Raw genomic sequence first — 41,304 nt, 5'->3', positions numbered from 1 at the left:
GGGGACCCTGTGGGAGAGTAGGACGCCGCCGAACTCCTTTTACGGGAAAGCCCCGTGCCCTTGTGGCACGGGGCTTTTCTGCGTTTACGGGCATTGACCGGGCGGCGCCCGATGACGTCGTTTCGTCGGGCCGGCCTTGCGCGAGCAGGTCCGCATTGTGGTGGGAGGGACAGGGCAGGCCCCGTGAGGGCCCGTCAGAGTCTTCTGCGGCCAGTGGTTTTGAGCATCCCTGAGTTCGGGGTATGCTTTACCTCGTTGCCACAGCGCAGCAGGCCCCAATAGCTCAGTCGGTAGAGCGTCTCCATGGTAAGGAGAAGGTCTGCGGTTCGATTCCGCATTGGGGCTCAGAAGACAAGGAAAGGCCCCCGCCAGTCGGCGGGGGCCTTTCCTGTTGGTGCAGCCCTACTGGAGGTTGGGAGGCTCGGGCACGCGCATGGCGAGGATGGCCATGTCGTCCGAGGCCGGCTCGGCGGCGAAACGCTCCACCGCCCGCAGGATGCGAGCCGCCACCGCACCCGCCGTGAGGCCCGTGCAGGTCGACAGGACGTCCGCCAGACCGTCGTCGCCCAGCATGCGGGTGCCCTCCCGGCGTTCCGTGACGCCGTCGGTGACGCACAGCAGGACATCGCCCGGGGCCAGGGTCACCGTCTGCTCGTACAGTTCGAGTTCCTCGATGACCCCCAGCAGCGGCTGGGGCTCGGCCGCCGCCTCGACCGAACCGTCCTGACGCAGGCGCAGCGGCAGCGGGTGTCCCGCGCAGACCACCTTCAGCAGGGCGCTGCCATCCTCCTGGGGCCACAGCTCGCCGTACAGGAGGGTCAGGAAGCGGCTGCGGGCGCCCTCGTCCAGGATGGCGGCGTTGAGTCGCTCCAGCACTGCGGGGCCGCCGAAGCCCTCGCGGGCGAGGAGGCGCAGGGCGTGGCGGGCGAGGCCCGTGACGGCCGCGGCCTCCGGCCCTGTACCGCACACGTCGCCGATGGCGAAGCCGTAGGCGCCGTCGCGGATCGGGAAGACGTCGTAGAAGTCACCGCCGACCTCGTTGCCCTCGCCGGCCGCGCGGTAGATGACCTCGATCTCGACATTGGGGACGTCGGGCAGCCCCGGCGGCAGCAGACTGCGCTGCAGGGACTGGCTGATCGCCGTGCGCTCCGAGTAGAGGCGGGCGTTGTCGAGGGCCAGGGCGGCGCGGCGGGAGAGGTCCTCGGCCAACTCCAGGATCTCCTGGCGGAAATGGTCGTCGGAGGGCTTCCCCAGCGTCAGCATGCCGATGACACGGTTACGGGCCACGAGCGGCAGGACCACCGTCTCGCCGCCCACCGCGGCCGCGGTGGCGAGCGTCGTACGGATGCCGGAACCCAGTCTGCCCGGTTCGACGAACCGGCCGGTCTCACCGAGGCCGAGCGTGCGCATCGAACTCCGCAGGGCGGCCTGGTGGGCGGCCTCGGACGGGGCGGTCCAGACGCGGGCGCCGGGGGTCGGCACGGGGTCGGGCGGTGCGATCTTGGAGAGCAGAGCCTTGAGCCCGTCGATGCGCTCCTCGTCCTCGTGCAGCACGTAGGAGAGGTACGGATCGGACGACTGGTCGGCGATCGTGTACACGGCGCACCAGGTGGCCAGGGTGGGGACCGTCATCTGGGCCATCAGCGCCAGGGTCTGGTCCCGGTCGAGGGTTCCGGCCAGCAGGTCGGAGGCCTCGACGAGGAAGGAGAGGGAACCGCGACGAAGGCGCTCCAGCTCGCCCAGACGGGCCGACTCGACCGCCAGCGCGATCCGGTCCGCGGCGAACTGCAGGCGCAGGGCCTCCTCGTTCGAGTAGCGGCCGGCCGCTTCGGCGGCGACGCCCAGGGAGCCTGTCAGCCGCCCTTCGACCTTGAGCGGGACGGTGACGACAGAACGCATCCCGGTCCCGCCGAGCAGCGGGACGGCGCCCGGCACGTTGTCGAGGTCTTCGTGGACGGCGGGCATCCGGGCGGATCCGTACCGTCCGGTTCCGGCCTCCACCGGGACGCGTGCGAAACGCTGGCGGGCGGAGGGCAGGCCCGTGGTGGCCCGTACCTCCAGCTCCGTCTCGTCGTCCGTGGCCAGCAGCAGGAAGGCCGCATCGGCATCGAGCATGTCGCGGGCCCGTTCGACCGTGCGCTGGAGCAGGCCGTCGAGGTCGTCCGGGGCGGGGGAGCCGATGAAGATCTCGAACGGGTCCGTCTTGCCGTTCTCGGAGTTCGTGTCGGACACCGGCGTGCGGGCCGGCGACTGGAGCACGGCGCGTTCGTAGTCGCGGACGAGCAGGCAGACGGTCGAGGGCTCGCCATGGGTGTCACGGACCCGCAGGTGCGAGGCGTAGACCGGGATGATCCGGCCGTCGTCGCCCCGGATCCCGTAACTGCCCTCCCAGCGCGAGAGCTGGAGGGCGTCGACGATGCCCGTGTTGGTGCCGGGGGTCTGGGGCCAGGCGGTGAAGTCGGTGAGCTGTTTCCCGGTGACCTGATCCGCGGTATGGCCGAAAAGGAATGCGGCGTCCTCGTTCCAGGCCGCGATGGAGCCGGCGCTGTCGATCTGGACGACCGCCACCCGGACGCGTTCGTCGGCGACGGGGAGCAGTCCCACGGGGAGCAGCGGGCCCGCCGAGCGGATGCCCACCGGGCGTTCGGGCAGGTCGAGCTGGAACCAGACATGCTTGCGGGTGGGCGAGTACTCGACGCCCCACCGGGTGGCGAGTGCCGCGCAGAGCAGCAGCCCTCGGCCGTTCTCGCGGTCCGGGCTGCCGAAGTCCGGGCCCGCGCTCTGGAGCGGGACCTCGCGTTCCGGGTAGTGGTCCGAGACCTCGATCCGGACGCCGTCCTCCGTGCGCAGACACAGCACGTCCGCCGCGGTGCCCGCGTGGATCACGGCATTGGTCACCAGCTCGCTGGTGAGGACGACCGCGTCGTCGACCACGTCGGTGTAGCCCCACCCCTGCAGGGTGTCACGGACGAAGGCGCGGGCGGTCGCGACCGAGCGCCCGACCGGGTCGAAGGTGGCGGCCGCGCGCGCGGTGATCACAGCACTCCCCATTGGTGTCTCGTCGCTTCCCCGAGTCCTGTGCCCGTTTCTCGCCGCTTCGATTCGCCTGCCAGGCTAGACGCTCGGTCTCGGTGCCGGATACACGAGGGGCGACTTCGGGCAGGAGCGAGCAGGAACGGACCTGTGAACGGACAAGTGTGGGCTTCTCAGCCGGGTGATGCGGGACAACCCTTGGAGCTTGCACCCCGGCTGCGTCGGGCCTGGTACGTTTCAACGATTTGACGTCCCCATGGTCACCCGTCGACGGTGGTCCGTGGCGGTGAGCCAAAGAAGAACTGGGCAAGCTCCAGGACAAGGCCCGAGCGATACGGTCAACCCCTGCGGGAGGGACACGGTGGAGTCTGGCGTGGCGGCGCGGGGCAAAAGCACGCGCACAAAAGGCGGACAGTCCGTGAAGAAACAGCGCAATGGAACCATCGACGTCGACGCGGCGGCGCTCAACAGACTGCTGGCGGGCCTCGTGGCGATGCGCGACGGGAATTTCCGCAGGCGTCTGACCGTCTCGGGCGACGATGTGATGGCGGAGATCGCGGCGGTCTTCAACGAGGTCGCCGACCGCAATCTGCATCTCACCGGTGAGCTGGCCCGGGTGCGGCGGGTGGTCGGACGTGAGGGGAAGCTCACCGAGCGGCTGGAGACGGGCGCCTGCGAGGGCTCCTGGGCCGCCGCGATCGACGCCTCCAACGAGCTCGTCGACGATCTGGCACGCCCGGTCTCGGAGGTCGGGCGGGTGCTTTCGGCGGTGGCCGACGGTGATCTCGAACAGCGGATGGAACTGCGCTCGCACACGTCCGACGAGACGGTACGGCCGTTGCGCGGCGAGTTCCTGAAGGTCGCCCGTACGGTCAACAGCCTCGTCGACCAGTTGTCGGCGTTCACCGAGCAGGTGACGCGGGTCGCGGTCGAGGTGGGTACCGAGGGCAAGCTGGGCGGACAGGCCCAGGTGCGCGGGATGTCCGGGTCGTGGAAGGACCTCACGGACTCCGTGAACACCATGGCGTACCGGCTGACCGCGCAGGTGCGCGACATCGCCCTGGTGACGACGGCGGTCGCCAAGGGCGATCTGTCGCGGAAGGTCACCGTCCATGTGGCCGGCGAGATGCTCCAGCTGAAGAACACCGTCAACACGATGGTCGACCAGCTGTCGTCGTTCTCCTCCGAGGTGACCCGGGTCGCCCGTGAGGTGGGCACGGAGGGTGAGCTCGGCGGGCAGGCGACCGTGCCGGGTGTGGCCGGGGTGTGGAAGGACCTCACGGACTCCGTCAACACGATGGCCGGGAACCTCACCTCCCAGGTGCGCGGTATCGCGGAGGTGACCACGGCCGTCGCCAACGGCGACCTGTCCCAGAAGGTCACGGTGAGCGCCCGTGGCGAGGTGGCGCAACTGGCCGAGACCATCAACCAGATGACCGACACGCTGCGGCTCTTCGCGGACGAAGTGACCCGGGTGGCCAGCGAGGTCGGTGGCGAGGGTCTGCTCGGCGGTCAGGCGAAGGTGCCGGGTGCGGCGGGGACCTGGAAGGACCTCACCGACTCGGTGAACACGGTCTTCCGGAACCTGACGACCCAGGTGCGGGACATCGCGCAGGTGACCACGGCGGTGGCCAACGGTGACCTGTCCCAGAAGGTCACGGTGGATGTGGCCGGCGAGATGCTGGAGCTGAAGAACACCGTCAACACGATGGTGGACCAGCTCCAGGCGTTCGGTTCGGAGGTGACCCGGGTCGCCCGGGAGGTCGGCGTCGAGGGCCGGCTCGGTGGTCAGGCCGAGGTGCCGGGTGCGGCGGGGACCTGGAAGGACCTCACCGACTCGGTGAACGCGGCGTTCCGCAACCTCACCGGGCAGGTGCGCGACATCGCGCAGGTGACGACCGCGGTGGCCAACGGTGACCTGACGCAGAAGGTCACCGTCGATGTCGCGGGCGAGATGCTGGAGTTGAAGAACACCGTCAACACGATGGTGTCGCAGCTCTCCAGCTTCGCCGACCAGGTGACGGGGATGGCGCGTGACGTGGGTACGGAGGGCCGCCTCGGGGGCCAGGCCCGGGTGGACGGCGTCTCGGGCACCTGGAAGGAGCTCACCGACTCCGTCAACTTCATGGCAGGGAACCTGACTTCGCAGGTGCGCCAGATCGCTCAGGTGACCACTGCGGTGGCGCGGGGTGACCTGTCGCAGAAGATCGATGTGGACGCGCGGGGCGAGATCCTGGAGCTGAAGAACACCATCAACACGATGGTCGACCAGCTCTCCGCCTTCGCCGAGCAGGTGACCCGGGTCGCCCGCGAGGTCGGTACCGACGGGCGGCTGGGCGGTCAGGCGCAGGTGCCCGGCGTGGCCGGGGTGTGGCGTGATCTGACCGATTCGGTGAACGGCATGGCGGGCAACCTCACCGCTCAGGTCCGAAACATCGCGCAGGTCGCCACTGCGGTGGCGCGGGGTGACCTGTCGCAGAAGATCGATGTGGACGCGCGGGGCGAGATCCTGGAGCTGAAGAACACCATCAACACGATGGTCGACCAGCTCTCGAACTTCGCCGAGCAGGTGACCAGGGTCGCCCGCGAGGTCGGTACGGAGGGCATCCTCGGCGGCCAGGCCGAGGTGCAGGGAGTGTCCGGTACGTGGAAGGACCTCACCCAGTCCGTCAACGGCATGGCGAACAACCTGACCATGCAGGTCCGCAACATCGCCGAGGTCACCACCGCGGTCGCCAACGGTGATCTCTCCAAGAAGATCACCGTCGACGCCCGGGGCGAGATCCTCGAACTGGTCACGACCGTCAACACCATGGTGGACCAGCTGCTGAACTTCGCCGACGAGGTGACCAGGGTCGCCCGTGAGGTGGGCACCGAGGGCATCCTCGGCGGCCAGGCCCGGGTGCCGGGTGCGACGGGCATCTGGAAGGACCTCAGCGACAACGTCAACCTGATGGCCAACAACCTGACCAGCCAGGTGCGGAACATCTCCCGGGTCTCTTCGGCGGTCGCCAACGGCGATCTGCGCAAGAAGGTCACCGTCGAGGCGCGCGGCGAGGTCGCCGAGCTGGCGGACACCGTCAACACGATGGTGACGACCCTGTCCTCGTTCGCCGACGAGGTGACGCGAGTCGCCCGCGAGGTGGGCACGGAGGGCGAACTGGGCGGCCAGGCCAGGGTGCCCGGGGTCTCCGGTACGTGGAAGGACCTCACCGAGTCGGTGAACTCGATGGCGTCCAACCTGACGGGTCAGGTGCGTCAGATCGCCGCGGTCACCACCGCCATCGCCAAGGGCGACCTCACCAAGAAGATCGACATCGACGCGCGCGGTGAGATCCTGGAGCTGAAGAACACCATCAACACGATGGTCGACCAGCTGTCCTCCTTCGCCGAGCAGGTGACCCGGGTGGCCCGCGAGGTGGGCACGGAGGGGCAGCTGGGCGGCCAGGCCCGGGTCCGGGACGTCGACGGCACCTGGCGCGACCTCACCGAGTCGGTGAACGAGATGGCCGGAAACCTCACCCGTCAGGTGCGGGCCATCGCGGCCGTCGCCACCGCGGTGACCCGTGGCGATCTCAACCTGAAGATCGATGTGGACGCGGCCGGCGAGATCCAGGCCCTCCAGGACAACATCAACACCATGATCGCCAATCTCCGCGACACCACGGCGACCAACAAGGAACAGGACTGGCTCAAGGGCAACCTCGCCCGGATCTCCGGCCTGATGCAGGGGCGCCGCGACCTGGACGACGTGGCCTCGCTGATCATGAGCGAGCTGACACCGGTCGTGTCCGCTCAGCACGGTGCGTTCTTCCTGGCCATGCCGACGGGGGACACCGGGGCGGTGGGCCCGGACAGCGATGTCGAGGGCTCGTACGAACTCTGCATGAGGGGCAGTTACGGATACTCGGCGGGCTCGATGCCGACGTCCTTCCGGCCGGGCGAGACGCTCATCGGCACGGCTGCCGAGGAGAAGCGGACCATTCAGGTGGACAACGTTCCGCCGGGATATCTGAAGATCTCCTCCGGTCTCGGTGAGGCGCCGCCCGCACATGTGATCGTGCTGCCGGTGCTTTTCGAGGGGAAGGTGCTCGGCGTGATCGAGCTGGCGTCCTTCCAGCCGTTCACCCATATTCAGCGGGACTTCCTCAACCAGCTCGCGGAAATGATCGCGACGAGCGTCAACACCATCAGCGTCAATACGAAGACCGAGAAGCTCCTCGAACAGTCGCAGGAGCTGGCCGAGCAATTGCGCGACCGTTCTCAGGAGTTGGAGAACCGGCAGAAGGCGCTCCAGGCCTCCAACGCCGAACTGGAGGAGAAGGCCGAACTGCTCGCCCAGCAGAACCGTGACATCGAGGTCAAGAACACCGAGATCGAGGAGGCCCGTCAGGTCCTGGAGGAGCGCGCCGAGCAGCTCGCGGTCTCGATGCGCTACAAGTCCGAGTTCCTGGCGAACATGTCGCACGAGTTGCGTACGCCGCTCAACTCGCTGCTCATTCTGGCCAAGTTGCTCGCGGACAACGCCGAGGGCAATCTCTCGCCCAAGCAGGTGGAGTTCGCCGAGACGATCCACGGGGCCGGTTCCGATCTGCTCCAGCTGATCAACGACATTCTCGATCTGACGAAGGTCGAGGCGGGCAAGATGGATGTCAGCCCGACCCGGATCGCACTGGTTCAGCTGGTGGACTACGTGGAGGCGACCTTCCGGCCGCTCACGGCGGAGAAGGGGCTCGACTTCTCCGTGCGGGTCTCGCCGGAACTGCCGGCGACCCTGCACACGGACGAGCAGCGGCTGTTGCAGGTGCTGCGCAACCTGCTCTCCAACGCGGTGAAGTTCACCGACAGCGGGGCCGTCGAGCTGGTCATCCGGCACGCCAACGAGGATGTGCCGAACGCCATCCGTGAGCAGCTCCTGGAGGCCGGCTCACTGCGTGACGCGGACGCCGACCTGATCGCGTTCTCGGTCACCGACACCGGGATCGGGATCGCCTCCAGCAAGATGCGGGTGATCTTCGAGGCGTTCAAGCAGGCGGACGGTACGACCAGCCGCAAGTACGGCGGTACGGGGCTCGGGCTGTCCATCAGCAGGGAGATCGCCCGGTTGCTGGGCGGCGAGATCCATGCGGCCAGCGAGCCCGGCCGGGGCTCGACGTTCACGCTGTACCTGCCGTTGCACCCGAGCGAGTTGCCGCCGCAGGGATACCCGCAGATCGGCCCCGGGCCCATCGAGGCGCATGGCGTGGCGATCGAGGAGGGGCTGTTGCCGGAGGCCGGTCCGGGTGCCGGCGCTGCGGCCGCGGCACCGGGTCCGGCCGGCGCGGCCGGTCTGATGCGACGCCGTCGCAAGAGCCTGGAGCGTGCGGAGCGGCGGCCCGCACTGCCGCCCCGGAGCACCGCGCCGGCGGCCCCGCAGGAGCCGTGGACGCTTGCCGGGCAGGAGGAGCCCGAGGTCCGCAGGGCGTTCCGGTTCCGTGGCGAGAAGGTGCTCATCGTCGACGACGACATCCGCAACGTCTTCGCGCTCACCAGCGTGCTGGAGCAGCACGGTCTTTCGGTGCTCTACGCGGAGAACGGGCGCGTGGGCATCGAAGTCCTGGAACAGCACGACGATGTGACGGTCGTACTGATGGACATCATGATGCCGGAGATGGACGGCTATGCCACGACGGCGGCGATCCGCCGTATGCCGCAGTTCGCCGGGCTGCCGATCGTCGCGTTGACGGCGAAGGCGATGAAGGGTGACCGGGAGAAGGCGCTCGAATCCGGAGCTTCCGACTATGTCACCAAGCCCGTCGATCCTGATCATCTTCTTTCCGTAATGGAGCAGTGGATGCGCGGAGAGTGATCATTAGTGGAGTTAATTGCGATGAGTTGCTGATCGACTGTGCTCGCAGGGGTGTGAGAGGGCGCTGTACGGGGAACCTTCTGGTCCCCCACCGCGTTTCTGCTGTGTGCACAGTGACATCGCGGTGACAGGGTGTGGCGACGGGCGGGGTGCGGCTACCATGACCGGCACAAGGACGGACGGCGTAAGGGAGTCGTCCCCTGGGGCGGCGCCCGGTGCAATTCCGGGGCGAGGAGGACGGGCCATGGTGCAGAAGGCCAAGATCCTCCTGGTCGATGACCGGCCGGAGAATCTGCTGGCGCTGGAGGCCATCCTCTCTGCGCTCGATCAGACACTGGTACGGGCATCGTCAGGGGAGGAAGCGCTCAAAGCGCTGCTCACGGACGACTTCGCGGTCATTCTGCTGGACGTCCAGATGCCGGGCATGGACGGTTTCGAAACCGCCGCGCACATCAAGCGGCGGGAACGGACCCGGGACATCCCGATCATCTTTCTCACCGCGATCAATCACGGTCCGCATCACACCTTCCGGGGTTATGCGGCGGGCGCGGTGGACTACATCTCGAAGCCGTTCGACCCGTGGGTGCTGCGGGCCAAGGTCTCGGTCTTCGTCGAGCTGTACATGAAGAACTGCAAGCTGCGTGAGCAGGCGGCGCTGCTGCGGCTCCAGCTGGAGGGCGACGGGGCCGGTGCGGACCACGAGAAGGAGCCCGCCGGGCTGCTGGCCGAGCTCTCGGCGCGGCTCGCGGCCGTCGAGGAGCAGGCGGAGGCGCTCTCCAAGCAGCTCGACGACGAGTCGGCGGACGCCGCGGCGGTGGCCACCGCCGCCCATCTGGAGCGCAAGCTGACCGGGCTGCGCCGGGCGCTGGACGCCTTGGAGCCCGGCACCGGAAGCGGCGCGGCCACCCTTCCCTCGTAACGCCGCGGGCGATCCGTCGCGCTGTTCCGCCGCGGCCGGCTGCCGGGGGAGTGCCGGCCGTGTCGGCGGTGGTCCGGTGGTGCGACTTCCGGCCGGGGTGGGGCGGTTGTCCGGAGTCCCGGCCCAACTGCCCCTTGCGCGGCGCCGTTCGACGGTCCGTGAGCGAGAGCTCCGGCGATGAGGCCACGTCAGTTCGCCGCCCCTGTACAGCGACACGGACGGGTGAAGCGGGCCGCGCTCGTGTTAACAGCCGTGGACACCGGTAACCTCGGCACCATGGCCTCACGTACGTCCGGCAAGGGTTCCCAGGGCACGGCGGGCACCGCGAAGCGCGTCGGCCGTACCGCGGGACCGGCCAAGAAAGCCGCGCCCGCGAAGAAGACGGCTGCCAAGAAGGCCGTGCCCGCCAAGAAGGCCCCCGCCAAGAAGGCGGCGGCGAAGAAGGCGGCGCCGCCCAGACCCGCCCCGTCGCCCACCAACGGTGTCTACCGCCTGGCGCGCGCCGTCTGGCTCGGTACGGCCCACGCCGTCGGAGCCATGTTCCGCGGCATAGGGCGCGGCGCGAAGGGGCTCGACCCCGCACACCGCAAGGACGGCGTCGCGCTGCTGCTGCTCGGGCTCGCGCTGGTCGTCGCCGCGGGCACCTGGTCGAATCTGCGCGGCCCCGTCGGCGACCTGGTGGAGATGCTGGTCACCGGGGCCTTCGGCCGGCTCGATCTGCTCGTACCGATACTGCTCGGCGCCATCGCCGTACGGCTGATCCGCTACCCGGAGAGGCCCGAGGCCAACGGCCGTATCGTCATCGGGCTCTCCGCCCTCGTCATCGGGGTGCTCGGGCAGGTCCACATCGCGTGCGGATCGCCCGGCCGGGAGGACGGCACCACGGCGATGCAGAACGCGGGCGGGCTCATCGGCTGGGCGGCCTCCAAGCCGCTGATCTACACGATGGGCGAGGTCCTCGCCGTACCGCTGCTGCTGCTGCTCACCGTCTTCGGGCTGCTGGTCGTCACCGCCACCCCGGTGAACGCCATCCCGCAACGGCTCCGGCTGCTCGGCACCAAACTGGGCCTCCTCCACCCTGAGTACGACCCCGAGGCGGACGAGGAGAACGACGACGAGCGCTACGAGGAGCAGTGGCGCGAGCAGCTTCCCGCCCGCTCCCGCCGCTCCCCGGCGCGCCGCTCCGAAGTGCCCGACGAGTACGACCCCGAGCAGGCCGAGGCCGAGGCGCTCTCCAAGCGCCGCAGGCCGCGCAGGCCCTCCGTGCAGCCCGCGATGAACCGCACCCTGGACGCGGTGGACGTGGCGGCCGCCGCGGCCGCCGCCCTGGACGGGGCCGTGCTCAACGGCATGCCGCCCTCGCCGATCGTCGCCGACCTCACCCAGGGCGTCTCCGCCGAACGCGAACGCCCGGGCACACCGGTGCCCGGCGCCAGGGAGGGCGAGCCCTCCTCCGGAGGAGTGAAGCAGCCGCCGCCCGCAAGCGGCGTACCCGATCTCACCAAGGCCGTCCCCGACTCGCAGTCCCAGCCGCTGCCGGCCCGCGCCGAACAGCTCCAGCTCTCCGGCGACATCACCTACTCGCTGCCCTCGCTCGACCTGCTGGAGCGCGGTGGCCCCGGCAAGACCCGCAGCGCCGCCAACGACGCCATCGTCGCCGCGCTGACGAACGTCTTCACCGAATTCAAGGTCGACGCCGCCGTCACCGGTTTCACCCGCGGACCGACGGTCACGCGGTACGAGGTGGAGCTCGGCCCCGCGGTGAAGGTCGAGCGGATCACCGCGCTCGCCAAGAACATCGCCTACGCCGTCGCCAGTCCCGACGTCCGGATCATCTCCCCGATCCCGGGCAAATCCGCGGTCGGCATCGAGATCCCCAACACCGACCGGGAGATGGTCAACCTCGGCGACGTGCTGCGCCTCGCGGACGCCGCGGAGGACGACCACCCGATGCTGGTCGCGCTCGGCAAGGACGTCGAGGGCGGCTATGTGATGGCCAACCTGGCGAAGATGCCGCACGTGCTGGTGGCCGGTGCGACCGGTTCCGGAAAGTCGTCGTGCATCAACTGCCTGATCACCTCGGTCATGGTGCGGGCGACCCCGGACGACGTCAGGATGGTGCTGGTCGACCCCAAGCGCGTCGAGCTCACCGCGTACGAGGGCATCCCGCACCTGATCACGCCGATCATCACCAACCCGAAGCGCGCCGCCGAGGCGCTCCAGTGGGTCGTGCGGGAGATGGACCTGCGCTACGACGACCTCGCCGCGTTCGGGTACCGGCACATCGACGACTTCAACCAGGCCGTCCGCAACGGCAAGGTCAAGCCGCCGGAGGGCAGTGAACGCGAGCTCTCGCCCTATCCGTACCTGCTGGTGATCGTCGACGAGCTCGCCGACCTGATGATGGTCGCTCCGCGCGACGTGGAGGACGCCATCGTCCGGATCACCCAACTGGCCCGCGCCGCCGGTATTCACCTGGTGCTCGCGACCCAGCGGCCCTCGGTCGACGTCGTCACCGGTCTGATCAAGGCGAACGTGCCCTCCCGGCTCGCCTTCGCGACCTCGTCGCTGGCCGACAGCCGGGTCATCCTCGACCAGCCCGGCGCCGAGAAGCTCATCGGAAAGGGTGACGGTCTGTTCCTGCCGATGGGGGCGAACAAGCCCACCCGTATGCAGGGTGCCTTCGTCACCGAGGACGAGGTCGCGGCCGTCGTCCAGCACTGCAAGGACCAGATGGCGCCCGTCTTCCGCGAGGACGTGGTGGTCGGCGCGGCCAAGAAGAAGGAGATCGACGAGGACATCGGCGACGACCTGGATCTGCTCTGCCAGGCCGCCGAACTGGTCGTCTCCACCCAGTTCGGGTCCACCTCGATGCTCCAGCGCAAGCTCCGCGTCGGCTTCGCGAAGGCCGGCCGGCTGATGGACCTGATGGAGTCCAGGAACATCGTCGGGCCCAGCGAAGGATCCAAGGCCCGCGACGTCATGGTGAAACCCGACGAGCTGGACGGGGTGTTGGCACTGATCCGCGGGGAAACCGCTCCGTAGGAGAAGTAGGTGAAGTACGGGCAACCGTTTCGCCGGGTCGTACGTCAACTTGGAGGGAGGGGCGGCAGAATTGTCCCTCCCGGGACGGTCCGGCGAATCGGACGGTGTTCGAGTCCGATGGAGGACAAAGTCCTCCCTCCCGGTTGCCCCACCCTTTCGTAACCCCCCTAGACTGAACACCCAGCAGGTGGCTCACGCTCGAAAGGCGCCCCCGTGTCCATCGGCAACTCCCCCGAAGACGACCGGCCTTCGATCGGTCGAGTGCTCCAGCAGGCTCGCATCGGCGCAGGTCTCACGGTCGAAGAGATCAGTTCGTCCACCCGGGTGCGCATCCCCATCGTGCACGCGATCGAAGAGGACGACTTCTCCCGCTGCGGCGGCGACGTGTACGCCCGCGGCCATATCCGTACGCTGGCGCGTGCTGTCGGGATCGATCCGGAACCGCTGGTCTCGCAGTACGACGCGGAACACGGCGGCCGTCCCGCACCCACGCCCGCGGCGCCGCTGTTCGAGGCGGAGAGAATCCGCTCCGAACCCCGCCGTCCCAACTGGACGGCGGCCATGGTCGCGGCGATCGTCGCCGTCGTCGGTTTCGTCGGCTTCACGTTCTTCAAGGGCGGTGACGACACCCCCCCGGCCACCCAGCTCGCGGAGGGGGCGGCACCCAACACGAAGACTCCCAAGCCGAAGACAGGCAAGACCGTCGACCCCAAGCCGGCGCCCTCCGACAGCGCCATCGCCGCGGCCCCCAGGGACAAGGTGACGGTGCGGCTCAACGCCAGCCAGGGCAAGAGCTGGATCTCCGCCAAGGACCACAACGGGCGGCTGCTCTTCGACGGTCTGCTGCTCCAGGGCCAGACCAAGACCTTCCAGGACCAGGAGCGGGTCGACCTCGTCCTCGGTGACGCCGGCTCGATCGAGCTCTTCGTGAATGGCAAGAAGGTCGAGGACAAGTTCCAGCCCGGCCAGGTCGAGCGGCTCTCGTACACCAAGGGCGACCCGGCGGTCGGCTGACCCGTACACGCACCGTTTCCTCCGCAGGCATCGACGATACGGCGAGTGCCCGGCAATCCTGCCGGGCACTCGCCGTATTTGTTACTCGGTGTAACGGTGGAACCCTGCGCGGCAGGGCGAGTGCCGGGACAAAGTAGTCTTGAGCCCATGCCCGAACGCCGTACCGTCGCCCTTGTCACTCTTGGCTGCGCCCGTAACGAGGTGGACTCGGAGGAGCTCGCAGGCCGCTTGGCAGCGGACGGCTGGGAGCTCGTCCAGGACGCCTCCGACGCGGATGTGGCCGTCGTCAACACCTGTGGATTCGTCGAGGCCGCCAAGAAGGACTCCGTCGACGCCCTGCTCGAAGCAAATGATCTGAAGGACCACGGCAGGACGCAGGCCGTGGTCGCCGTCGGCTGCATGGCCGAGCGCTACGGCAAGGACCTCGCCGAGGCCCTGCCCGAGGCGGACGGCGTCCTCGGATTCGACGACTACGCCGACATCTCCGACCGCCTCCAGACCATCCTCAGCGGCGGCGTCCACGCCTCGCACACCCCGCGTGACCGCCGCAAGCTGCTGCCGATCAGCCCGGCCGAGCGGCAGGACGCGGCCGTGGCCCTGCCGGGGCACGCCCAGGAGGCCGAACCGGCCCCCGCGCCCGAGGATCTCCCCGAGGGTGTCGCGCCGGTCTCCGGACCGCGGGCGCCGCTGCGCCGCCGGCTGGGCACCAGCCCCGTCGCCTCGGTGAAGCTCGCCTCCGGCTGCGACCGCCGGTGCTCCTTCTGCGCCATCCCGTCCTTCCGCGGATCCTTCATCTCGCGGCGCCCCTCGGACGTGCTCCAGGAGACCCGCTGGCTGGCCGAGCAGGGCGTCAAGGAGGTCATGCTGGTCTCCGAGAACAACACCTCGTACGGCAAGGACCTCGGCGACATCCGGCTGCTGGAGACGCTGCTGCCGGAGCTCGCCGATGTCGAGGGCATCGAGCGGATCCGGGTCAGCTACCTCCAGCCGGCCGAGATGCGCCCCGGTCTGATCGACGTGCTGACCTCGACGCCCAAGGTCGCGCCCTACTTCGACCTGTCCTTCCAGCACTCGGCCCCCGGCGTGCTGCGGGCGATGCGTCGCTTCGGTGACACCGACCGGTTCCTGGAACTGCTGGACACCATCCGCGGCAAGGCGCCGCAGGCCGGTGCCCGCTCCAACTTCATCGTGGGCTTCCCCGGCGAGACCGAGGCCGACCTGGCGGAGCTGGAACGCTTCCTCACCGGTGCCCGGCTCGACGCCATCGGCGTCTTCGGCTACTCAGACGAGGAGGGCACCGAGGCGGTCGGCTACGAGAACAAGCTGGACGCCGATGTCATCGCCGAGCGGCTCGCGCACATCTCGCAGCTGGCCGAGGAGCTGACCTCGCAGCGTGCCGAGGAGCGCCTGGGCGAGACGCTCCAGGTCCTCGTCGAGTCCGTGGACGACGAGGACGGCGCGGTGGGGCGCGCGGCGCACCAGGCTCCCGAAACGGACGGCCAGGTGCTCTTCACCGCACGCGAGGGCCTGGTGCCCGGCCTTATGGTCGAGGCAAAGGTCGTGGGCACCGAGGGAGTGGACCTGGTGGCCGAGTGTTCCGGACTCATGGAGGCGGCCAGATGACGGGAGTCCCGGCATCCGCGGCAGGTGACTCCGGCGCGAAGCCGGTCCGCGGCGGCAAGCTGGGCACTGCGGCCGTCAATCAGGCCAGCCTGTGGAACATCGCCAATCTGCTCACCATGCTGCGGCTGGTGCTGGTGCCCGGCTTCGTGCTGCTGCTGCTGCACAACGGCGGGTACGACCCTGCCTGGCGGTCGTTCGCCTGGGCGGCGTTCGCCATCGCCATGATCACCGACCTGTTCGACGGCCATCTGGCCCGCACCTACAACCTGGTCACCGACTTCGGGAAGATCGCCGACCCGATCGCGGACAAGGCGATCATGGGCGCGGCGCTGATCTGTCTCTCGTATCTCGGCGATCTGCCCTGGTGGGTCACGGGCGTGATCCTCTTCCGCGAGCTCGGCATCACACTGATGCGCTTCTGGGTGATACGGCACGCGGTGATTCCGGCCAGTCGTGGCGGGAAGATGAAGACCCTGGCGCAGGGGACGGCCGTCGGGATGTACGTCCTGGCGCTGACCGGTCCACTGGCCACCCTGCGCTTCTGGGTGATGGCGGTGGCCGTCGTGCTGACGGTCGTCACCGGGCTCGACTATGTGCGCCAGGCCGTCGTGCTGCGGCGCAAGGGGCTCGCGGCCGAGCGGGCCGCCGCGGAAACCGCCGGGGCCGCGGGAAGCCGTGACTCGGCGGAGGCCGAGCGGTGACTGCCGCGGCCGGGGTGCTGGAGCTGCTCGTGGAGCGGGGGGAGACCCTTGCCGTCGCCGAGTCGCTGACCGGCGGTCTGGTCGCGGCGGAGCTGACTTCCGTGCCGGGTGCCTCGAAGTCCTTCCGGGGCTCCGTGACGGCGTACGCGACGCCCCTGAAGCGGGATGTCCTGGGGGTGGACGGCGTTCTGCTGGCGGAGCGCGGTGCGGTCGACCCGGAGGTGGCGCGGCAGATGGCAGCCGGTGTGCGCCGCGTTCTCGGTGCGGACTGGGGTATGGCCACCACCGGGGTCGCGGGCCCCGAGCCGCAGGACGGCAAGGCCGTGGGCACGGTCTATGTCGCGGTGGCCGGGCCGGACGGGGTGGAGAATATGGCCGAGCTGAGATTGAACGGCGAGCGGGCGGACATCCGTAGAGAGAGCGTACGGAGCGTGCTCGAGCTGCTCTCCGCCGAACTCGGCAGGAATGCAAGGGCACAGGATACGGAACAGAACGGGGGGAATTGATGTTTGCAGCCCTGAGTGAACACGACATCGCTCCCCGCACGGCCGCGGCGCGAGGCGGTACGGTGGGGCGTGAAGGATGCGGCTACGCGGTCCGAGGAGGGAGCCACCGATGATTCTGCTCCGTCGCCTGCTTGGTGACGTGCTGCGTCGGCAGCGCCAGCGCCAAGGCCGTACTCTGCGCGAAGTCTCCTCGTCCGCCCGAGTCTCGCTCGGCTATCTCTCCGAGGTGGAGCGGGGGCAGAAGGAGGCATCCTCCGAGCTGCTCTCCGCCATTTGCGACGCGCTTGACGTACGGATGTCCGAGCTCATGCGTGAAGTGAGCGATGAGCTGTCGCTGGCCGAACTGGCCGAGTCGGCAGCAGCCAGCGATCCGGTGCCTGTGCCGGTGCGGCCAATGCTCAATTCCGTCTCCGTGACGTCGGTGGCAGGTGTGCCGACGGGACGGGTGACCATCAAGGCGCCCGCGGAAGCGGTGGATGTCGTCGCCGCCTGACCCGCGTGGTCCGGTGTGAAGCACAAAGCCCCGGTCGGCCCCGTGTGGGGCGGCCGGGGCTTTCGCGTGCTCCGGGGAGGGGCGGGTGCGGATGGGCAATGAACTGTCCTCGAATGACCGTTTTGTTTCATTTGTGTCATCGTGGGTGGTGCTGGGCGGGGGAGCCGTTCCCCTGCTCGCCCCTACCCGAAGGAGTCGTAGTGGTTGACGAAGGCGCCAAGGACAAGATCAAGGGCAAGGCCAAGGAAGCCATGGGCAAGATGACCGGCGACCGGCGCAAGGAAGCCGAAGGCAAGATGGACCAGGCCAAGGGCCAGGCCAAGGGCGCCATGAGCGACGCCGAGAAGCGCGCGAAGGGCACGAAGGACTCGCTGCGCCGCGACGAGCGCTGACAGCTTCCGGCCGAGCCCCCACGCGAAGCCGTGGGGGCTCGGTGATGCCGTGGCGCTGCTCGTTCTGGATGCGGCCCGGGTGTTGCCGGGTGAGACTGCCAGGAGCGCGTAACGGTCTTTGGCTGTGCACAGAGCGCCGGTGGTGCGCCGATGCGCCCTCCCGCCGGGCGAGCGCGCCGCACTAGGGTCCTTCGTTTGGATCAGGCCGGAGGAGGCAGCCATGGTACGGCGATGGGTGCCGGCGCTCGTTCTCGGCGGGGTGTGGTGGTGGGCCGTGCTGCGGCTCGCGCTGGAACCGGCCCGTGCCGGGCTTGTCGAGGGTGCGGTGGTGGCGGGCGGATGGGGACTGAGCCTGCTGCCCGTGCATGCGGCCGCGACCGCCGGGCCGGCGGGAGCGGGGCGCTGGTTCGGTGTCGGGATGCGGTGGGCGGAGCGGGGCGGACGGGCTACCAGGGCATGGCTACGCCGCCGTTGGGGCGGAGGATCTGGCCGGTCATGAAGGCCGACGCGTCGGAAGCGAGATGCAGCACGGTGTGGGCCACGTCCTCGGGTTCACCCACCCGCCCGAGCGGGGAGATCCGCGCCATCGTCGCCTCCACCCGGTGCTGCCGGTCCGCGTCGTGGCGGGCGGTCATGGGGGTGCGGATCCAGCCCGGGGCGACGGCGTTGACACGGATCGCGTGCGGCCCCAGTTCGGTCGCCAGTGTCTTCGTCAGCTGGACGACCGCCGCCTTGGCCGTGCTGTAGCAGAGCAGCCCCGGGCCCGCGGAGTCGACCGCCCCCGAGGCCATGGTGATCAGTGAGCCGGGAGCGCCGCGCGCGATCATGCTGCGGGCCACCTCCTGGCAGGCGTACAGCACGCCCTTGAAGTTGACCGCGAGGACGCGGTCGAGATCCTCGTCCGTGGTCTCCAGGACGGTGCTCGTGTGCATGATCCCGGCGACGGCGGCCAGGATGTCGAGGTCGCCCGCTGCGGCAACCGCGGCCCCGACCTGGGCGCGGTCGGTGACGTCGAGGACGTGGACGCGGGCCGTACCGCCTGCCCGGGTGATCAGTTCTCGGGTCTCCAGCAGGCCCTTCTCGTCCAGGTCCGCGCAGTGCGTGGTGGCACCCGCGGCCGCGAGCAGGATGGCGCAGGCTCGGCCGATACCGCCCGCGGCGCCGGTGACGAACGCGGAGCGGTCCGTGAGGTCGTACGCGGTGAGGGGCATGACCGGACGGTACGACTGGATCTGACGGATCGTCAACTATCTTGTGGGGCCCGATTGGCAGCGCGGGCACCAGTAGGTGGGACGGGCGTCCTGGTCCGCGGCGCGGATGGGGGTGCCGCAGCGCAGACAGGGGCGGTCGGTCCTGCCGTAGACCCAGAGCCGTTCCTTCGGGCCGTGCCCGCGCGCGATGCGCGTGGCGGTGGTCGTGCGCACCGGGCGGTCGCGATTGGCTTCGAGGAGCTGTTTGGCCGTGGTGACCAGAAGGGCGGCGGTGGTGGCGGGAAGATCGCCGACGGCGAGCCAGGGGGTGGCGCGGGCCAGGAAGCAGAGCTCGGACTTGTAGATGTTGCCGATTCCGGCCAGGTTGCGCTGGTCCAGCAGGGCTTCGCCGAGGGGGCGGCCGGGGTCGGCGAGCAGATTGCGCAGAGCGGTCTCGGGGTCCCAGTCCGGGCCCAGCAGATCGGGGCCGAGATGGCCGACCGCCTTTGCCTCGTCCCCGGTGCGGAGGAGTTCGAGGACGGGCAGCCGGTACCCGACGGCGGTGTGCTCCGTGTTGCCGAGGACGGCGCGGATCTGGTGGGTGGGGCCACCGCGCCAGCGCTCGCCCACGGCGTAGACGCGCCAGGCGCCGTCCATCCGGAGATGGCTGTGCAGGGTGAGACCGCCCTCGACGCGGGTGAGGAGGTGCTTGCCGCGCGGGACGACGTCCAGCACCGTCCGGCCGGTCAGGTCGGCGGTGGCGAACCGGGGCACGCGCAGGTCGGAGCGGGTGAGGACCCGGCCGGCGAGTGCGGTGCGCAGACGTCCGGCCGTCTGGTGGACGGTGTCTCCTTCGGGCATGTCTCCATGATGCGGGCGGGACGGTGTGTGCGGGGTGCGGTGGTACGCGGAGCGGGGCGCGCCCGTGGGTCAGGCGCGCAGGCGGAGCCCTCTCGGGGTGGCGAGGAAGCCGGCCGCCTCCAGCGTGCGGCCGAGGGGGGAGGTCAGGGACGGGGCGCCGTTGGTGCGCTCGACCGTGACCGTGCCGAGCGCTCCCGCGCGGGCGGCCGCCGCCAGCGCCCCCGCCGCCGCGAGGAGGGCAGGGTCCTCGGGGTCGGTGGGCCAGGCGAGCAGCGTCTTGCCGCCGCGCTCCATGTACATCGCCAGCTCGCCGTCGACCAGCACGACCAGGGCGCCCGCCTTGCGGCCGGGCTTGTGCCCGGCGCCGTCCGGCGGCTCGGGCCAGGGCAGGGCCGCTCCGTAGGCGTTGGCCGGGTCCGCCGCGGCGAGGACCAGGGCACGGGTCGAGGCACCCGGCTCCGCGCGGTCGCGGGCGGTGGACGTGGCGCGCAGCCGGTCCACCGCCCCGTCCATCGCGAACTGTGCCGCCCCCAGCCCCTCGACGACATAGCCGCGCCGGGCCTGCCCGTTGTCCTCGAAGGCGGACAGGATGCGGTACGTCGCGGAGAAGCCGCCCTCTACGCCCTCGGCCTGGACCGCGCCGCGGGTCACCACCCCGTGGCGGTCCAGGAGCGTGCGGGCCAGGGCGTGCGCACGGTGTGTGGGGTCGGGTTCGGTGGCGGGCAGCAGGGACCATCGGCCCGAGACGGTGGGCGGGCCGGTGCGGGACGCGGGCCGGGCGGCGGCGGTGAGCGAGCCGTAACGCCCGCGCGGGACACTGCGTCTGGCGCGGTGGGCGGTCGATCCCGCCGTGCGGCCGGAGCCGAGGAGCGAACGCAGCGGGGCGAGGGTGTCATTGGTGAGCCGGCCCGACCAGGCCAGCTCCCAGATGGCATCGGCCAGTTGCGGATCGGTGCAGTCCGGGTGGGTGGTGGCCCGGACCTGATCGGCGATCTGCCGGAAGAACAGGCCGTATCCGCCGCTCAGCGCGGTCAGGACGGATTCGTGCAACGCGCTGAGTTCCAGCGGGTGCGGGGGCGGGAGGAGCAGGGGCGCGCTGTCGGCGAGGTAGAGGGACAGCCAGCCGTCCTTGCCCGGGAGGGCGCCCGCGCCGGCCCAGACGACCTCGCCGGTGGTGGTCAGCTCGTCGAGCAGCGCGGGGGTGTAGCCGGTGACCCGGCCAGGCAGGATCAGCTTCTCCAGCGCCGACGCCGGGACGGGCGCGCCCTGCAACTGCTCGATGGCGCGGGCCAGTCCGTCGATTCCGCGCAGGCTGTTGCTGCCCAGGTGCTGCCACTGCGGAAGGAAACCGGCGAGCGCGGCGGGCGGGACCGGCTCAAGCTCGTGGCGGAGCGCGGCGAGCGAACGGCGGCGCAGGCGGCGCAACACGGTGGCGTCGCACCACTCCTGGCCGATGCCGGCGGGATGGAACTCGCCCTGGACGATCCGGCCGGACGCGGCGAGCCGTTGCAGCGCCCCGTCCGTGACGGCGGTGCCGAGACCGAAGCGGGCGGCGGCCCCGGTGGAGGTGAACGGGCCGTGCGTACGGGCGTATCGGCCGAGGAGGTCGCCCAGGGGGTCCTTCACCGGTTCGGTGAACGCCTCGGGGACGCCGACCGGCAGGGCGGTGCCCAGAGCGTCCCGCAGGCGGCCCGCGTCCTCGATCGCGGCCCACTGGCCGGCCCCGCCGATGCGGACGCGGATGGCCCGGCGGGCCGCGGACAGCTCGGGAGCCCACGACGGGTCGGCGCCCCGCTCCGCCAACTCCTCGTCGGTGAGCGGGCCGAGGACCCGGAGCAGGTCGGCGACGCCTTCTACGTCCTTGATCCGGCGGTCCTCGGTCAGCCACTGGAGCTCCTGCTCCAGCCCGGTCAGGACGTCCGCGTCGAGCAGCTCGCGCAGCTCCGCCTGGCCGAGGAGCTCCGCCAGCAGATGGGAGTCGAGGGAGAGGGCGGCGGCCCGCCGTTCGGCCAGGGGCGAGTCGCCCTCGTACAGGAACTGGGCGACGTAGCCGAACAGGAGCGAGCGGGCGAAGGGTGAGGGCTCCGGGGTGGTCACCTCGACCAGCCGGACGCGGCGTGCTTCGAGGTCGCCCATGAGTTCCGTGAGCCCGGGGACGTCGAAGACGTCCTGGAGGCATTCGCGGACCGCCTCCAGGACGATCGGGAAGGAGCCGAACTCCGAAGCGACCTGGAGCAGTTGCGCGGCGCGCTGACGCTGCTGCCACAGCGGGGTGCGTTTGCCGGGGCTGCGGCGCGGCAGCAGCAGGGCGCGGGCGGCGCACTCCCTGAACCGCGAGGCGAACAGCGCCGAACCGCCGACCTGGTCGGTGACGATCTGACCGATCTCACCCTGGTCGAACGTCACGTCCGCCGCGCCGACGGGCGGTTGTTCGCTGTCGTACGAGAGGCCCGGCAGTGGCGCCGGATCCTGGGCCGGCCCTTCGGAGAGATCCTGCGCGGGATCGAAGTCCAGAAGGTCCAGGCCCATCAGATCGGCGTCGGGCAGCCGCAGCACGATGCCGTCGTCGGCATGCATCACCTGGGCGTCCATGCCGTACCGCTCGGCGAGGCGGGCGCTCAGCGCCAGCGCCCACGGCGCGTGCACCTGCGCGCCGAACGGGGAGTGGACCACGACCCGCCAGTCGCCCAGCTCGTCGCGGAAACGCTCGACGAGGATGGTCCGGTCGTCCGGCACGTGGCCGCAGGCGCGGCGTTGTTCGTCGATGTACGACAGGGTGTTGTCGGCGGCCCAGGTGTCGAGACCGGCGGCGAGCAGCCGCGCGCGGGCGTCCTCCTGCGACAGCCCGCCGATCTCGCGGAGGAACGCCCCGAGCGCACGCCCCAGCTCCAGCGGGCGGCCCAGCTGGTCGCCCTTCCAGAAGGGCAGCCGGCCGGGAACACCGGGGGCGGGCGAGACCAGGACCCGGTCGCGGGTGATGTCCTCGATCCGCCAGGACGTGGTGCCGAGCGTGAAGACGTCGCCGACCCGGGACTCGTACACCATCTCCTCGTCGAGTTCACCGACCCGGCCGCCGCCCTTCTTGGGGTCGGCGCCCGCGAGGAAGACCCCGAAGAGCCCCCGGTCGGGGATCGTCCCCCCGGAGGTGACGGCGAGCCGCTGCGCGCCCGGGCGGCCGGTGACCGTGCCGGCGACCCGGTCCCAGACCACGCGCGGGCGCAGCTCGGCGAAGGCGTCGGAGGGGTAGCGGCCGGCGAGCATGTCCAGCACGGCGGTGAACGCGGACTCGGGCAGTGAGGCGAAGGGCGCGGCGCGGCGGACCACCGCCAGCAGGTCGTCCACCTGCCAGCTGTCCAGGGCGACCATGGCGACCAGCTGCTGGGCCAGCACGTCCAGCGGGTTGGACGGGACCCGGAGCGCCTCGATGGAGCCCTCGCGCATCCGCTCGGTGACCACGGCCGCCTGCACCAGATCGCCCCGGTACTTCGGGAAGACCACTCCGGTGGAGACCGCGCCGACCTGATGCCCGGCCCGGCCGACCCGTTGCAGGCCGGAGGCGACCGAGGGCGGCGACTCCACCTGGATCACGAGGTCGACCGCCCCCATGTCGATGCCCAGCTCCAGACTGGAGGTGGCGACGACGGCCGGCAGCCGGCCCGCCTTGAGGTCCTCCTCTACCTGGGCGCGCTGTTCCTTGGAGACCGAGCCGTGGTGGGCGCGGGCGAGGAGCGCGGGGGCGCCCTTCGCCGTACCGGACTCGGCCATGATCTCGGCGGGGGAGTGGGACTCGGCGATCGTCTCGCCGGTGAGCCGCTCGTACGCGATCTCGTTGAGGCGGTTGCACAGCCGCTCGGCGAGGCGGCGGGAGTTGGCGAAGACGATGGTGGAGCGATGCTGCTGGACCAGGTCGACGATCCGCTCCTCGACATGGGGCCAGATCGACGGCTTGTCCGCCTGGCCTGCCTGGTCGGGGTCGGTGGCCGGGGAGCCGCCGAGCTCACCCAGGTCCTCGACCGGCACGACCACCGACAGGTCGAACCGCTTGGTGGACGGCGGCTGGACGATCTCCGCCTTGCGCCGGGGTGAGAGGAAGCGCGCCACCTCGTCGACCGGACGGACCGTCGCCGACAGGCCGATCCGCCGGGCGGGACGCGGCAGCAGCTCGTCGAGACGCTCCAGCGTCACGGCGAGATGGGCGCCCCGCTTCGTGCCGGCCACGGCGTGCACCTCGTCGAGGATCACCGTCTCGACGCCGGACAGCGCCTCCCGGGCGGACGAGGTCAGCATCAGGAACAGCGATTCGGGCGTGGTGATCAGGATGTCCGGCGGCCTGGTCGCCATCGAGCGGCGCTCGGCGGGCGGGGTGTCGCCGGAGCGGATTCCCACCCGGACCTCGGGCTCCGGCAGCCCGAGGCGCACCGACTCCTGGCGGATACCGGTCAGCGGGGAGCGGAGGTTGCGCTCGACATCGACCGCGAGCGCCTTGAGGGGCGACACGTACAGCACCCGGCAGCGCTTCTTGGGCTCGGCGGGCGGGGGGACGGACGCCAGGGTGTCGAGCGCGGCGAGAAACGCGGCGAGGGTCTTGCCGGAGCCGGTCGGCGCGACCACCAGCACGTCCGAACCCTCGCCGATCGCGCGCCAGGCGCCCTCCTGCGCGGCGGTGGGCGCGCTGAAGGCACCCGCGAACCAGCTTCGGGTGGCGGGTGAGAACGAATCGAGCGCTGAGCCGGCCATGTCCCCCATCGTGCACCCCGCCACTGACAACGGCCCCGACCGTCCTCGGCGGCCCCGCCCCGGAGCTGCGAGAATTCGTTCATGGCGGTGAGACCGGAGTCGGGGACGGGGGAGTGGGCGAGGTACTGGCAGTACGCGGAACTGCCCGACCTCGATCTGCTGCGTGCCCGTTACGTGCGTCACGCCTTCCCGCGCCACAGCCACGAGGGCTATGTCTTCGGCACCATCAGCCATGGAGTGGAGGACGTCGGGCTGCCGGGCGGCACCGTCCACGCCGGCCCCGGCACCGTGGTCATGATCAACCCGGAGGTTCCGCACACCGCCCGCGCGGGTGTGCCCGAGGGCTGGGTGTACGCCACGCTGTACCCGTCCTCACAGGTCATCAACGACATCGCGGCCGATACGACGAGCCTGCGCGGCACGGTCGGATTCAGTGAGGCCAGCGTCGTGGACCCGCACGCGGCCCGGCTGATCGGCGAGGTCCACCGGGCGGCCGAGGAGGGCAACGCACTCGCCGCCGACACGGTGCTGCGGGTCATGGTCACGCGGCTGCTCAGCCGGTACGGCAGTGCGCTGCCCGTCCGCGCGCCCCGCTCCGCCGGTGCGCGCGACGCGGCGCGGGCACGCGCCGTGCTGGAGGGCAGGATGGCGGCGCCGCCCACCCTGGAGGCGCTGGCCGCGGAGCTCGGCACCAGCCCGTTCGCGCTGCTGAGGGCCTTCAAGAAGCAGTACGGGATGCCGCCGCACGCCTGGCTCACCGATGCCCGGGTGCGGGCGGCGCGTCGGATGCTCGACGCGGGGACGGCGCCCGCGCAGGCGGCCGCCGAGGTCGGTTTCACCGACCAGCCGCACCTCAACCGTCACTTCACCCGGATCGTGGGAGTGCCACCCGGCGCGTACCAGCGCGAACGTGCAAGAACGTACAAGACCGGTCCCGATCTGCCCACGTAGCGTTCCGGTCGTGGCAGAACAGATAACACTCCCAGAGGACGTCGGCGAATCGGCCGACGCACCCCACGGCACCGCGCCCGGCCCGGGCGCGCGGCGGGGCGCGACGGAGACAAGGCCGGACGCGACCGTGACGAAGCCGGACGCCGCCGTCGTACGCGATGCGCTCGGGGTCGGCATAGCCGTCGGCCTCTCCGGCTTCGCCTTCGGCGTGACCTCGGCCGGTTCCGGACTGAGCCTGCTGCAGACCTGTGCGCTCAGCCTCGCCGTCTTCACCGGTGCCTCGCAGTTCGCCCTCGTCGGGGCCCTTGCCGCGGGTGGCAACCCGTACACCGCGGCTGCCGGGGCCTTCTTCCTCGGCGTACGCAACTCGTTCTACGGCCTGCGGCTCTCGCAGCTGCTCGCGCTGCCGCGGGCGCTCCGCCCCTTCGCCGCCCAGTGGGTCATCGACGAGACGACCGCGGTGACCCTGCCGCAGCCGACCCGGCGGGCGGCACGCATCGGCTTCACCGTCACCGGGCTGACCCTCTACGTGCTGTGGAACCTGACCACGCTGCTCGGCGCCCTCGGCGCCAAGGCGCTCGGCGACACCGACACCTGGGGACTGGACGCCGCGTCACCCGCCGTCTTCCTCGCCCTGCTCGCCCCGATGCTGAAGAGCACCACCGAACGCGTCACCGCCGCGATCGCCGTACTGCTCGCGCTCGGCCTGCTGCCCGTGCTGCCGGCGGGCGTCCCGGTCCTGCTGTCCGCGCTCGCCGCGCCCGCCGTCCTCTTCCTGAGCGGACGCCGCAAGGGCACGGACGGGGCAACGGCCACCACGGAGGAGAACCGATGAACGTCTGGATCGCCATCGCGCTGACCGCCGCCGGCTGCTACCTCGCCAAGCTGCTCGGACTGCTGGTGCCCGCCGGGGTGCTGGAGCGCCCGCTCGTCCAGCGCCTCGCCGCGCTCCTGCCCGTGGCGCTCCTGGCCGCCCTCACCGCGCAGCAGACCTTCGGCGACGGGCAGCACCTGACACTGGACGCCAGGGGCGCGGGGCTCGCCGCGGCGGCGCTCGCGCTGGTCCTGCGCGCACCCTTCCTCGTGGTCGTGGGCTCCGCCGTGGCCGTCACCGCAGGAGTACGTGCCCTCGGCTAATGCCTTCGTTCGGATCAGGCCGGACCCTGCGGGCCCGGCATGATCCGGACGAGAGGCCCGGTGCCTGTTCCGTCTCAGTGCACGGCCGGCGGGGGCTCCGTCACGCCCAGCCGTGCCGTGTCCCGCTCCGGACGCAGGAAGCACACGGCGAGCACCCCGGCGTTCCCGACGCCGGAGGCCGCCCCCGAGGCGTCGCGGACGGCCGTGGAGATCCTCCGGGCCGACCGGCCTCGACCCGTCCGGCACCACGCGGCGCCGCGCTCGCCATGGCGGCCCTGCTGCGCGACACCGCCGCCGGGCCCGGCGGCGCGTTCGCAGCCGGCTGACCGGCACCCGCACCGGCTACGGGGCTCAGTCGAGGCCGCGTCCGTGGGCGCGCAGTGTCAGAAGGGCCTTGAGCGTCACGATGGGCCGCCCCTCCAGCGCCGTCCCCGGTGCCCACTGCCGCCAGTTCACCGGCCAGCCGCCGTCCGCCTGCTGCTCGGCCGCGAGATGGTCGAGCGAGCGGGACAGCTCCTCGTCGGTGAACCAGTGACGGGCGAGCGACCCGGGCGTACGGGCGTAGTCGTACGGAAAATGCTGCTCGCCCGGCGCGTATCCGGCCGCCACGGGGTACTCGGCGCGCCGCTCCGGATCCAGTACCGCGAGTCGCTGGTCCCGCACCAGCCGCCCGAGCCGGTCGGCCGACGCCTGAGCCCGCGCCCGGTCCGGAGCACCGTCCAGAAAGGCGATCGCAGCCTCGATCTCGTAAGGATGCGACTGCTCCAGGGCGTCCACCGCCGCCCAGCAGAAGTCGGTGGCCCGGAAGAGCCAGGCGTGCCACACCGCGTTGCGGTGCAGGAGCCCGACGACGGGGCCGGTGGTCAGCAGCTCCGCGGGAGGATCGTCGACGATCGGGATGAACGGCGCGGCGGGGTAGTCGCGCTGCGTCGGCAGAAGAGCGGGCAGCGCGCCCTCCTTGGTCGACACCTCGGTGAGGAAGCGGCAGATCCGCTCCACCCGCAGCCCGTCGCAGCGCCCGATGGAGTCCAGCACACTGAGCGCGTGCGCGGTGTGCAGCGGCTGACTGACGGGGCCGCGCAGGTCGGGTTCGAGCGCGTTCCCGTAGCCGCCGTCCTCGTTCAGATAGGCGGCGAGCGCGGTTTCCACGGCGTCCGCACTTCCTTCCAGGAAGTGATGGGCGAACCGCCGCTGTTCCAGGACACGGGCCGTGAGCCAGATGAACTGCTCGGCGCGATTGAGGGGACTTGTTCCGGTTCCAGCCATGGACCGACCGTAGGGCGGTAAGCGCTCTCGACAAGACGTAGCGGCCCGGCTGCACTCTCAGGAGCGCGATACTGAGGTCATGCGGTTGACGATTTTCTGGGAACGGATGGCGGACCACTTCGGCGCGGGGTACGCCGACTCCTTCGCGCGCGATCATGTGATGGCCGAACTCGGCGGGCGGACCGTGCACCAGGCACTGGCCGCGGGCTGGGAGACCAAGGACGTCTGGCGCGGAGTCTGCACGGCGGTCGGCATCCCCGCGGACAAGCGCTGAACCACGCCCGCCCACGGCCGGACCTGCACCGATTTCCGGCCCCGTCGGCTGACGGACCCGTGCTGTTGTCCGGGGTGGGCGGTTGGCTGTCACCGCCGTAGGCGAGACTGGAACCGTGGCACCGACAGACGAGACAGCGCAGACCCAGCCGCCTTCCACACCACCCGTCCCGCCGGCCGCGCCGCCCGCCGCGTCCGCCGACGCGGGGCCGGTACGCATGCCCGCGTGGCTGCCGCGTGCCATGGTGCTCGCCCTGGCGCTCTACGCCTGCTACCGGCTCGGCAGCTGGGCGTTCGACCAGCTCATCGGGTTGCTGATCAATGTTCTGATCGCGTTCTTCCTGGCGCTCGCCATCGAGCCGGCGGTGAGCCGGATGTCGGCACGCGGCATGCGCCGCGGCCTCGCCACCTTCCTGGTCTTCCTCGTGGTGCTGATCGCCGGGGTGGGCTTCGTCGTGCTGCTCGGCTCGATGCTCGCGGGCCAGATCGTCGACATGGTCGAGGAGTTCCCGAAGTATCTGGACTCGGTGATCAACTGGGTCAACCAGACCTTCCGCACCGACCTCTCCCGGGTCGAGGTCCAGGACAGCCTGCTCCACTCCGACTGGCTGCAGAAGTACGTCCAGAACAGCGCGACCGGTGTGCTCGACATCTCCACCACCGTGCTCGGCGGGCTGTTCCGACTGCTGACGATCTTCCTGTTCTCCTTCTACTTCGCGGCCGACGGTCCCAGGCTGCGGCGCGCCCTGTGCTCCGTGCTGCCGCCCGCCAGGCAGGCAGAGGTCCTGCGGGCCTGGGAGATCGCGGTCGACAAGACCGGCGGTTACCTCTACTCGCGCGGTCTGATGGCCCTGATCTCCGGGATCGCGCACTACATCCTGCTCGTGATCCTCGGCGTTCCGTACGCGCCCGCGCTGGCCGTCTGGGTCGGGCTGGTCTCCCAGTTCGTCCCCACGATCGGCACGTACCTGGCAGGCGCCCTGCCGATGCTGATCGCGTTCACCGTCGACCCCTGGTACGCGGTGTGGGTGCTCGGCTTCGTCGTGATCTACCAGCAGTTCGAGAACTACGCCCTGCAGCCCAAGCTCACTTCCAGGACCGTCGACATCCATCCGGCGGTCGCCTTCGGATCGGTCATCGCGGGCACGGCCCTGATGGGCGCCGTGGGCGCGCTGATCGCGATCCCGGCCGTCGCCACGCTCCAGGCTTTCCTCGGCGCGTACGTGAAGCGGTACGACGTGACGGACGACCCGCGGATGCACGGCCGGAGCCGACGGCGCGGCGAGCCGGTGCTCACACGGCTGCGCAGCGCCTGGCGGACCTCCGGCGACGGAGCGGGCGGCGTCGGGGAGCGGGAGGAGCCGGGGCGCGCCTGACCGCGCCGTCGGCAGGGCTGCCCGGGGCTGCTCGGGGCCCGTGTCGCCCCGGCGACCAGAGCCGCCATTGTCGGCCGGGGCCGCCATGGTCCTGTGACAACGAGGATCGATCTCTGCCGTCGAAGAACGCAGGGAAGCTCGACCGGTACGGAGGGCCGGTGCCGCAGGAGAACCCCGGCGAGACCCGGTAGCCTTCGGGCCCGGCTCTGCATACGTTCGGCAGCATGGCTGACGACTGTTTCGCGCATCCACGACTCGCCGCCCTCTACGATCCGCTCGACCCCGACCGCAGCGACCTCGATGCCTACCTGCGGATGGCAGAAGAGTTCGAGGCACAACGAGTACTGGACATCGGTTGCGGCACAGGAGTGTTCGCGCTTCTCCTGGCCGGCCGTGGGACCGAGGTCGTCGGCGTGGATCCCGCCCGGGCGTCCGTCGACATCGCTCGGGCCAAGCCGGGCAGTGGGCGAGTGCGCTGGATCTGCGGCGACGCGACAGACCTCCCACCGCTGCAGGTCGACCTCGCGACGATGACAGGGAACGTCGCCCAGGCCATCGCTGATCCGCGGACATGGCACAAGACACTGCGGGGAGCCCGCGAAGCGCTGCGGCCGGGCGGGCGTCTGGTCTTCGAGACGCGCGATCCGGCCGGATGCGCCTGGGAGGAGTGGACCCGCGAGAACTCCTACCGCCTGACCGAGATCCCGGGGCCCGGCCCCGTCGAGAGCTGGGTTCAGCTGATCGAGGTGAGCCGGCCTCTGGTGACTTTCCGCTGGACCTGCAGGTTCGCGCTGGACGGACAGGTGCTGACGTCCGATTCGACGCTGCGCTTCCGTGAGCGGGAGGAAGTCGAGCGGGACCTGGACGCGCACGGATACGTGGTGGACGACGTTCGGGATGCGCCGGACCGCCCGGGGAGGGAATTCGTCTTCCTGGCGCGACGTCCGTGATCTTCGGTGGTCCATGCCGCTCGAGGTTCGACGGCTCAGCGCGGCCGTTCTCGGGGTGCGGGAGGGCCCGGCGTGGTGCGCTTGACACCAAAATCGAACATCCATTCTCATGGGATTCCGGCCGGGTTTTCCCGGGCCCGACCGTGGAGTTGTCCACAGGCCGGGAGGACGTCGAGGCCCATTGTCAGTGGCAGGGGTTAGCGTCTTTGACGTGAAGCGATCGACTCAAGCAAATCGGGTGGAACCCATGGCAGGAACCGACCGCGAGAAGGCGCTGGACGCCGCACTCGCACAGATTGAACGGCAATTCGGCAAGGGCGCGGTGATGCGCCTCGGTGAGCGGCCGAACGAGCCCATCGAAGTGATCCCCACCGGGTCGACCGCCCTCGACGTGGCCCTCGGAGTCGGCGGCCTGCCGCGCGGCCGTGTGGTGGAGGTGTACGGACCGGAGTCCTCCGGTAAGACGACGCTGACGCTCCACGCCGTGGCGAACGCGCAGAGGCTCGGCGGCTCGGTCGCCTTCATCGACGCGGAGCACGCCCTCGACCCCGAGTACGCGAAGAAGCTCGGCGTCGACATCGACAGCCTCATCCTGTCCCAGCCGGACAACGGCGAGCAGGCCCTTGAGATCGTGGACATGCTGGTCCGCTCCGGTGCCCTCGACCTGATCGTCATCGACTCCGTCGCGGCGCTCGTGCCGCGTGCGGAGATCGAGGGCGAGATGGGCGACTCGCACGTGGGTCTGCAGGCCCGTCTGATGAGCCAGGCGCTCCGCAAGATCACCAGCGCGCTCAACCAGTCCAAGACCACCGCGATCTTCATCAACCAGCTCCGCGAGAAGATCGGTGTGATGTTCGGCTCGCCGGAGACCACGACCGGTGGCCGGGCGCTCAAGTTCTACGCCTCGGTGCGCCTCGACATCCGCCGGATCGAGACGCTGAAGGACGGCACCGACGCCGTCGGCAACCGCACGCGCGTCAAGGTCGTCAAGAACAAGGTCGCGCCGCCCTTCAAGCAGGCCGAGTTCGACATCCTCTACGGCCAGGGCATCAGCCGCGAGGGCGGCCTGATCGACATGGGCGTGGAGCACGGCTTCGTCCGCAAGGCGGGCGCCTGGTACACGTACGAGGGCGACCAGCTCGGCCAGGGCAAGGAGAACGCCCGCAACTTCCTCAAGGACAATCCCGATCTCGCCAACGAGATCGAGAAGAAGATCCTGGAGAAGCTGGGCATCGGCGTCCGGCCCGAGGACAGTGCTGCCGAGTCCGGGGCGGACGCGGCAGCGGGTGGCGCGGCTCCGGCCGACAGCGCGAAGCCGGCGGCCGCTCCGGCCGGCAAGGCCAAGCCGGCCAAGACCGCGGCGGCCAAGAGCTAGGCCGTGACGCGTCGTACGGAGTGGCCGGTCAGCGCCACTGACCATCACACCGGTCCCGGCCATGAATTCGCCGCCGGGCACATGGCCGAGTCCGAGGATGCGTACGAGCCGGAGACCGGTCGCGGCCAGGGCTCGGGCGCCGGATTCGGCGAGGGGGCGGGCCGCCGTGCCCGCTCCCGTACCAGGAGCAGCGGTTCCTCCTTCTCGTCGAGGGCCGAGAAGGGGGAACCGCGAGACCCGGTCGAGCAGGCGCGCAATATCTGCCTGCGGCTGCTCACCGGGACCCCGCGGACCAGGAAGCAACTCGCGGACGCCCTGCGCAAACGGGAGATCCCGGACGAGGCGGCCGAGGAAGTGCTCTCGCGCTTCGAGGACGTCGGATTGATCGACGATGCGGCGTTCGCGGACGCCTGGGTGGAGTCCCGCCATCACGGACGCGGACTGGCCCGCCGCGCTCTTGTCCGTGAGCTGCGCACCAAGGGCGTGGACTCCGCGGTGATCGACGAGGCCGTCGGGCAGCTGGACTCCGAGCAGGAGGAGACGACCGCCCGCGAGCTGGTCACACGCAAGCTGCGCTCCACTCGCGGCCTGGACCGGGACAAGCGGCTGCGCCGCCTCGCGGGCATGCTCGCGCGCAAGGGGTACGGGGAGGGCATGGCCCTGCGCGTCGTGCGACAGGCGCTGGAGGAAGAGGGCGAGGACACGGAAGGACTGGACGAGCCCTTCTGATCGGGGTCGTACCGGTGGGGGCATGCGGGGGATCCCGGGGAGCGCCGGTCGCCGGGGAGGACAGCCACAGGGTCGCGAAGTGCGCAGGGGCCGGGGGGAGGGCCGTGTGGCGGGGCAGCGCCTCGGGTACGTCCGCCGGGGGGCGGGCGGGCCGCGGGGGAGGCGGTGATCACTGCCCGGCGCGGGCGGCGCGGATGATGGTGGCGTCGATCAGGGCGAGCGCATCCGCGGCGGTGCGGCCGGGGCAGCGGTTCCAGGGCCCGATCAGCCCGGTCCAGCCCCGGGAGCGGAGCTCGGCGAGGAGCCAGGCGCCGGCCCGGTCCACGGTGGCGAGGGAGCCGTAGCCCAGCCGGTGTGCGGTGAGGAGGGCGCCGCAGATGCACCGTGCGCCGCGGGCGTTGCGAAGCCGGTACGGGGTGTTCTGCCAGCCCCATTCGGTCAGGATCCGCCGCGCGTGGGCGAGATGTGTGGAGGGCCGCACCTCGGGCTGGCCGATGCGGCGCCAGGAGTGGAGCCGGTCCGGGAGGACCGCGCCCAGACGCCCGGGAAGCGGCCGTTCGCGCGGCGCGGCCGCGGGCAGGGCGCGGACGGAGTCGGCGATGAGCTGGTCGACCGGCACGGACAGCAGATCGCGCCAGTCGGCAGGCCGACGCTCGGGCAGTGGCTCCGCGACGCCGGGGGAGGACGGCACTACCGGGGAGAGGGAGGACTGCCGTACGGGGTCGGGGGCCGTTGCCTCCCAGCCGGTGATGATCCGCTGCCACGCCTCGGTGTCATGGAGACGAGCGGCCTGGGCATCCAGCTGATCGGGGGTGAGGGTGGGGGTCGGCATGGGGGAGAGGCCTCCGTCACATCGGTCCTTGGCGTTGAGGTGAATGTCCGCCGGCCACGGGGATAGCTCCACCGGAGCGTGGCGTTCGGGTGTGTCGGGGCGGATTCGGGGGAACGGCCGGCGGCATACGGGGGGCAGCCCCCCGACCGAACACACAGGCACGCTCCAGTGCGCGGGCACCCATGCACAGAGCACTGTGTGACGCATGACGGAGCAAGCCGCACACCCGGCCCCGCCCGGGGCTCCGCCGCCGCCCCCGACCGCGATGCCGAAGCGCGACCACAGAAGAGAGACGGACGCACGATGATGCTGCGCTATGCCTTACAGACGATCCGGGACCGCAAGGGCGGGTTCCTCGGCGCCTTCCTGGCTCTCCTGTGCGCCGCCGCCCTGATCACCGCCTGCGGCACGCTGCTGGAGACCGGCCTGCGCGGAAGGATCGCCACCGAGCGCTATGCCTCCGCGCCGCTCGTGGTCTCGGCCGACCAGAACGTCCACCGCACCACGGTCAAGCACAAGGGCAAGGGAAAGACCAAGGTCAAGCACAAGGCGAAGCCGGTCGCCGAGCGTGCCTGGCTCCCCGCCACCGTCGCCGGCCGGGTCGCTGACCTGGAAGGCGTGGGCGAGGTCGTACCCGAACTGACCTTCCTGGCCCGGCCCGTGGACCGGCCCGTCTCCCGTCCCTCGTACGGCCACTCCTGGGCCTCCGCCCCGCTCACTCCCTTCCGTCTCGTCTCGGGCCGGGCCCCCACTGCCGGTGCCGACGTGGTGATCGACCGGGCCCTCGCCGAAGAGAACGGCCTGAAGCCCGGGGACCGGCTCGTCGTGCAGTCGACCAGCGCTCCCCGCCCGTACCGCATCAGCGGCATCGCGGCCCCCGCCGGGCGGAGCGACCTCCGGCAGCAGACCTCGCTCTTCTTCTCCTCCGCCGAGGCGGAGCGCCTCGCCGCCCGCCCCGGCCGGATCGCCGCTCTCGGCGTGACACCCGCGCCCGGCACCGACCTCACGCAGCTGAAGCACCGGGTCGAGCAGGCGCTCAAGGGCACCTCCGCCCGGGTCGCCACCGGCGAGGCCCGGGGCCCCGTCGAGTTCCTGGACGCCGCGGGCGCCCGGATCAAGCTGGTCTCCATGGGAGGCGCCATGGGCGGCACGTCCCTCCTGGTCGCGATCCTCGTCGTGGTCGGCACCTTCGCCCTCTCCATCCAGCAGCGCCACCGCGAACTGGCCCTGCTCCGCGCCATCGCCGCCACCCCGCGCCAGATCCGCCGTCTCCTCGGCCGTGAGGCCCTGGCCGTCGGAGCCGTGGCCGGTGTTCTCGGCGCGCTCGCCGGACTGCCCCTCGCCGGCTGGCTGCACGGTCGATTCATCGACATGGGTGCGATTCCGGTCACTCTGGAACGCACCGCGGGCATCTTCCCGGCCTGCGCGGCGCTCGCCGTCACCCTGGCCGGTGCCTGGGCGGCGGCCAGGATCTCCGGCCGCCGTATCGCCCGCATCAGGCCCGCCGAGGCCATGGCCGAGTCCGCCGTGGAGCGCGGCCCGGCCCGGGGCCGGACCGTGGCGGGTCTGGTGCTGCTCGCGGGCGGAGCCGCTCTCGTCGGCGTGCTGAGCGTGCTGCGCACCGAGGCCGCCGCGACGCCGGTCACGTTCCTCGCCGTCGTCGTATCGGCCACGGCCGTGTCACTGCTGGGGCCGTACCTGGTGAGGTTCGCGTCCGTGCTGCTCGCGGGGGTGCTGCGACCGGCGGGTCCGGGGGGACCTCTGGCCACCGCGAACATCCGCGGGAACTCCGCCCGGATGGCTTCCGTCGTCACCCCCCTCACCCTGCTCATCGGGATGACCTGCACGGTCCTCTTCGTCCAGCCGACCCTCGGGGACGCCGCCCGCGCCCAGGCCCGCGACGGCGTCCGTGCCAGCTGGGTCCTGGCCGCGCAGGGACCGGGCGTCCCGTCCGAGGCCGCCGGGGCGGTCCGCGGGGCTCCGGGTGTCACGGCGGCCACGGAGGTCGTGCGGACCACCGTGCGCGTCGGCCTCGACAAGTACCAGGCCCAGGGCGTCACCCAGGCCGGTCTCGCCCGCACCTGGGACCCGGACGTCACGAGCGGATCGCTCACCGCCTTCTCCCGCGGCCGCGACACCGCCGCGATCAGTGAACTCGCCGCCGACCGGCTCGGCCTGCGCCCCGGCAGTGTGCTGAAGCTCCACCTCGGCGACGGCACCCCCGCGACTCTCACCGTCGCCGCCGTCTACCGTCGCGGGCTGGGCTTCGGCGACCTGACGCTGCCCCACGACCTGCTGGCCCGCCACATGGACAACCCGCTCGCCGCCACCGTCCTGGTCGCCGGGTCCGGCAGCCGTGACGTACTCACCGCCGCGGTCGAGCAGTTCCCCGGCGTCTCCGTCATGTCACCCGAGACCGCCGACCGGCTCCAGGCGGACCGGCAGCAGGAGAACGCGGCGGTCAATTACCTCGCCATGGGCCTGATCCTGGCCTTCACCGCCATCGCGGTCGTCAACACCCTCGCCATGTCCGTGTCCGAGCGCTTCCGGGAGTTCGCCATGCTCAGGCTGGCCGGTGCGACCCGGCGGCAGGTCATGAGGATGCTCCGCGTCGAGGCCCTGTCGGTGCTGCTGATCGCCGCGGCCCTCGGCAGCGGAATCGCGCTGTCCGTGCTGACCGCCTTCAGTATCGGCATGACCGGCAGCGCGGCACCCACCGTTGTGCCACTGGTGTACGCGACGGTGGTGGGCGCCGCCGGGCTGCTCGCACTGGCCGCCACCGCGCTGCCCGGCAGGCTCGCGCTCAGGATCCGGCCGGTGGACGCGGCCACGTCCAGGCAGTGACCTCCTTTGACGGAAACCGGTTTTGGGGCCCTTCGACAGGACCCCGGAACCGGGCCGTCCCCGGCACACCGGGCCCGTCCGCTCACACCTCGACCGGCAGCCCCGCGGCACGCCATGCCTGGAACCCGCCGATCAGGTCCGTCGCCCGGTCCAGCCCCAACTGCCGCAGGGACGCGACCGCAAGGCTCGACGCGTAACCCTCGTTGCAGACCACCACGATCCGCAGATCGTGGCTCACGGCCTGCGGGACCCGGTGGCTTCCCCACGGGTCGAGCCGCCACTCCAGCTCGTTGCGCTCGACGACCAGCGCCCCCGGAATCAGCCCGTCCCGCTCCCGCAGCTCCGCGTAACGGATGTCCACGAGCAGCGCACCGTCTGCGGCGGCGGCCGCCGCCTCCCGCGGGCCGACCCTGACGTACCCCGCCCGGACCCGCTCCAGCAGCTCGTCGATCCCGACCGGCTCCGTACCGCCCGGGCCGACGGCACTCACTGCCAGTCCTCCGGCCGCTCGACCTGTTCGAGGCGGAGCAGGTCGCCGGTGCGGCTGTAGCGCCGGATCCGCGGCAGGGGCGGATAGTACGCGTGGACGGAGACGGCGTGCTCCGTGGCGGACTCGTTCAGTACCTCGTGGACATGGTGGCGGCCGAACGCCCGGCCCTGGCCGGTGGCCAACTCCCGGGACCGGTCGATTCCTTCGGTGAGTTCGAGGGTCTTCCAGCCGTCGGTGGGCAGCCGGGCGGCCAGCGACAGCTCCTTGAGTGCGCCGGCCGCGGTGGTGAAGGCTCCGATCGAGTCGGCGTGGTCGTGCCAGCCGGTGCCGGTCCCCGGAGGCCAGCCGATCAGCCAGGCCTCGCTGCCGCCGGGGCCTTGGAGCTGGATCCAGGTGCGGCCGTCGGGATCGAGGGGGAGCGAGGCGACGATCTCGGCGTCGGCGGCGACACGGCGGACGAAATCGAGCAGTTCCGCAGCCGTGGGACCGGCACCACCGGCGGAGGGGGATGTGTTCGCGGAGGCGGGCCCGGACTCGGGCGCAGGCGTGGGTACGGGGAGTGAGGCAGGGGTGGACACGGAGACCGTCCTGAGGGTTCGCGCGGATGCCCGCCCGTGCGACAGCGCGCACGGCGGGGCAGGGGAAGGCGATTCAGCAGGACGGCCGACACACGCAGCCCGCATAGCGGACGAGGTCCATATGGACCCTCCGCCACAGGCGCACATCGGTGTCGGTCACGGTTCGGAGTACACCATGTGCGTCCGCAGCGGTCAATTGATGCCCGCAGTCCGGTCGGAACGTACGGCGGTGTGCACCGCTCCGCCCCGTACCGCGTCCGCCGCCGCGAAGAGCTCCCGGGGCCGTACCCCGCCGAACGACGTCACGAGGTGCCCGTCCGGTCTGACGAGCAGCACGGTGTGGGCCGACGCCCCCGGGTAGCTCTCGGTCACCAGCAGCTCCCCCTTCACCGGCAGCGCGTCGACGGCCGCGGCGAGGCGGGGCATGACACCGGCGGTCATCCAGTGACGCCGGTCCCACACCCCTGTTCCGGGCGCCACCAGGACCACCAGCAGATTCCCCTGCCCCAGCCGCTCCCGGAGCCGCGCGGTCGTGCCGTCGGGCGCCGTCACCCGCACATCGGTCACCGGCGCACCGGGGGGCGTACCCACAGATGTGTGCGCCTCGGCGCGTGGGGGCGCAAGGGGCGAATGCGAGTACGAAGGGGGCGCACCGAGGGGGCCACAGCCCAGATGTCCGTCGGTGAGCAGCGAATCGTGCCCCCGTGCGCTCCCCGGGACCAGGGTCCGCAGCCCCTTGCCGCCACGCAGTATCGGCAGCGACTGGTCCGCGGCGCGAAGCCGCGAGGCGACCGCGGCCCGGCGCTCGGCCTGGTAGCTGTCGAGCAGCACGTCGGAGGCGCCGTGGTGCCAGTCCTGGGCCAGCTTCCAGGCCAGGTTCTCGGCGTCCCGCAGCCCCTCGTCGAGGCCCTGGGTGCCCAGCGCGCCCAGCAGATGCGCGGCGTCCCCGGCCAGGAAGGCCCGGTCGACCCGCCAGCGCAGGGCGAGCCGGTGGTGCAGCGTGTACACGCCCGTGTCCAGCAGCTCGTACGGCGGTGTCTCGCCGCACCAGCCCGCCAGGGTGTCCCGGACCCGGGTGATCAGGGCGTCCGGGGTGACCAGTTCGCCGCGCGGTGGCAGCAGCCAGTCCAGCCGCCAGACGCCGTCCGGCAGCGGACGCGCCGTCACCTCGGCGCCGCCGGTGCGCCACGGCGGCAGCCGGTGCAGCACGGCCTGCCCGGGCCAGGGAAGCTCGGTCCGCAGCGCCGCGACGGCATGCCGCTCCACCGCCGTACGGCCGGGGAACCGGATGTCGAGCAGCTTGCGCACGGTGGACCTGGCACCGTCGCAGCCCACCAGATAACTCCCCCTCCACCAGGTCGCGTTCGGCTCCCTGGTGTGCACGGTGACGCCGGTGGAGTCCTGCTCCAGCGTATCGATCCGGCTGTACGGGGCCACCCGCACCAGCTCCTGCGCGGCCACCGCGTCCCGCAGGCCGCGCGCCAGGACGTGCTGCGGCAGATGGACGGGGGCCGACGACGGATCGCCCTCGGGCGAGTCCTCGCCGAGCGGCAGCTCACGCACCAGTTGCCTGCGCCGCATCGACCGCCACCCGGACCACCGCATCCCCTCGTGCCGGAGCGCCTTGCACCCCAGCCGCTCCACCATCGCCGCAGTGTCCTCGCGCAGCACCACGGTGCGGGCCGGGCGTGTCTCGTCCTTGCCCGGGTCCTCGTCGAGCAGGACGGAGGGAACGCCTTGCGCGGCCAGGGCGAGCGACAGCGCCAGACCGACGGGCCCGGCGCCGACGACGATCACCGGGTCCACGGGGCGGCTCCTCGAATCCGTGCGAACGAGGCCGAGGACGCGAACGGTGCCGGGGACGCGGACGGAACGGGCACGCGGCGCGGAACGGGGGTAGGCGGCGGAGGAGGTGTGGCGGCGGGGGCGGGGGGCGCGATCACAGAACGTATGCAACCTACTGCCGGTGCTTGCGTCAAGCGACACCGGAAGGCGGCGAGGGGCGGTGGCTCATCTGCCACCGCCCCTCGGGAACTCCGTGCGACGAGCCGTCAGGCGCGTCCGTCGTCGACGACGAGCGACGGCGTACCGATGGTCTCCGGTGCGCCCCCGGGCGTGGTGCCCTTCGCCTTCTTGTTGCGCCGGAGCCACCGCTCCAGCCGGCTCGCGAAGGAGGTGAGCGCGAAGTTCAGCGCGACGAAGATCACGGCCACGATGGTGAAGCACGCGATGGTGTTGGCGCCGTAGTTCGCGCTCATCGGGCGGACCGAGGCCAGCAGCTCGGGGAAGGTCATCATGGCGCCGCCGAGCGCGGTGTCCTTCACGATGACGACGAGCTGGCTGACGATCGCCGGCAGCATGGCCGTCACCGCCTGCGGCAGCAGCACGGACAGCATGATCTGGCTCTTGCGCATGCCGAGCGCCTTGGCCGCCTCCGCCTGGCCCTTCGGCAGGGTCTCGATCCCGGCCCGAACGATCTCGGCGAGGACCGAGAAGTTGTACAGCACCAGTCCGGTCACCACGGCGTACAGCGGACGCACATCGGTGTCGATGGTGGTGTACTCCGCGTACACCGCGTTGGCGGTGATCATCAGGATCAGCACCGGGACGGCACGGAAGAGCTCCACGACGAAACCGGCCGGCATCCGCACCCAGCGGTGGTCCGAGAGCCTGCCGATACCGAACAGGGCGCCCAGCGGCAGCGCGATGATCAGGGCGAAGAACGCTGCCTTGAGCGTGTTCTGGAAGCCCGGCCAGATGTACGTCTCCCACGGCTGGGAACTGGTGAAGAAGGGCTTCCACTTGATCCAGTCGAGCTGGTGCTTCTCGGCCAGGCCGTCGTACACCCACCACACCACGGCCGCGGCGCACAGCACGAACAGCACCGTGTAGAGGATGTTGCGCTGCTTGGCGCGGGGGCCCTGGGCGTCGTAGAGGACGGAACTCATCGCTTCACCGCCACCTTCTTGCTCACCCAGCCGAGGATCAGGCCGGTCGGGAGGGTCAGGACGACGAAGCCGAACGCGAAGACCAGCGCGATCAGGATCAGCTGGGCCTCGGCCTCGATCATGCCCTTCATCAGGTAGGAGGCCTCGACGACGCCGATCGCGGAGGCGACCGTCGTGTTCTTCGTCAGCGCGATCAGCACGTTGGACAACGGGTTGACCACCGCACGGAACGCCTGAGGAAGGATGATCAGCCGCAGTACCTGCGTGAAGCTCAGCCCGAGTGCCCGCGCCGCCTCGGCCTGGCCGACCGGCACCGTGTTGATGCCGGAGCGCAGCGCCTCGCAGACGAAGGCGGCCGTGTAGGCGACCAGGGCGAGAACGGCCAGCCTGAAGTTGATGTCGTCGATGACATCGGCGCCGAGCGAGATGTTCAGCGTCTGGTTCAGACCCAGCGACGAGAAGACGATGATCACGGTCAGAGGAATGTTCCGGACCACGTTCACGTACGCCGTGGCGAAGCCGCGCATCAGGGGGACCGGGCTGACCTTCATGCCGGCCAGCAGCGTTCCCCATATGAGGGAGCCGAGGGCGGAGTAGACGGTGAGCTGCACCGTCACCCAGAAGGCCCCCAGCAGGTCGTAACCTTCAAGAAAGTCGAACACGATCTCCCGCGCTTCCGCGTGTAGGAGGGCACGGCGCGCCGCCGTTCACGGACGGCGCGCCCGGTCAGCCCTGCTTCACTTGACGATGTTGCCGATCTTCGGGGCGGGCTCGTTCTTGTAGTTCGCCGGGCCGAAGTTGTCCTTCACGGCCTTGTCCCAGGAACCGTCCGAGACCATCTTGGTGAGCGCGGCGTCGACCTTCTTCTTGAGGTCGGCGTCGCCCTTCTTCAGGCCGATGCCGTAGTTCTCGTTGGTCATCTTGAAACCGGCCAGCTTGAACTTGCCCTGGAAGCTCGCCTGCGAGGCGTAGCCCGCCAGGATGCTGTCATCGGTGGTCAGCGCGTCGATGGCCTTGTTCTCCAGGCCGGTCAGGCACTCCGAGTAGCCGCCGTACGTCTGGAGCTGCGCCTTCGGCGCGAGCTTGTCCTTGACGTTCTTGGCCGAGGTCGAGCCGGCGACCGAACACAGCTTCTTGTTGTTCAGGTCGGCCGGGGACTTGATCGAGTTGTCGTCGGCGCGGACGAGGATGTC

32 protein-coding genes and 1 tRNA gene (1 of these 33 cut by a window edge) are annotated in these 41,304 nt (G+C 70.9%); 20 read left to right on the top strand and 13 right to left on the bottom strand.

Annotation, left to right across the window (positions count from 1 at the left end; genetic code table 11):
• Positions 1 to 272 precede the first annotated feature (272 nt).
• A tRNA-Thr gene (locus tag ACWCPY_RS28070) sits at positions 273 to 345 on the top strand.
• Between the two features lie 57 nt (positions 346 to 402).
• Here ACWCPY_RS28070 and ACWCPY_RS28065 read toward each other — a convergent pair.
• A complete protein-coding gene (locus ACWCPY_RS28065) occupies positions 403 to 3,039 on the bottom strand; it encodes a SpoIIE family protein phosphatase (protein ID WP_451269520.1) in 2,637 nt (878 codons plus the stop codon).
• Positions 3,040 to 3,451: 412 nt separating this feature from the next.
• Here ACWCPY_RS28065 and ACWCPY_RS28060 point away from each other — a divergent pair, with 412 nt between their 5' ends.
• The 10 genes from ACWCPY_RS28060 to ACWCPY_RS28015 all read left to right on the top strand — a co-directional run bounded on the left by ACWCPY_RS28060 (position 3,452) and on the right by ACWCPY_RS28015 (position 18,073).
• Entirely contained in the window at positions 3,452 to 8,881 is a 5,430-nt protein-coding gene (locus ACWCPY_RS28060) for a HAMP domain-containing protein (protein ID WP_451269518.1), read from the top strand.
• Between the two features lie 244 nt (positions 8,882 to 9,125).
• Entirely contained in the window at positions 9,126 to 9,800 is a 675-nt protein-coding gene (locus ACWCPY_RS28055) for a response regulator (RefSeq protein WP_451269516.1), read from the top strand.
• Between the two features lie 276 nt (positions 9,801 to 10,076).
• Positions 10,077 to 12,845, top strand: coding sequence for a DNA translocase FtsK (locus ACWCPY_RS28050; RefSeq protein WP_451269514.1), 2,769 nt, complete (start codon positions 10,077 to 10,079; stop codon positions 12,843 to 12,845).
• Between the two features lie 213 nt (positions 12,846 to 13,058).
• Complete coding sequence (locus tag ACWCPY_RS28045) at positions 13,059 to 13,859, top strand: helix-turn-helix domain-containing protein (RefSeq protein WP_451269512.1); 801 nt, start codon at positions 13,059 to 13,061, stop codon at positions 13,857 to 13,859.
• A gap of 147 nt (positions 13,860 to 14,006) precedes the next feature.
• Positions 14,007 to 15,482 carry a 30S ribosomal protein S12 methylthiotransferase RimO gene (gene rimO, locus ACWCPY_RS28040; protein ID WP_451269510.1) on the top strand — a complete coding sequence of 492 codons (1,476 nt, stop codon included), beginning with the start codon at positions 14,007 to 14,009 and terminating at the stop codon, positions 15,480 to 15,482.
• Entirely contained in the window at positions 15,479 to 16,183 is a 705-nt protein-coding gene (pgsA, locus tag ACWCPY_RS28035; protein ID WP_451269508.1) for a CDP-diacylglycerol--glycerol-3-phosphate 3-phosphatidyltransferase, read from the top strand. The genes rimO and pgsA overlap by 4 nt, the downstream gene beginning before the upstream one ends.
• A complete protein-coding gene (locus tag ACWCPY_RS28030) occupies positions 16,180 to 16,689 on the top strand; it encodes a CinA family protein (RefSeq protein WP_451269506.1) in 510 nt (169 codons plus the stop codon). Before pgsA ends, ACWCPY_RS28030 begins: the two co-directional genes overlap by 4 nt.
• A 109-nt stretch (positions 16,690 to 16,798) precedes the next feature.
• Positions 16,799 to 17,182, top strand: coding sequence for a helix-turn-helix domain-containing protein (locus ACWCPY_RS28025; protein ID WP_018105285.1), 384 nt, complete (start codon positions 16,799 to 16,801; stop codon positions 17,180 to 17,182).
• Positions 17,183 to 17,382: 200 nt separating this feature from the next.
• Entirely contained in the window at positions 17,383 to 17,574 is a 192-nt protein-coding gene (locus ACWCPY_RS28020) for a CsbD family protein (RefSeq protein ID WP_451269504.1), read from the top strand.
• Between the two features lie 220 nt (positions 17,575 to 17,794).
• On the top strand, positions 17,795 to 18,073 hold the full coding sequence (locus ACWCPY_RS28015; RefSeq protein ID WP_451269502.1) for a hypothetical protein: 279 nt from the start codon (positions 17,795 to 17,797) through the stop codon (positions 18,071 to 18,073).
• On the opposite strand, the gene ACWCPY_RS28010 is transcribed toward ACWCPY_RS28015, so the two are convergent.
• The 3 genes from ACWCPY_RS28010 to ACWCPY_RS28000 all read right to left on the bottom strand — a co-directional run bounded on the left by ACWCPY_RS28010 (position 18,021) and on the right by ACWCPY_RS28000 (position 24,362).
• Positions 18,021 to 18,785 (bottom strand): SDR family NAD(P)-dependent oxidoreductase, encoded by a 765-nt coding sequence (locus ACWCPY_RS28010; RefSeq protein WP_451269500.1) that lies wholly within the window; start codon positions 18,783 to 18,785, stop codon positions 18,021 to 18,023. The two genes, ACWCPY_RS28015 and ACWCPY_RS28010, sit on opposite strands and share 53 nt — an antisense overlap.
• 36 nt (positions 18,786 to 18,821) lie before the next feature.
• On the bottom strand, positions 18,822 to 19,625 hold the full coding sequence (locus ACWCPY_RS28005) for a DNA-formamidopyrimidine glycosylase family protein (protein ID WP_451269498.1): 804 nt from the start codon (positions 19,623 to 19,625) through the stop codon (positions 18,822 to 18,824).
• A 69-nt stretch (positions 19,626 to 19,694) separates the two neighbouring features.
• Positions 19,695 to 24,362, bottom strand: coding sequence for a DEAD/DEAH box helicase (locus ACWCPY_RS28000; RefSeq protein WP_451269496.1), 4,668 nt, complete (start codon positions 24,360 to 24,362; stop codon positions 19,695 to 19,697).
• 81 nt (positions 24,363 to 24,443) lie between these two features.
• On the opposite strand from ACWCPY_RS28000, the gene ACWCPY_RS27995 reads away from it, so the two are divergent.
• From ACWCPY_RS27995 to ACWCPY_RS27985, 3 genes are read left to right on the top strand one after another with little or no spacing between them, the layout of a single operon-like run.
• Positions 24,444 to 25,313 carry an AraC family transcriptional regulator gene (locus ACWCPY_RS27995; RefSeq protein WP_451269494.1) on the top strand — a complete coding sequence of 290 codons (870 nt, stop codon included), beginning with the start codon at positions 24,444 to 24,446 and terminating at the stop codon, positions 25,311 to 25,313.
• Positions 25,314 to 25,323: 10 nt separating this feature from the next.
• Positions 25,324 to 26,148, top strand: coding sequence for an AzlC family ABC transporter permease (locus ACWCPY_RS27990; RefSeq protein ID WP_451269492.1), 825 nt, complete (start codon positions 25,324 to 25,326; stop codon positions 26,146 to 26,148).
• On the top strand, positions 26,145 to 26,450 hold the full coding sequence (locus ACWCPY_RS27985) for an AzlD domain-containing protein (RefSeq protein ID WP_403770337.1): 306 nt from the start codon (positions 26,145 to 26,147) through the stop codon (positions 26,448 to 26,450). The genes ACWCPY_RS27990 and ACWCPY_RS27985 overlap by 4 nt, the downstream gene beginning before the upstream one ends.
• A gap of 351 nt (positions 26,451 to 26,801) precedes the next feature.
• Here ACWCPY_RS27985 and ACWCPY_RS27980 read toward each other — a convergent pair whose 3' ends face one another.
• Positions 26,802 to 27,716, bottom strand: a complete 915-nt coding sequence (locus ACWCPY_RS27980; protein ID WP_451269489.1) for a hypothetical protein — start codon at positions 27,714 to 27,716, stop codon at positions 26,802 to 26,804.
• A 79-nt stretch (positions 27,717 to 27,795) separates the two neighbouring features.
• Here ACWCPY_RS27980 and ACWCPY_RS27975 point away from each other — a divergent pair, with 79 nt between their 5' ends.
• The 5 genes from ACWCPY_RS27975 (at position 27,796) to recX (ending at position 32,419) form a co-directional block, all read left to right on the top strand.
• Positions 27,796 to 27,990 carry a DUF3046 domain-containing protein gene (locus ACWCPY_RS27975; protein ID WP_451269487.1) on the top strand — a complete coding sequence of 65 codons (195 nt, stop codon included), beginning with the start codon at positions 27,796 to 27,798 and terminating at the stop codon, positions 27,988 to 27,990.
• A gap of 115 nt (positions 27,991 to 28,105) precedes the next feature.
• Positions 28,106 to 29,365 (top strand): AI-2E family transporter, encoded by a 1,260-nt coding sequence (locus ACWCPY_RS27970; RefSeq protein ID WP_451269485.1) that lies wholly within the window; start codon positions 28,106 to 28,108, stop codon positions 29,363 to 29,365.
• A gap of 224 nt (positions 29,366 to 29,589) precedes the next feature.
• Positions 29,590 to 30,315 (top strand): class I SAM-dependent methyltransferase, encoded by a 726-nt coding sequence (locus ACWCPY_RS27965; RefSeq protein ID WP_451269483.1) that lies wholly within the window; start codon positions 29,590 to 29,592, stop codon positions 30,313 to 30,315.
• Positions 30,316 to 30,562: 247 nt separating this feature from the next.
• Entirely contained in the window at positions 30,563 to 31,690 is a 1,128-nt protein-coding gene (recA, locus tag ACWCPY_RS27960; protein ID WP_451269481.1) for a recombinase RecA, read from the top strand.
• A 3-nt stretch (positions 31,691 to 31,693) separates the two neighbouring features.
• Positions 31,694 to 32,419, top strand: a complete 726-nt coding sequence (recX, locus tag ACWCPY_RS27955) for a recombination regulator RecX (RefSeq protein ID WP_451269479.1) — start codon at positions 31,694 to 31,696, stop codon at positions 32,417 to 32,419.
• A gap of 169 nt (positions 32,420 to 32,588) precedes the next feature.
• On the opposite strand, the gene ACWCPY_RS27950 is transcribed toward recX, so the two are convergent.
• Positions 32,589 to 33,251, bottom strand: a complete 663-nt coding sequence (locus tag ACWCPY_RS27950) for a DUF6197 family protein (protein ID WP_451269477.1) — start codon at positions 33,249 to 33,251, stop codon at positions 32,589 to 32,591.
• 303 nt (positions 33,252 to 33,554) lie between these two features.
• Between ACWCPY_RS27950 and ACWCPY_RS27945 the strand changes: the two genes are divergently transcribed.
• Complete coding sequence (locus tag ACWCPY_RS27945; protein WP_451269475.1) at positions 33,555 to 36,095, top strand: FtsX-like permease family protein; 2,541 nt, start codon at positions 33,555 to 33,557, stop codon at positions 36,093 to 36,095.
• Between the two features lie 82 nt (positions 36,096 to 36,177).
• Here ACWCPY_RS27945 and ACWCPY_RS27940 read toward each other — a convergent pair whose 3' ends face one another.
• The 7 genes from ACWCPY_RS27940 to ACWCPY_RS27910 form a co-directional block, all read right to left on the bottom strand.
• Positions 36,178 to 36,585, bottom strand: a complete 408-nt coding sequence (locus tag ACWCPY_RS27940; protein ID WP_451269473.1) for a rhodanese-like domain-containing protein — start codon at positions 36,583 to 36,585, stop codon at positions 36,178 to 36,180.
• The gene (locus ACWCPY_RS27935; protein ID WP_451269471.1) at positions 36,582 to 37,163 is read right to left on the bottom strand and encodes a cysteine dioxygenase; all 582 of its coding nucleotides are present in this window, start codon (positions 37,161 to 37,163) and stop codon (positions 36,582 to 36,584) included. The genes ACWCPY_RS27940 and ACWCPY_RS27935 overlap by 4 nt, the downstream gene beginning before the upstream one ends.
• A 73-nt stretch (positions 37,164 to 37,236) precedes the next feature.
• The gene (locus ACWCPY_RS27930; protein ID WP_309544753.1) at positions 37,237 to 37,308 is read right to left on the bottom strand and encodes a putative leader peptide; all 72 of its coding nucleotides are present in this window, start codon (positions 37,306 to 37,308) and stop codon (positions 37,237 to 37,239) included.
• Between the two features lie 47 nt (positions 37,309 to 37,355).
• Positions 37,356 to 38,969 carry an FAD-dependent monooxygenase gene (locus ACWCPY_RS27925; protein ID WP_451269469.1) on the bottom strand — a complete coding sequence of 538 codons (1,614 nt, stop codon included), beginning with the start codon at positions 38,967 to 38,969 and terminating at the stop codon, positions 37,356 to 37,358.
• Positions 38,970 to 39,214: 245 nt separating this feature from the next.
• On the bottom strand, positions 39,215 to 40,111 hold the full coding sequence (locus tag ACWCPY_RS27920; protein ID WP_451269467.1) for an amino acid ABC transporter permease: 897 nt from the start codon (positions 40,109 to 40,111) through the stop codon (positions 39,215 to 39,217).
• Positions 40,108 to 40,773: an amino acid ABC transporter permease gene (locus tag ACWCPY_RS27915; protein ID WP_451269465.1), complete on the bottom strand. Its 666-nt coding sequence runs from the start codon at positions 40,771 to 40,773 to the stop codon at positions 40,108 to 40,110. The genes ACWCPY_RS27920 and ACWCPY_RS27915 overlap by 4 nt, the downstream gene beginning before the upstream one ends.
• A 75-nt stretch (positions 40,774 to 40,848) precedes the next feature.
• Positions 40,849 to 41,304, bottom strand: partial view of a glutamate ABC transporter substrate-binding protein gene (locus ACWCPY_RS27910; RefSeq protein WP_451269463.1) — the 3' portion only. Its footprint extends 381 nt past the window's final position; 456 of the gene's 837 nt are visible here — the last part of the coding sequence; its start codon lies beyond the right edge, outside the window; its stop codon occupies positions 40,849 to 40,851.

This window comes from Streptomyces sp. NPDC002403 (assembly GCF_053593015.1).
The sequence above is the reverse complement of the archived record's forward strand: the minus strand, read 5'-3'. Positions and strand labels throughout refer to the sequence as shown.

What these genes read in the sequence shown, in the direction of transcription:
- ACWCPY_RS27995 (WP_451269494.1), top strand. Translation starts at nt 24,444, where the DNA reads ATGGCGGTGAGACCGGAGTCGGGGACGGGGGAGTGGGCGAGGTACTGG.
- ACWCPY_RS28005 (WP_451269498.1), bottom strand. Translation starts at nt 19,625, where the DNA reads ATGCCCGAAGGAGACACCGTCCACCAGACGGCCGGACGTCTGCGCACC.
- ACWCPY_RS27975 (WP_451269487.1), top strand. Translation starts at nt 27,796, where the DNA reads ATGCGGTTGACGATTTTCTGGGAACGGATGGCGGACCACTTCGGCGCG.
- ACWCPY_RS27950 (WP_451269477.1), bottom strand. Translation starts at nt 33,251, where the DNA reads ATGCCGACCCCCACCCTCACCCCCGATCAGCTGGATGCCCAGGCCGCT.
- ACWCPY_RS28000 (WP_451269496.1), bottom strand. Translation starts at nt 24,362, where the DNA reads ATGGCCGGCTCAGCGCTCGATTCGTTCTCACCCGCCACCCGAAGCTGG.
- rimO (WP_451269510.1), top strand. Translation starts at nt 14,007, where the DNA reads ATGCCCGAACGCCGTACCGTCGCCCTTGTCACTCTTGGCTGCGCCCGT.
- ACWCPY_RS28010 (WP_451269500.1), bottom strand. Translation starts at nt 18,785, where the DNA reads ATGCCCCTCACCGCGTACGACCTCACGGACCGCTCCGCGTTCGTCACC.
- ACWCPY_RS27920 (WP_451269467.1), bottom strand. Translation starts at nt 40,111, where the DNA reads ATGAGTTCCGTCCTCTACGACGCCCAGGGCCCCCGCGCCAAGCAGCGC.
- ACWCPY_RS28050 (WP_451269514.1), top strand. Translation starts at nt 10,077, where the DNA reads ATGGCCTCACGTACGTCCGGCAAGGGTTCCCAGGGCACGGCGGGCACC.
- ACWCPY_RS27945 (WP_451269475.1), top strand. Translation starts at nt 33,555, where the DNA reads ATGATGCTGCGCTATGCCTTACAGACGATCCGGGACCGCAAGGGCGGG.
- ACWCPY_RS27980 (WP_451269489.1), bottom strand. Translation starts at nt 27,716, where the DNA reads ATGGCTGGAACCGGAACAAGTCCCCTCAATCGCGCCGAGCAGTTCATC.
- ACWCPY_RS27965 (WP_451269483.1), top strand. Translation starts at nt 29,590, where the DNA reads ATGGCTGACGACTGTTTCGCGCATCCACGACTCGCCGCCCTCTACGAT.
- ACWCPY_RS28025 (WP_018105285.1), top strand. Translation starts at nt 16,799, where the DNA reads ATGATTCTGCTCCGTCGCCTGCTTGGTGACGTGCTGCGTCGGCAGCGC.
- ACWCPY_RS27985 (WP_403770337.1), top strand. Translation starts at nt 26,145, where the DNA reads ATGAACGTCTGGATCGCCATCGCGCTGACCGCCGCCGGCTGCTACCTC.
- ACWCPY_RS28015 (WP_451269502.1), top strand. Translation starts at nt 17,795, where the DNA reads ATGGTACGGCGATGGGTGCCGGCGCTCGTTCTCGGCGGGGTGTGGTGG.
- recA (WP_451269481.1), top strand. Translation starts at nt 30,563, where the DNA reads ATGGCAGGAACCGACCGCGAGAAGGCGCTGGACGCCGCACTCGCACAG.
- ACWCPY_RS28055 (WP_451269516.1), top strand. Translation starts at nt 9,126, where the DNA reads ATGGTGCAGAAGGCCAAGATCCTCCTGGTCGATGACCGGCCGGAGAAT.
- pgsA (WP_451269508.1), top strand. Translation starts at nt 15,479, where the DNA reads ATGACGGGAGTCCCGGCATCCGCGGCAGGTGACTCCGGCGCGAAGCCG.